At 38.1% G+C, this 57,671-nt stretch carries 61 protein-coding genes (1 of these 61 only partly in view); 36 read left to right on the top strand and 25 right to left on the bottom strand.

What is annotated here, in order from left to right:
• The 6 genes from DV434_RS00605 to DV434_RS00580 form a co-directional block, all read left to right on the top strand.
• Window positions 1-55: the 3' portion of an amino acid ABC transporter substrate-binding protein gene (locus DV434_RS00605; protein WP_114908662.1), read on the top strand. It extends 719 nt beyond the left edge of the window; the window shows 55 of its 774 coding nt (coding positions 720-774); the start codon falls outside the window, past its left edge; it ends in the stop codon at window positions 53-55.
• Window positions 39-755, top strand: a complete 717-nt coding sequence (locus DV434_RS00600; RefSeq protein WP_046953354.1) for an amino acid ABC transporter permease — start codon at window positions 39-41, stop codon at window positions 753-755. The genes DV434_RS00605 and DV434_RS00600 overlap by 17 nt, the downstream gene beginning before the upstream one ends.
• A 9-nt stretch (window positions 756-764) precedes the next feature.
• Window positions 765-1,532: an amino acid ABC transporter ATP-binding protein gene (locus DV434_RS00595; protein WP_118784930.1), complete on the top strand. Its 768-nt coding sequence runs from the start codon at window positions 765-767 to the stop codon at window positions 1,530-1,532.
• A gap of 165 nt (window positions 1,533-1,697) precedes the next feature.
• Window positions 1,698-2,375, top strand: a complete 678-nt coding sequence (gene pnuC / locus DV434_RS00590) for a nicotinamide riboside transporter PnuC (protein WP_118775387.1) — start codon at window positions 1,698-1,700, stop codon at window positions 2,373-2,375.
• 98 nt (window positions 2,376-2,473) lie between these two features.
• Window positions 2,474-2,827 (top strand): helix-turn-helix domain-containing protein, encoded by a 354-nt coding sequence (locus DV434_RS00585; RefSeq protein WP_118784931.1) that lies wholly within the window; start codon window positions 2,474-2,476, stop codon window positions 2,825-2,827.
• Complete coding sequence (locus DV434_RS00580; protein WP_118784932.1) at window positions 2,812-3,633, top strand: IS3 family transposase; 822 nt, start codon at window positions 2,812-2,814, stop codon at window positions 3,631-3,633. The genes DV434_RS00585 and DV434_RS00580 overlap by 16 nt, the downstream gene beginning before the upstream one ends.
• A gap of 58 nt (window positions 3,634-3,691) precedes the next feature.
• On the opposite strand, the gene gorA is transcribed toward DV434_RS00580, so the two are convergent.
• Both gorA and DV434_RS00570 read right to left on the bottom strand, forming a co-directional pair.
• Window positions 3,692-5,062, bottom strand: a complete 1,371-nt coding sequence (gene gorA, locus DV434_RS00575) for a glutathione-disulfide reductase (protein ID WP_118784933.1) — start codon at window positions 5,060-5,062, stop codon at window positions 3,692-3,694.
• A 232-nt stretch (window positions 5,063-5,294) separates the two neighbouring features.
• Window positions 5,295-5,894: a YajG family lipoprotein gene (locus tag DV434_RS00570; protein ID WP_118784934.1), complete on the bottom strand. Its 600-nt coding sequence runs from the start codon at window positions 5,892-5,894 to the stop codon at window positions 5,295-5,297.
• A gap of 92 nt (window positions 5,895-5,986) precedes the next feature.
• Here DV434_RS00570 and DV434_RS00565 point away from each other — a divergent pair, with 92 nt between their 5' ends.
• From DV434_RS00565 to mnmA, 10 genes are all read left to right on the top strand, one after another.
• The gene (locus tag DV434_RS00565) at window positions 5,987-6,298 is read left to right on the top strand and encodes a BolA family protein (RefSeq protein ID WP_005629170.1); all 312 of its coding nucleotides are present in this window, start codon (window positions 5,987-5,989) and stop codon (window positions 6,296-6,298) included.
• Between the two features lie 293 nt (window positions 6,299-6,591).
• Entirely contained in the window at window positions 6,592-7,935 is a 1,344-nt protein-coding gene (locus DV434_RS00560) for a Na(+)-translocating NADH-quinone reductase subunit A (protein ID WP_118785003.1), read from the top strand.
• Window positions 7,936-7,937: 2 nt separating this feature from the next.
• Window positions 7,938-9,173 carry an NADH:ubiquinone reductase (Na(+)-transporting) subunit B gene (locus DV434_RS00555; protein ID WP_118784935.1) on the top strand — a complete coding sequence of 412 codons (1,236 nt, stop codon included), beginning with the start codon at window positions 7,938-7,940 and terminating at the stop codon, window positions 9,171-9,173.
• Entirely contained in the window at window positions 9,166-9,900 is a 735-nt protein-coding gene (locus DV434_RS00550; RefSeq protein WP_118811381.1) for a Na(+)-translocating NADH-quinone reductase subunit C, read from the top strand. The genes DV434_RS00555 and DV434_RS00550 overlap by 8 nt, the downstream gene beginning before the upstream one ends.
• Window positions 9,900-10,526 (top strand): NADH:ubiquinone reductase (Na(+)-transporting) subunit D, encoded by a 627-nt coding sequence (locus DV434_RS00545; RefSeq protein ID WP_118784936.1) that lies wholly within the window; start codon window positions 9,900-9,902, stop codon window positions 10,524-10,526. The genes DV434_RS00550 and DV434_RS00545 overlap by 1 nt, the downstream gene beginning before the upstream one ends.
• 3 nt (window positions 10,527-10,529) lie before the next feature.
• Window positions 10,530-11,126, top strand: coding sequence for an NADH:ubiquinone reductase (Na(+)-transporting) subunit E (nqrE, locus tag DV434_RS00540; RefSeq protein ID WP_005629181.1), 597 nt, complete (start codon window positions 10,530-10,532; stop codon window positions 11,124-11,126).
• A 12-nt stretch (window positions 11,127-11,138) separates the two neighbouring features.
• On the top strand, window positions 11,139-12,374 hold the full coding sequence (gene nqrF / locus DV434_RS00535) for an NADH:ubiquinone reductase (Na(+)-transporting) subunit F (RefSeq protein WP_006996304.1): 1,236 nt from the start codon (window positions 11,139-11,141) through the stop codon (window positions 12,372-12,374).
• A gap of 144 nt (window positions 12,375-12,518) precedes the next feature.
• Window positions 12,519-13,559, top strand: a complete 1,041-nt coding sequence (locus DV434_RS00530) for an FAD:protein FMN transferase (protein WP_118784937.1) — start codon at window positions 12,519-12,521, stop codon at window positions 13,557-13,559.
• A 2-nt stretch (window positions 13,560-13,561) separates the two neighbouring features.
• Complete coding sequence (gene nqrM, locus DV434_RS00525) at window positions 13,562-13,822, top strand: (Na+)-NQR maturation NqrM (RefSeq protein WP_005629187.1); 261 nt, start codon at window positions 13,562-13,564, stop codon at window positions 13,820-13,822.
• Between the two features lie 116 nt (window positions 13,823-13,938).
• Window positions 13,939-15,090, top strand: coding sequence for a tRNA 2-thiouridine(34) synthase MnmA (gene mnmA, locus DV434_RS00520; RefSeq protein ID WP_118785004.1), 1,152 nt, complete (start codon window positions 13,939-13,941; stop codon window positions 15,088-15,090).
• Between the two features lie 42 nt (window positions 15,091-15,132).
• On the opposite strand, the gene pgeF is transcribed toward mnmA, so the two are convergent.
• Window positions 15,133-15,867, bottom strand: a complete 735-nt coding sequence (pgeF, locus tag DV434_RS00515; protein WP_118784938.1) for a peptidoglycan editing factor PgeF — start codon at window positions 15,865-15,867, stop codon at window positions 15,133-15,135.
• A gap of 1 nt (window position 15,868) precedes the next feature.
• Window positions 15,869-16,843: a 23S rRNA pseudouridine(1911/1915/1917) synthase RluD gene (gene rluD, locus DV434_RS00510; RefSeq protein WP_118784939.1), complete on the bottom strand. Its 975-nt coding sequence runs from the start codon at window positions 16,841-16,843 to the stop codon at window positions 15,869-15,871.
• A gap of 107 nt (window positions 16,844-16,950) precedes the next feature.
• Here rluD and DV434_RS00505 point away from each other — a divergent pair, with 107 nt between their 5' ends.
• Window positions 16,951-17,739 carry an outer membrane protein assembly factor BamD gene (locus DV434_RS00505; protein ID WP_046938737.1) on the top strand — a complete coding sequence of 263 codons (789 nt, stop codon included), beginning with the start codon at window positions 16,951-16,953 and terminating at the stop codon, window positions 17,737-17,739.
• A 51-nt stretch (window positions 17,740-17,790) separates the two neighbouring features.
• Here the strand turns inward: DV434_RS00505 and smpB are convergent, their stop codons facing one another.
• The 5 genes from smpB to dprA all read right to left on the bottom strand — a co-directional run bounded on the left by smpB (window position 17,791) and on the right by dprA (window position 22,119).
• Complete coding sequence (smpB, locus tag DV434_RS00500) at window positions 17,791-18,273, bottom strand: SsrA-binding protein SmpB (protein ID WP_118784940.1); 483 nt, start codon at window positions 18,271-18,273, stop codon at window positions 17,791-17,793.
• 245 nt (window positions 18,274-18,518) lie between these two features.
• Window positions 18,519-19,484, bottom strand: a complete 966-nt coding sequence (gene pfkA, locus DV434_RS00495) for a 6-phosphofructokinase (RefSeq protein WP_005633361.1) — start codon at window positions 19,482-19,484, stop codon at window positions 18,519-18,521.
• A gap of 107 nt (window positions 19,485-19,591) precedes the next feature.
• A complete protein-coding gene (locus DV434_RS00490; RefSeq protein WP_118784941.1) occupies window positions 19,592-20,176 on the bottom strand; it encodes a membrane lipoprotein lipid attachment site-containing protein in 585 nt (194 codons plus the stop codon).
• Window positions 20,169-20,945, bottom strand: a complete 777-nt coding sequence (gene yaaA / locus DV434_RS00485; protein WP_118784942.1) for a peroxide stress protein YaaA — start codon at window positions 20,943-20,945, stop codon at window positions 20,169-20,171. Before yaaA ends, DV434_RS00490 begins: the two co-directional genes overlap by 8 nt.
• Window positions 20,946-20,997: 52 nt before the next feature.
• Window positions 20,998-22,119 carry a DNA-processing protein DprA gene (gene dprA, locus DV434_RS00480; RefSeq protein WP_114908744.1) on the bottom strand — a complete coding sequence of 374 codons (1,122 nt, stop codon included), beginning with the start codon at window positions 22,117-22,119 and terminating at the stop codon, window positions 20,998-21,000.
• Between the two features lie 543 nt (window positions 22,120-22,662).
• Between dprA and leuA the strand changes: the two genes are divergently transcribed.
• From leuA to leuD, 4 genes are all read left to right on the top strand, one after another.
• Complete coding sequence (leuA, locus tag DV434_RS00475; RefSeq protein WP_118784943.1) at window positions 22,663-24,210, top strand: 2-isopropylmalate synthase; 1,548 nt, start codon at window positions 22,663-22,665, stop codon at window positions 24,208-24,210.
• 83 nt (window positions 24,211-24,293) lie between these two features.
• Entirely contained in the window at window positions 24,294-25,370 is a 1,077-nt protein-coding gene (gene leuB / locus DV434_RS00470; RefSeq protein ID WP_118784944.1) for a 3-isopropylmalate dehydrogenase, read from the top strand.
• A gap of 89 nt (window positions 25,371-25,459) precedes the next feature.
• The gene (leuC, locus tag DV434_RS00465; RefSeq protein ID WP_118784945.1) at window positions 25,460-26,869 is read left to right on the top strand and encodes a 3-isopropylmalate dehydratase large subunit; all 1,410 of its coding nucleotides are present in this window, start codon (window positions 25,460-25,462) and stop codon (window positions 26,867-26,869) included.
• 10 nt (window positions 26,870-26,879) lie between these two features.
• Window positions 26,880-27,482, top strand: coding sequence for a 3-isopropylmalate dehydratase small subunit (gene leuD / locus DV434_RS00460; RefSeq protein WP_118784946.1), 603 nt, complete (start codon window positions 26,880-26,882; stop codon window positions 27,480-27,482).
• Between the two features lie 41 nt (window positions 27,483-27,523).
• On the opposite strand, the gene recF is transcribed toward leuD, so the two are convergent.
• The 3 genes from recF to dnaA are packed head-to-tail and all read right to left on the bottom strand — an operon-like array spanning window position 27,524 to window position 31,083.
• The gene (gene recF / locus DV434_RS00455) at window positions 27,524-28,603 is read right to left on the bottom strand and encodes a DNA replication/repair protein RecF (protein WP_118784947.1); all 1,080 of its coding nucleotides are present in this window, start codon (window positions 28,601-28,603) and stop codon (window positions 27,524-27,526) included.
• A gap of 1 nt (window position 28,604) precedes the next feature.
• A complete protein-coding gene (gene dnaN, locus DV434_RS00450) occupies window positions 28,605-29,705 on the bottom strand; it encodes a DNA polymerase III subunit beta (protein ID WP_118784948.1) in 1,101 nt (366 codons plus the stop codon).
• Between the two features lie 13 nt (window positions 29,706-29,718).
• Window positions 29,719-31,083 (bottom strand): chromosomal replication initiator protein DnaA, encoded by a 1,365-nt coding sequence (gene dnaA / locus DV434_RS00445; RefSeq protein ID WP_118784949.1) that lies wholly within the window; start codon window positions 31,081-31,083, stop codon window positions 29,719-29,721.
• A 254-nt stretch (window positions 31,084-31,337) separates the two neighbouring features.
• Here dnaA and rpmH point away from each other — a divergent pair, with 254 nt between their 5' ends.
• The 10 genes from rpmH (at window position 31,338) to rlmC (ending at window position 40,328) form a co-directional block, all read left to right on the top strand.
• Window positions 31,338-31,472 carry a 50S ribosomal protein L34 gene (rpmH, locus tag DV434_RS00440; protein WP_005539760.1) on the top strand — a complete coding sequence of 45 codons (135 nt, stop codon included), beginning with the start codon at window positions 31,338-31,340 and terminating at the stop codon, window positions 31,470-31,472.
• A 12-nt stretch (window positions 31,473-31,484) separates the two neighbouring features.
• Window positions 31,485-31,844, top strand: a complete 360-nt coding sequence (gene rnpA / locus DV434_RS00435) for a ribonuclease P protein component (protein ID WP_032803246.1) — start codon at window positions 31,485-31,487, stop codon at window positions 31,842-31,844.
• A complete protein-coding gene (yidD, locus tag DV434_RS00430) occupies window positions 31,808-32,068 on the top strand; it encodes a membrane protein insertion efficiency factor YidD (protein ID WP_005631409.1) in 261 nt (86 codons plus the stop codon). The genes rnpA and yidD overlap by 37 nt, the downstream gene beginning before the upstream one ends.
• Window positions 32,068-33,696: a membrane protein insertase YidC gene (gene yidC / locus DV434_RS00425; protein WP_118784950.1), complete on the top strand. Its 1,629-nt coding sequence runs from the start codon at window positions 32,068-32,070 to the stop codon at window positions 33,694-33,696. Before yidD ends, yidC begins: the two co-directional genes overlap by 1 nt.
• 202 nt (window positions 33,697-33,898) lie before the next feature.
• A complete protein-coding gene (gene mnmE / locus DV434_RS00420; protein ID WP_118784951.1) occupies window positions 33,899-35,257 on the top strand; it encodes a tRNA uridine-5-carboxymethylaminomethyl(34) synthesis GTPase MnmE in 1,359 nt (452 codons plus the stop codon).
• 192 nt (window positions 35,258-35,449) lie between these two features.
• The gene (ppiD, locus tag DV434_RS00415) at window positions 35,450-37,318 is read left to right on the top strand and encodes a peptidylprolyl isomerase (protein ID WP_118784952.1); all 1,869 of its coding nucleotides are present in this window, start codon (window positions 35,450-35,452) and stop codon (window positions 37,316-37,318) included.
• A gap of 78 nt (window positions 37,319-37,396) precedes the next feature.
• On the top strand, window positions 37,397-37,747 hold the full coding sequence (gene hinT / locus DV434_RS00410) for a purine nucleoside phosphoramidase (protein WP_065246130.1): 351 nt from the start codon (window positions 37,397-37,399) through the stop codon (window positions 37,745-37,747).
• The gene (locus DV434_RS00405) at window positions 37,747-38,097 is read left to right on the top strand and encodes a YcfL family putative periplasmic lipoprotein (RefSeq protein ID WP_118775294.1); all 351 of its coding nucleotides are present in this window, start codon (window positions 37,747-37,749) and stop codon (window positions 38,095-38,097) included. The genes hinT and DV434_RS00405 overlap by 1 nt, the downstream gene beginning before the upstream one ends.
• A 3-nt stretch (window positions 38,098-38,100) precedes the next feature.
• Window positions 38,101-39,153 (top strand): beta-N-acetylhexosaminidase, encoded by a 1,053-nt coding sequence (nagZ, locus tag DV434_RS00400; protein ID WP_118784953.1) that lies wholly within the window; start codon window positions 38,101-38,103, stop codon window positions 39,151-39,153.
• Window positions 39,150-40,328, top strand: a complete 1,179-nt coding sequence (rlmC, locus tag DV434_RS00395; RefSeq protein WP_118784954.1) for a 23S rRNA (uracil(747)-C(5))-methyltransferase RlmC — start codon at window positions 39,150-39,152, stop codon at window positions 40,326-40,328. Before nagZ ends, rlmC begins: the two co-directional genes overlap by 4 nt.
• A gap of 364 nt (window positions 40,329-40,692) precedes the next feature.
• On the opposite strand, the gene crp is transcribed toward rlmC, so the two are convergent.
• The 5 genes from crp to coaBC are packed head-to-tail and all read right to left on the bottom strand — an operon-like array spanning window position 40,693 to window position 43,993.
• Entirely contained in the window at window positions 40,693-41,370 is a 678-nt protein-coding gene (gene crp, locus DV434_RS00390) for a cAMP-activated global transcriptional regulator CRP (RefSeq protein ID WP_118775291.1), read from the bottom strand.
• Window positions 41,355-41,606: a YheU family protein gene (locus DV434_RS00385; protein ID WP_005631427.1), complete on the bottom strand. Its 252-nt coding sequence runs from the start codon at window positions 41,604-41,606 to the stop codon at window positions 41,355-41,357. Before DV434_RS00385 ends, crp begins: the two co-directional genes overlap by 16 nt.
• A gap of 21 nt (window positions 41,607-41,627) precedes the next feature.
• Complete coding sequence (slmA, locus tag DV434_RS00380) at window positions 41,628-42,284, bottom strand: nucleoid occlusion factor SlmA (RefSeq protein WP_053465789.1); 657 nt, start codon at window positions 42,282-42,284, stop codon at window positions 41,628-41,630.
• A 3-nt stretch (window positions 42,285-42,287) separates the two neighbouring features.
• Window positions 42,288-42,743, bottom strand: a complete 456-nt coding sequence (dut, locus tag DV434_RS00375) for a dUTP diphosphatase (RefSeq protein ID WP_005631431.1) — start codon at window positions 42,741-42,743, stop codon at window positions 42,288-42,290.
• Window positions 42,744-42,790: 47 nt separating this feature from the next.
• Window positions 42,791-43,993, bottom strand: coding sequence for a bifunctional phosphopantothenoylcysteine decarboxylase/phosphopantothenate--cysteine ligase CoaBC (gene coaBC, locus DV434_RS00370; RefSeq protein WP_118784955.1), 1,203 nt, complete (start codon window positions 43,991-43,993; stop codon window positions 42,791-42,793).
• A 163-nt stretch (window positions 43,994-44,156) separates the two neighbouring features.
• Between coaBC and radC the strand changes: the two genes are divergently transcribed.
• The 5 genes from radC (at window position 44,157) to DV434_RS00345 (ending at window position 49,262) form a co-directional block, all read left to right on the top strand.
• On the top strand, window positions 44,157-44,822 hold the full coding sequence (radC, locus tag DV434_RS00365; RefSeq protein WP_053465792.1) for a RadC family protein: 666 nt from the start codon (window positions 44,157-44,159) through the stop codon (window positions 44,820-44,822).
• A 213-nt stretch (window positions 44,823-45,035) separates the two neighbouring features.
• A complete protein-coding gene (gene rpmB / locus DV434_RS00360; RefSeq protein ID WP_005542826.1) occupies window positions 45,036-45,272 on the top strand; it encodes a 50S ribosomal protein L28 in 237 nt (78 codons plus the stop codon).
• Between the two features lie 11 nt (window positions 45,273-45,283).
• Window positions 45,284-45,454: a 50S ribosomal protein L33 gene (gene rpmG, locus DV434_RS00355; RefSeq protein ID WP_005613503.1), complete on the top strand. Its 171-nt coding sequence runs from the start codon at window positions 45,284-45,286 to the stop codon at window positions 45,452-45,454.
• A gap of 71 nt (window positions 45,455-45,525) precedes the next feature.
• A complete protein-coding gene (mutM, locus tag DV434_RS00350) occupies window positions 45,526-46,341 on the top strand; it encodes a DNA-formamidopyrimidine glycosylase (RefSeq protein WP_118784956.1) in 816 nt (271 codons plus the stop codon).
• A gap of 500 nt (window positions 46,342-46,841) precedes the next feature.
• Entirely contained in the window at window positions 46,842-49,262 is a 2,421-nt protein-coding gene (locus DV434_RS00345; protein ID WP_118811380.1) for an autotransporter family protein, read from the top strand.
• Window positions 49,263-49,306: 44 nt separating this feature from the next.
• Here the strand turns inward: DV434_RS00345 and degS are convergent, their stop codons facing one another.
• From degS to DV434_RS00305, 8 genes are all read right to left on the bottom strand, one after another.
• Window positions 49,307-50,329 carry an outer membrane-stress sensor serine endopeptidase DegS gene (gene degS / locus DV434_RS00340; protein WP_118784958.1) on the bottom strand — a complete coding sequence of 341 codons (1,023 nt, stop codon included), beginning with the start codon at window positions 50,327-50,329 and terminating at the stop codon, window positions 49,307-49,309.
• A complete protein-coding gene (gene ribD, locus DV434_RS00335; RefSeq protein WP_118784959.1) occupies window positions 50,330-51,448 on the bottom strand; it encodes a bifunctional diaminohydroxyphosphoribosylaminopyrimidine deaminase/5-amino-6-(5-phosphoribosylamino)uracil reductase RibD in 1,119 nt (372 codons plus the stop codon).
• A 2-nt stretch (window positions 51,449-51,450) separates the two neighbouring features.
• Window positions 51,451-51,900, bottom strand: coding sequence for a transcriptional regulator NrdR (nrdR, locus tag DV434_RS00330; protein ID WP_118784960.1), 450 nt, complete (start codon window positions 51,898-51,900; stop codon window positions 51,451-51,453).
• 62 nt (window positions 51,901-51,962) lie between these two features.
• Window positions 51,963-55,337 carry an exodeoxyribonuclease V subunit gamma gene (gene recC / locus DV434_RS00325; RefSeq protein ID WP_118785005.1) on the bottom strand — a complete coding sequence of 1,125 codons (3,375 nt, stop codon included), beginning with the start codon at window positions 55,335-55,337 and terminating at the stop codon, window positions 51,963-51,965.
• A 46-nt stretch (window positions 55,338-55,383) separates the two neighbouring features.
• On the bottom strand, window positions 55,384-55,671 hold the full coding sequence (locus tag DV434_RS00320; protein ID WP_192881461.1) for a DUF5374 domain-containing protein: 288 nt from the start codon (window positions 55,669-55,671) through the stop codon (window positions 55,384-55,386).
• Window positions 55,664-56,347, bottom strand: a complete 684-nt coding sequence (locus tag DV434_RS00315) for a DUF2572 family protein (RefSeq protein WP_118784962.1) — start codon at window positions 56,345-56,347, stop codon at window positions 55,664-55,666. Before DV434_RS00315 ends, DV434_RS00320 begins: the two co-directional genes overlap by 8 nt.
• Window positions 56,348-56,361: 14 nt before the next feature.
• Window positions 56,362-57,078 (bottom strand): PulJ/GspJ family protein, encoded by a 717-nt coding sequence (locus DV434_RS00310; RefSeq protein ID WP_118785006.1) that lies wholly within the window; start codon window positions 57,076-57,078, stop codon window positions 56,362-56,364.
• Complete coding sequence (locus tag DV434_RS00305; RefSeq protein ID WP_118784963.1) at window positions 57,072-57,590, bottom strand: type II secretion system protein; 519 nt, start codon at window positions 57,588-57,590, stop codon at window positions 57,072-57,074. The genes DV434_RS00310 and DV434_RS00305 overlap by 7 nt, the downstream gene beginning before the upstream one ends.
• Between the last annotated feature and the right edge of the window lie 81 nt (window positions 57,591-57,671).

Below are 57,671 nucleotides of genomic sequence, written 5' to 3'. Positions count from 1 at the left end.
CGGTACATTAAAACAACTTTCAATTAAATGGTTTGGTGATGACATTACTCAATAATTTGTTAGCGAGTCTTCCATTTATGAGTGCAGAACGAGCTGATTATGTAATCAGCTCGTTTTGGCCTATGTTGGAAGGCGCAATTTTATATACGATTCCCTTAGCCGTTATTTCCTTTTTTTGTGGTTTATTTATTGCGGTAATTGTTGCCGTAATTTGTACGCTTCCTCATCCAAATTTTATGACTAAACTTTTGCAAAGTATTTGTCGCGCTTATATTTCTATTATTCGTGGTACGCCAATGCTTGTGCAGATTTTTATTATTTTCTATGGATTGCCTGAAGTCGGCATTAAACTCGAGCCCTTCCCAACTGCAATTATTGCCTTCTCAGTCAATATCGGTGCTTATGCCGCAGAAACTGTGCGTGCATCCATTACTGCGATCCCAAAAGGGCAGTGGGAGGCTTCTTATGCCATAGGAATGAATTATCAACAGGCATTTATTCGCACGATTATGCCACAGGCATTACGCATTTCCGTCCCATCGCTTTCTAACACTTTTATTAGTACAGTGAAAGATACCTCTTTGGCTTCTTTAGTATGGATTGCAGAACTCTTTCGTGTCGCACAAAATATTACAGCTGAGAATTATGAGTTTATTTTGATTTATAGTGAGGCTGCATTGATTTATTGGGTTTTCTGCCTTGTGTTATCTATTGGTCAAATGCGTTTAGAAAAACGCCTTTCTCGTCACTTGTAAGGATTGTCCATGCTAAAAGTAAGTAATATTCAGAAAAACTTTAATGGCAATCATGTATTAAAAGGCATTGATTTTGAAATTAATAAAGGTGAAGTGGTAGCAATTTTAGGGCCGTCTGGTTCAGGAAAAACTACCTTTTTACGTTGCTTAAATTTGCTTGAGAGACCAGAGCAAGGCATTTTGGAATTTACTGATGGTAGTCTAAAAATTGATTTTAGCCAGAAAATTAGTAAAGCAGATGAATTGAAGTTACGCCGACGTTCATCAATGGTATTCCAACAATATAATTTATTTCCTCATCGTTCCGCCCTTGAAAATATCATGGAAGGAATGGTTGTCGTGCAAAAACAAGATAAGGCTCAGGCTAGAGAAAAGGCTCTTAGCTTGTTAGAGAAGGTGGGACTAAAAAATAAAGCAGATTTATTTCCATCTCAACTTTCTGGCGGTCAGCAACAGCGAGTGGGGATTGCCCGAGCCCTTGCGGTAAAACCTGATATTATTTTATTAGATGAACCTACATCGGCGTTAGATCCAGAATTGGTTGGCGAGGTGTTACAAACACTAAAAATGCTTGCTCAAGAAGGTTGGACAATGATTATTGTTACTCATGAAATGCAGTTTGCGAAAGATGTTGCAGATCGTGTAATTTTGATGGCGGATGGGCATATTGTAGAACAAAATACAGCAGATAAATTCTTTTCTTGCCCACAACACGAGCGGACTAAACAGTTCTTGCTCCAAGCAAAAATACCACTTGATCCAGATTATTGTATTTAGAGTGCGGTAAATTTTTAGAGAGTTTTCTGAATAATGGATTATTTAGGATTTAATCGAAACGTGATGAATTTCACAAGTTGAGAATTAAATGCCTCTGAATCTTTACATTATCAACGCACAATGCAAGAATGCTCGCATTCAAATTTAAGTCAACAGGAGTAAATAATGACTTTGTCAGAACGTTTAAAACAAGAATTTGTTTCTGGTTGGAAACCTTTTGAGGTAGTTTGGCTTGCGCTTTTCATCATTGCGCAGATCTGGGCTTATGTACAAGTGCCAGATTCTTGGTTAGCAATGATTTCTGGTATTTCCGGTATTTTGTGCGTGGTATTGGTAAGTAAAGGTAAAATTAGTAATTATTTCTTTGGATTAATTTTTGCTTATACTTATTTTTATGTCGCTTGGGGATCAAATTTTTTAGGCGAAATGAATACCGTACTCTATGTATATTTGCCATCTCAATTTATTGGTTACTTCATGTGGAAAGCCAATATGCAAAATAGTGATGGTGGAGAAAGTGTGATTGCAAAAGCGTTAACTGTTAAAGGATGGGTGACACTAATTGTTGTGACTACGGTTGGTACTTTGCTTTTTGTTCAAGCATTACAAGCGGCTGGCGGAAGTTCAACTGGTTTAGATGGTCTAACTACAATTATTACGGTTGCTGCACAGATTTTAATGATTTTGCGTTATCGTGAACAGTGGCTGTTATGGATTGCTTTAAATATCCTTTCTATTTTCTTATGGGCAGAAACGCCAGCTATGTACTTAATGTATTCAGCCTACTTACTTAACTCGTTGTACGGTTATTATAACTGGACGAAATTGGTTAAACGCATCTAAACATACTTAAGCAAACTTAGAAACAAAGAAGAGCGGTAATTTGATCTGCACCCCAAAAGTTGGACTCAACAAACCACCAATTGAGGTGCAGATTTTTTATGGGTAAACACTACACAATCGAATTTAAATTACAGGTTATTCAACCTATTTTGAATGGGAAAATGAGTATTAGAGAAACGGCTCGTTTTTACAATATTCCTTCCAACTCCCTAGTCTGGACATGGTTGAAACGGTTTGAAAAAAGTGGCATAAAAGGACTGATTCCCCGTAAACCATCAGGACGACCGCCGATGAAACCCAAATATGCAAAAATGCCACCGCCACCCAAAACTGAAGAAGACCGTTTACGCCTGAGAATTTTACAGCTTGAAGCGGAGGTAGCCTACCTAAAGGAGTTGAGAAGGCTCAGACTTCAGGACGAAGCCGAGCAACAGAAATTATCCAAAGGTTAAGAACACGCTATCCGTTAAAATGGCTTTTAGGCTTTGCACAGTTAGCGCGTAGTACATTTTTTGCTAAACTTCAGATTAAACTGGATAAGGATGAGCCGCTGAAAAAGGCCATTAAACGCATCAAAGCCAATCATCCTGATTATGGCTACCGACGTGTTCATGCCTGCTTGCCAGGCGTGAATCATAAAAAAGTCCAACGTTTAATGCAGGCACTTGGGCTTCAAGTGCGGTCAAGAAAAAGCAAGAAATTGACGACCTATCGAGGCACGATAGGGGTGATTGCACCGAATCATCTTGAACGCGATTTTAGTGCAACGGCCCCGAAACAAAAGTGGGTAACTGATATCACCGAGTTTAAGGCGAAAGATGGGAGTAAAGTCTATTTATCCCCTATTTTAGACTTATTTAACAATGAGATAGTTTCCTATAATCTCAGCTATTCCCCAAACTGGGCGCAAGTAGAGGACATGTTAATGCAAGCTGTCAAAGGATTAAATAAAGCTTGTGGCACTATTTTACATTCAGACCAAGGCTGGCAATATCAAATGGTAGCTTATCGTCGAATTTTAGCTGAACATGGCATCATTCAAAGTATGTCGAGAAAAGGGAATGGCTTGGACAATGCCGCGATGGAAAGTTTCTTTGGGCGATTAAAAACGGAATGTTTTTATGGGCGGGAATTTAACAGTAGAGAGGAGATAGTTGATGCCGTCAGGGATTATTTGGATTACTATAACCACCGACGGATTCAACTAAAATTAAAAGGACTGAGTCCGATACAATATCGAAAACAATCCTTTAAATAACAGTCTAACTTTTTGGGGTCAGATCAATTTTACCGCTCTTTTTTCTTTGCTTTGAAGATTAACGCATTGTCACAAATTCTTCTGAACCTGTTGGGTGAATAGCCACGGTGTTATCAAAATCAGCTTTTGTTGCGCCCATTTTGATTGCGACGGCAAATCCTTGAATCATTTCGTCTACACCGAAACCAATACCGTGTAAACCCACAACTTTTTCATCCTTGCCCACACAAACTAATTTCATTTTGCACGGTTGACGATGTTGAGTGACCGCAGTATACATTGCTGTGAAGGAGGATTTATATACCTTAACATTTTCAGTTCCATATTGTTCTATAGCTTGAGGTTCAGTTAAACCTACAGTGCCGATTGGTGGATGGCTGAATACAACGGTTGGAACTAAATTGTAATCTAAATGTTCAGTCGGTTTATTATTGAATAAACGCTCAGAAAGGCGGCGACCCGCTGCAACTGCAACTGGTGTTAATTCAATGCCATTTTCGATAATATCGCCTACTGCATAAATGCCTTTCACATTAGTATTTTGATATTTATCTACTTTGACATAGCCGTGTTCATTTGTTTCTACACCTGCATTTTCTAAGCCAATTTTATCTGTCGCTGGAACACGACCTGCCGCCCAAATAACACAGTCCACAGTAACATCAGATTGACCATCACATTTTACTGTAAGTGAACCATCTGCATTTTTTACAATTTCAGATGGTGTGGAATTGCTATGTAATTGAATTCCATCTTGCGCAAGCACTTCCACTAATGTTTCTACGATTAATGGATCTTGATTACGCATTGGTGCATGACGACGCACTAATAAATGAGTTTCCACGCCTAGGCTGTTTAATACACCAGAAAGTTCAACGGCAATATAGCCTGCACCAATAACAGCAGCGCGTTTTGGTAATTCTGTTAATGCGAAGAAACCATCTGAATCAATGCCGTATTCTTGTCCTTTAATGTTTGGACGATATGGGCGGCCACCTGTTGCGATTAAAATATGATCTGCGGTTACTTGCTCTTTTGTACCATCAGCAAGTGTTACTTCAATAGTATGCGCATCGACAAATTTTCCGAAACCGTTAATTACATCAATGTTATTTTTCGCTAATACATTGTTATAAGATGTATGAATACGACCAATATAGGCTTGGCGACTTTCAATCAGTTTTGAAAAATCAAATTTTTTCACTTCAACATCAAAACCATAATCTGGTGCATAATTGTTAATTGCTTCTGCAATATGTGCACCATAAAACATTACTTTTTTAGGTACGCAACCTACATTTACACAAGTGCCGCCAAGATGCTTGGCTTCAATGATTGCGCATTTTTTTCCATAGCTTGCAGCACGATTTAGAGAAGCAATACCGCCACTGCCACCGCCAATAGCGATGTAATCATAATGTTTAGTCATAGTTTGATCCTTTTTTGAACTCAAAAATTTTCCGTATTTTGCCTAATTTTTATAAAGAATGCTATAAATTGATGTAATTGGTTTTATGAATATTTTTATTCTTTTTGAACATCTAATTAGCTTTAGATGATTTTATATGAAAAGTAGTATGTAGAATAAAATGGCATCATAAAAAATGAGGAAGGTTATAGTAACCTTCCTCACTTAAGAGTATATCTAATTAGCTATGTGATTAATTAGCATATTGGTTAATAGCCGCGGATACTTCTTGATCTTGATAAATGTTATTCACAATATCGTTAAATGTTTGAGACAGAACTTTTTGAATTTCGTCATTATCTGCGTTTAATGCGCCTTCTTGTGAACGAGTAGCATTAAATGCTTTGTTATATGAACCTTTCGCGCCTTGAACATAAACAGTTGCTTGAATTTTGGTATTAAGTTTATAACGAAGATTACCTTGTTCTACTTGCGTAGAAAATTCACGTACATCCACAGTTACCCAGGAATTTGATCCATTAGATTGCCCAATTCTGAAACCTTTACTAATAAGATTTTGTTGCATCACTTGTTGGAATAATTGTGTAACACTTGGTGATGAATTTAATTTAATGAGTTCTCCATGCTTGGTATAGCTCGCGATATCTTGCGTTGTGCGGCTATCTTTCGTTGTTACATACACAATCGCATTTTGATTAATGCTCATTGTTGCATTCGGTGCTGGTGGTGTGAACATTAATGTATTTGATTGTGCTTGGCAGCCAGCAAGGAACAGCGTAGCGGCTGTAATACTTACTGCTGATAATGTTTTGATTTTGTTTGATAATGTCATAATTTCCCCAATGAGCCAGTTAAAACTGTGTTATTCTTGCAAACTTCATTGCTAATGTATAGCGTTTCATTGTGATTTTGTGGAGATTTATGATGTCTGTTCAACAAACTATCGAACAAAAAATTCAACTAGAATTTCAACCGCACTTTTTTAGTGTAGAAAATGAAAGCCACCTACATAGTTCTGGTCGTGGCGCGGAATCTCATTTTAAATGTGTGATTGTGAGTAATGTTTTTGAAGGAATGCGTAAAGTACAGCGTCATCAACGTGTTTATCAATTGCTTGCAGATGAGCTTAATAGCGGTGTTCATGCGTTAGCGTTGCACTTATTTACTGTAGAGGAATGGGGCGAGTTAAATGAGAAAATTCCTGCTTCAACGAAATGCGCAGGCGTTGGACATTAATTTTTTATGTTATGAAGATGTAACATTTTTTTGATATATCGCAAAAGGTTTTTACAAAAAAGTAGGCGTTTAAGTAGCGAAAAAAGCAGATTTTCGCTAGAATGAGGCGTTTAATTTTATCCAAATTCAATTTCTCGATAAGGATGTTTATCGTGAAGTTAACCAATTTGAGTTTTTTATTTTTGTGGCATTAATGTCTTTTTATAGGCATTTTGCCACGCTCAAACACGAGATTGCATTTAACTTGTTTATTTGCAATTGTATTTTTAACCTTGAAAAGTAGTGCAAACAGTATGATTACAATTAAGAAAGGCTTGGATCTCCCAATTGCGGGAAAACCAGCACAAGTAATCCACAACGGAAATGTTGTGAATCAAGTTGCGATTCTAGGTGAGGAGTATGTGGGGATGCGTCCTTCGATGAAGGTGCACGAAGGCGATGTTGTAAAGAAAGGCCAAGTGCTTTTTGAAGACAAGAAAAATCCAGGTGTGATTTTTACAGCCCCTGCAAGTGGTACTATCACTGTAATCAATCGTGGTGAGAAGCGCGTATTACAATCTGTCGTAATTAATGTGGAAGGAAATGAGCAAATCACTTTCGCAAAATATAGTGCAGAACAATTGAATACGCTTTCTTCTGAACAAGTAAAACAAAACCTTGTTGAATCAGGTTTATGGACTGCATTACGTACTCGTCCATTTAGCAAAGTGCCTGCGATTGATAGTGAGCCGTCCTCAATTTTCGTGAATGCAATGGATACCAATCCATTAGCCGCAGATCCTGCAATCGTGCTAAAAGAATTTTGGCAAGATTTCACGAACGGTTTAACGGTATTAAGTCGTTTATTCCCTTCAAAACCGTTACACTTGTGTAAAGCAGGTGATACCAATATCCCAACCGTTGATCTTGAAAATTTACAGATTCATGATTTCGGTGGTGTTCACCCTGCAGGTCTTGTTGGTACTCATATCCACTTTATTGATCCTGTTGGTGTAAATAAAACTGTATGGCACATCAATTATCAAGATGTGATCGCAGTGGGTAAATTATTTACAACAGGTGAACTTTATGTTGAACGCGTTATTTCTCTTGCGGGTCCACAAGTGAAAGAACCTCGTTTAATTCGTACTGTAATTGGTGCTAATCTCTCTCAATTAACCCAAAATGAATTAAGTGCGGGTGAAAATCGCGTAATTTCTGGTTCGGTACTTTGTGGTCAAACAGCAAAAGGTACTCATGATTATTTAAGTCGTTATGCATTGCAAGTCTCGGTAATTGCTGAAGGTAATGAGAAAGAATTCCTTGGCTGGATTACACCGCAATCAAATAAATATTCAATTACTCGTACAGTGTTAGGTCACTTCGGTAAGAAATTATTCAACTTCACTACTGCTGAAAATGGTGGTGAGCGTGCAATGGTACCAATTGGTAGCTATGAGCGTGTTATGCCGTTGGATATTTTACCGACATTATTATTACGTGATTTAATCGTGGGCGATACCGATGGCGCTCAAGCGTTAGGTTGTCTTGAATTAGACGAAGAAGACTTAGCATTATGCTCTTTCGTTTGCCCAGGCAAATATGAATACGGTTCAATCTTGCGTCAAGTACTAGATAAGATTGAGAAGGAAGGTTAAAAATGGGTTTGAAAAATCTTTTTGAAAAAATGGAACCCGCGTTTTTACCAGGTGGTAAATACAGCAAGCTTTATCCGATCTTTGAATCGATTTATACCTTGCTTTATACACCAGGTACAGTAACGCACAAAAACACTCACGTTCGTGATGCGTTAGACTCAAAACGTATGATGATTACGGTTTTCCTTGCGTTGTTCCCTGCGATTTTCTACGGGATATACAATGTGGGTAACCAAGCGATTCCAGCCTTAAATCAATTAGGCAATTTAGAACAATTAATTGCTAACGATTGGCACTATGCACTTGCAAGTTCATTAGGTTTAGATTTAACTGCCAATGCAACTTGGGGCTCAAAAATGGCGCTGGGTGCAATTTTCTTTTTACCAATTTACTTAGTGGTGTTCACCGTTTGTACAATTTGGGAGTTATTATTCTCAGTGGTGCGAGGTCATGAAGTAAATGAAGGGATGTTCGTTTCAACCATTTTATTTGCGTTGATCGTTCCACCAACATTGCCATTATGGCAAGCCGCATTAGGTATTACTTTTGGTATCGTTGTTGCAAAAGAAATTTTTGGTGGCGTTGGTCGTAACTTCATGAACCCTGCACTTGCAGGCCGAGCTTTCTTGTTCTTCGCATATCCAGCTCAAATTTCAGGTGATACTGTTTGGACTGCAGCTGATGGTTTCTCTGGCGCAACCGCACTTTCACAATGGTCGCAAGGCGGTCAGGGTGCATTACAACATACTGTAACTGGTGCTCCAATTACTTGGATGGATGCTTTTGTTGGTAATTTACCTGGTTCAATGGGTGAAGTTTCTACTCTTGCAATTTTAATCGGCGGAGCAGTGATTGTGTTCACTCGTATTGCCGCATGGCGCATTATTGCTGGTGTGATGATTGGTATGATTGCAACTTCAACGCTATTCAATTTAGTTGGTTCCGATACTAACCCAATGTTCTCAATGCCTTGGCATTGGCACCTTGTTTTAGGTGGATTTGCATTAGGTATGGTATTTATGGCAACAGACCCTGTTTCAGCATCCTTTACCAATGCAGGTAAGTGGTGGTACGGTGCATTAATTGGTGTAATGGCTGTATTAATTCGTACTGTAAACCCGGCTTATCCGGAAGGCATGATGTTAGCGATTTTATTTGCAAACTTATTTGCACCGATTTTCGACTACATCGTTGTTCAAGCAAATATCAAACGTCGGAGAGCAAGAACAAATGGCTAAGTTTAATAAAGACAGCGTAGGCGGCACAATTCTTGTCGTATTGCTACTGAGTTTAGTTTGTTCCATTATTGTTGCTGGTTCCGCAGTAATGTTAAAGCCTGCACAAGAAGAACAAAAGTTACTCGATAAACAAAAAAATATCTTAAATGTAGCTGGTCTTTTACAAGAAAACACGAATGTAAAAGAAACTTATGCAAAATTTATCGAGCCTCGTTTCGTTGATTTAGCAACGGGTGAATACACACAACAAGCAGATGATAGCCAACAAGCAATTCCTGCTGATGCCGATAAAGCACGTATTCGTTCTCGTAGTAAAATGACTGAAGTTTATCTTGTAAAAGATGAACAAGGTAAAATTCAACAAGTTATTTTACCAATTTATGGAACTGGCTTGTGGTCAGTGATGTATGGTCTAGTATCTGTTCAACCAGATGGTAATACGATCAATGGAATCACTTACTACCAACATGGTGAAACGCCAGGATTGGGTGGTGAGATTGAAAATCCAAACTGGGCAAGTTTATTTAAAGGTAAAAAATTGTTTGATGAACAACATCAACCTGCAATTCACATCGTGAAGGGTCAAGCTCCACAAGATGAGCATAGTATTGATGGTTTATCAGGCGCAACTTTAACTGGTAATGGCGTACAGGGTACGTTTGATTATTGGTTTAGTGCGAACGGTTTTGGTCCATATCTTGAAAAACTTCATGCAGGAGCAAACTAATGTCAGAAAAAGCAAATTATAAAGATCTGTTGTTAGCTCCGGTTGTTAAGAACAACCCGATTGCATTACAAATTTTGGGTATTTGTTCTGCATTAGCGGTAACAACAAAATTAGAAACTGCTGTTGTAATGGCGATTGCAGTAAGTTTGGTAACAGGGTTATCAAGTTTCTTTGTTTCTCTGATTCGCAACTACATTCCAAACAGTATTCGTATTATTGTGCAACTTGCAATTATTGCATCACTTGTAATCGTTGTTGACCAAATATTAAGAGCCTACGCTTATGGTTTATCTAAACAACTTTCGGTATTCGTTGGCTTGATTATCACTAACTGTATCGTAATGGGACGTGCTGAAGCATTTGCGATGAAGTCGCCTCCCGTTGAAAGCTTTGTAGATGGTATCGGTAATGGTTTAGGTTATGGTGCGATGTTAATCATCGTAGCATTTTTCCGTGAACTTATCGGTTCAGGTAAATTATTTGGTATGACTATTTTTGAAACCATTCAGAATGGTGGTTGGTACCAAGCAAATGGTTTATTCCTACTTGCACCAAGTGCATTCTTTATCATCGGATTTGTTATCTGGGGATTAAGAACTTGGAAACCAGAGCAACAGGAGAAGTAATCAATGGAACATTATATTAGCCTATTCGTTAAGGCAGTCTTCATTGAAAATATGGCACTTTCCTTCTTCTTAGGAATGTGTACTTTCTTAGCGGTATCTAAAAAGATATCAACTGCGTTCGGTCTTGGTATTGCGGTAACTTTCGTTCTTGGTATCGCCGTGCCAGTAAACCAATTAATTTATGCAAATGTATTAAAAGAAAATGCTTTAATTGAAGGTGTAGATTTATCATTCTTGAACTTCATTACCTTCATTGGGGTTATTGCTGGCTTAGTGCAAATTCTTGAAATGGTATTAGACAAATTTATGCCATCTCTTTATAACGCATTAGGCATTTTCTTACCGTTAATCGCAGTAAACTGTGCGATTTTTGGTGGGGTGTCTTTCATGGTTCAACGTGATTACAATTTCCCTGAATCTATCGTGTACGGTTTCGGCTCAGGTTTAGGTTGGATGTTAGCGATTGTTGCGCTTGCCGGCTTAACTGAGAAAATGAAATACGCGGATATTCCTGCAGGATTAAAAGGTTTAGGTATTACCTTTATCTCTGTTGGTTTAATGGCGTTAGGCTTTATGTCTTTCTCTGGTATTCAATTATAAGGAGTGTAATCAATGAGCGATTCAGTAATTCTTGCACTCGGTATTGCCGCATTCACGGTTATTGTATTAGTGTTAGTGGCGATCATCTTATTTGCTAAATCAAAATTAGTCGATTCTGGTGATATTACTATCGGCATCAATGACGATCCTGAAAAAGCGATTACATTACCTGCGGGTGGCAAGTTATTAGGTGCTTTAGCAAGTAAAGGTATTTTCGTATCTTCTGCTTGCGGCGGCGGTGGCTCTTGTGGTCAATGTATTGTTAAAGTGAAAAATGGTGGCGGAGAAATTCTTCCAACCGAACTTTCTCACATTAACAAACGTGAAGCAAAAGAAGGTTATCGTCTAGCTTGTCAAGTTAACGTGAAAGGTAATATGGAAGTTGAACTTCCAGAAGAAATCTTCGGCGTGAAAAAATGGGAATGTACTGTTATTTCTAACGATAACAAAGCAACCTTTATCAAAGAGCTTAAATTAGCGATTCCTGAAGGCGAGGAAGTACCTTTCCGCGCAGGTGGTTATATCCAAATCGAAGCTGAGCCACATGTGGTGAACTATAAAGATTTCGATATTCCAGAAGAATACCACGAAGACTGGGATAAATATGATTTATGGCGTTATGTCTCTAAAGTTGACGAGCATATTATCCGTGCTTACTCAATGGCTTCATACCCTGAAGAGAAAGGCATTATTATGCTCAATGTACGTATTGCAACGCCTCCGCCACGTCAACCTGATGCACCTCCAGGTCAAATGTCTTCATACATTTGGTCATTAAAAGCAGGTGACAAAGTTACTATTTCTGGTCCATTTGGTGAATTCTTTGCGAAAGAAACTGATGCAGAAATGGTATTTATCGGTGGTGGTGCGGGTATGGCTCCAATGCGTTCTCATATTTTTGACCAGTTAAAACGTCTTCACTCTAAACGTAAAATGTCATTCTGGTATGGTGCACGTTCTAAACGTGAAATCTTCTATCAAGAAGACTTTGACCAATTACAAGCTGAAAATCCAAACTTTGTATGGCATGTTGCATTATCGGACGCATTACCTGAAGATAATTGGACTGGCTATACAGGCTTTATTCACAATGTACTTTATGAAAACTACTTGAAAAATCATGAAGCACCAGAAGATTGTGAATACTATATGTGTGGACCTCCTGTGATGAATGCAGCTGTAATTAAAATGTTGAAAGATCTTGGTGTTGAAGATGAAAACATTTTATTAGATGACTTTGGTGGCTGATCTTAGTTAATCAATTCATCATAAAAACTGACCGCACTTTGTGATGAAGTGCGGTCAAAATTTAAGGTGTTTTTATAAAATTATCTATAATTACAGGTAAGTTTTGTTGAGTTTGCCAGTAATTCACAGATTTAGGAAATCCAGATGAAAAAATTAATAAGCGGTATCGTGGCGGTGGCAATGGCATTAAGTCTTGCAGCCTGTCAAAAAGAAATAAAAGTTATCTCATTAAGTGGTAAAACAATGGGAACAACTTATCATGTTAAATACCTTGATGAAGGCTCAATGAACGCAATATCTGAAAAGACGCATGAAGAAATTGAAGCTATCTTAAAAGATGTGAACGCGAAAATGTCCACTTACAAAAAAGATTCGGAACTGAGTCGTTTCAATCAAAATACCCAAGTAAATACACCGATTGAGATTTCAGCAGATTTTGCCAAAGTATTGGCCGAAGCGATTCGTTTAAATAAAGTGACTGAAGGTGCATTGGATGTAACTGTTGGTCCTGTTGTGAATTTATGGGGATTTGGCCCTGAAAAACGTCCAGAAAAACAACCTACACCAGAACAATTAGCTGAACGCCAAGCTTGGGTTGGTATTGATAAAATTGCCCTCGATATGAGTGGTGCAAAACCGACATTAAGCAAAGAACTTCCTCAAGTTTATGTCGATTTGTCCTCGATTGCTAAAGGCTTTGGCGTAGATCAGGTCGCTGAAAAGTTAGAACAATTAAATGCTCAGAATTACATGGTTGAAATCGGCGGTGAAATTCGTGCGAAAGGAAAAAATATTGAAGGCAAACCTTGGCAGATCGCAATTGAAAAACCAACTACAACAGGTGAAAGAGCGGTTGAAGCTGTCATTGGGTTAGACAATATGGGAATGGCAAGTTCTGGTGATTATCGTATTTACTTTGAAGAAAATGGTAAACGCTTTGCTCATGAAATTGATCCGAAAACAGGTTATCCAATTCAGCATCATTTAGCCTCAATTACGGTACTTGCACCAACCTCAATGACTGCAGATGGCTTATCAACAGGGTTATTTGTGCTAGGGGAAGACAAGGCGTTAGAAGTGGCTGAGAAAAATAATCTTGCCGTTTACTTAATCATTAAAACAGATAATGGTTTTGTCACAAAATCATCTTCTGCTTTCAAAAAATTAACAGAAACAAAAGAATAGTTATGCAAACTTTATTTTTTACTTTAATCGCTTTCGTCGCAATTATATTGTTGATGTCTATCGGATTTATTATCAAAAAACAAAGTTTAAAAGGCAGCTGCGGTGGTTTATCTACCCTTGGTATTGCTAAAGCTTGTGATTGTGATAAACCTTGTGACACGCTTCAATCAAAATTAGATGCGGGCGATGAACAAGCGAAAGCTGAATATGAGCAAAAATTTGCGAAAAAAGATGATGATTCGCAATTTTATGAAGTGAAATAACTTGCTCAAAAATGACCGCACTTTATGTGCAAAATAAAATTAACGGCAAAATTATTTTGCCGTTTTCTCATTCAATGACCAATGTGCTTCGCCTTAACCGAAGTTACGGGAGAATTATGTTAATTTCAAATACTTATAATCAATACTTTCCTCAATTGACGCAAGAACAGCTTGCGAGAAATGCGACAAAAAAAGTTATTTGTGGTATGTCTGGCGGAGTGGATTCTTCTGTGTCAGCTTTTATTCTTCAACAGCAAGGCTATCAGGTGGAAGGCCTGTTTATGAAAAACTGGGAAGAAGATGATGATACGGATTACTGTACTGCCACTGCTGATCTTTCAGATGCTCAAGCAGTATGTGATAAATTGGGTATCAAACTACATAAAATTAATTTTGCGGCAGAATATTGGGATAATGTCTTTGAGCATTTTCTAACTGAATATAAAGCAGGGCGCACGCCGAACCCAGATATTTTGTGTAATAAAGAAATTAAATTTAAAGCATTTTTAGAATATGCAGCTGAAGATCTTGGTGCTCATTACATTGCAACAGGGCATTATGTACGTAGAGCCGGTGATGATGAAAATGCAAAATTATTACGTGGTCTAGACGCCAATAAAGATCAAAGTTATTTTCTTTATACCTTAAGCCATAAACAAGTGGGACAAAGTTTATTCCCCGTTGGTGAAATCGAGAAACCCATTGTTCGCGCTATTGCTGAAGATCTTGGATTAATTACGGCGAAGAAAAAAGACTCTACCGGTATTTGTTTTATTGGTGAGCGTAAATTTAAGGATTTCTTAGCTCGTTACTTACCGGCTCAACCTGGTGATATTCGTACTGTTGATGGTGAAATTATTGGTCGCCATGATGGTTTGATGTATCACACGTTGGGACAGCGTAAAGGATTAGGCATTGGTGGTTTAAAAAATGCGGGTGATGAGGCTTGGTATGTGGTAGATAAGGATGTGGAAAATAATGAACTTATTGTCGCTCAGGGGCATGACCATCCTCGTTTATTTTCAAAAGGTTTGATTGCTAGCCAATTACATTGGGTTGATCGCGAGCCAATTCGTGAGTTATTACGTTGCACGGTGAAAACACGTTATCGCCAGCAAGATATTCCTTGCGTGATTGAACCTATTGATGATGAAACTATTCGAGTGATTTTCGATGAACCTCAATCAGCCGTCACACCAGGACAATCTGCCGTATTTTACCTTGGTGAAGTCTGTTTGGGCGGTGGTATTATCGAAGAAAGAATATAAAACAAAGATACTAAAAGCGCATTTTATGCGCTTTTAGACTATTTATTCAAACCAAATGACACTTGCCATTCGGCCCGTTTGGTTGTCACGGCGATAAGAAAAGAACAATTCTTTTTCATTGAATGTACAGTGATTTCCACCATAAATTTGCATAATACCTAGATTGTTTAATCGCTGAGTCGCGATTTGATAAAGATTACCTAGGTATTTACCTTCTTCGATTGCATCGGGTTGAAAGGCGAGTTTGGCTTTTTCATCTACCGCAACAAACTGTTTTACAACATCGATTCCAACTTGAAATGCTGTTGGGCCAATTGCAGGGCCAAACCACGCGATAATATCTTCAGGTTTGGTCTGAAAGCATTTGACAGTTTCTTCCAATACGCCATCGCATAAACCACGCCAGCCAGCATGTGCTGCAGCTACTTCATTGCCAGATGTTGTAGTAAATAGAACCGGCAAACAGTCTGCCGTCATAACAGCACAAACTTGATGAGGAACATTTGTATAAACTGCATCCGCTTCAAGATTTTGTCCTGAATAAGGTAATTGAATCACTTGAGTACTGTGTGTTTGCGTTAGAAATATAGGTGTTTGTGGCAAACCAAATTTTTCTACTAATAAAGTGCGGTTAGTTTTTACCGCACTTTTGTTATCACCGACATGATCGCCTAAGTTAAAACTAAAATAAGGCGTCGAGCTCACGCCCCCTTCACGAGTGGTGGTGAAGGCATGAATATTCTTTGGAACGTTCCAATTTGGGTTAATCACTTGCATATTAATAATCTAACTCATCTTGATGTTCGAGATAGTCGGCTTTGAGTGCATTAAGCAATTCAACGAAATCATCAGGCAATGGTGCATACCATTCCATCATTTCACCTGTAATTGGATGAGCTAAGCTTAACATGACCGCATGTAAAGCTTGGCGTTTGAAATTACGCAATACCTCCATAAAGTCTTCACTCGCATTTTTTGGTGGACGAGGGCGTCCGCCATAGGTTTGATCGCCTAGTAATGGATGGGCAATATGTGCCATATGAACACGGATTTGATGTGTACGCCCCGTTTCTAAACGTAAACGTAAACGGGTGTAGTTACGGTAATTTTCCATAATACGATAATGGGTGACAGCTGGTTTTCCCATTGGATGAACCGCCATTAAGGTACGTTTGGTTGCATGACGAGCCATAGGTTGATCGACTGTGCCACCTTTAGTCATAATGCCTGATGCTACTGCTTCATATTCACGCGTAATTTTGCGTTTTTGTAAGTCGCGTACTAACTTAGTTTGTGCTGGAATAGTTTTCGCAACAACCATTAGGCCTGTCGTATCTTTATCTAACCGATGCACAATTCCTGCTCGCGGTACTTCTGCAATCGGCGGATAATGATAGAGTAGCGCATTAAGCACGGTTCCATTTGGATTGCCAGCACCAGGGTGTACAACAAGATCTTTGGGTTTGTTAATCACAATAATGTCGTCATCTTCATACACGATATTCAATGGAATATTTTCTGGTTCAAAACGTGTCTCATCTTCCACTTCTACGGTGATTTCTATTTTTTCTCCTCCGAGGACTTTCTCACGCGGAATATTGGTAATGCGCTCATTCAGTTTTACGAGATCGGCTTCAATCCACGTTTTTAATCGGGAGCGAGAATATTCAGGGAACAACTCTGCAAGTGTTTGGTCTAAACGCTGTCCCATTTGTTCTGGCTGCACTTCAGCCGAAAGGGTAATTTGTGGCATAAATAGCTCTCAAAAATTTTAAAAGTTGGCTTATTGATTAATGTTCTATACAATAGCAGACAATTGTATCTTATTTATTGGTTTTCGTAAAAATTAAGGAAAAAACAATGCGTAAAATAAAATCTTTGGCATTGCTTGCCGTGGCAGCATTGGTTGTTGGATGTTCAAGTGGTTCAAAAGATGTGGAGCAAGCATCAGTAAATGAGTTGTACACTAAAGGTGTTACATCATTACAAGAAGGCGGTTATTCTGAAGCTATTCGTTATTTAAAAGCGGCGACTGAACGTTTTCCTGGTAGTATTTATCAAGAACAGGCAATGCTAGATTTAATTTATGCAAACTATAAAGCACAAGATTATACGCAAGTATTATTGACAGTAGATAGCTTTTTGCATCAATTCCCACAAAGTCCAAACCAAGACTATGCAGTCTATATGGCTGGGTTAACCAACGCTGCAACAGGTGATAATTTTATTCAAGATTTCTTTGGAATTGATCGTGCGACACGTGAAACCACTTCTATGCGTACCGCTTTTTCTAATTTCCAAAATTTAGTTCGTGTATTCCCTAATAGCCCTTATGCTCAAGATGCTTTAGCGCGTATGGCTTATATTAAAGACGCGCTTGCTCGTCATGAGTTAGATATTGCAAAATTCTATGCAAAACGTGATGCTTGGGTTGCAGTGTCAAACCGTGTAGTTGGAATGTTGAAACAATATCCAGATGCTAAAGCAACTTATGAAGGTTTATCTTTGATGAAAGAAGCTTATGAAAAAATGGGTTTAACAGCATTAGCCAATGATACCCAAAAAATTATTGATGCGAATAAAGATAAAACCTTTGCACCAATTGAAAAACCAGATGAGCCAGAATTAAAAGTTCCGACTGTTAAATAGTCATAAGATATGAATAAAAAGCCCGAATAATTTCGGGCTTTTTACTATATATTATCCTCGATATGCATTTTTCATAATACGATCTTTTGTTACTTTCCATTCACGCTCTTTAATATCATCGCGTTTATCATGTTGTTTTTTACCTTTGGCTAAACCAATTTTGACTTTTGCCCATGCACTTTTCCAATAAAGAGAAAGCGCTACTATGGTAAAACCGTCTCGGTTTGCTTTGCCAAATAGGGATGCTAATTCGCGTTTATTTAATAATAACTTTCGAGTGCGAGTTGGATCACAAACAATATGCGTTGATGCAACATTTAATGGCTGAATGCTTGCACCGAATAAAAAGGCTTCGCCATTTTTAAAAATGACGTAACTATCACTAATGTTTGCCTTGCCAGCGCGCATTGATTTGACTTCCCAGCCTTGTAGTTCAAGACCTGCTTCAATTTCATCTTCTATAAAATAATCATGTCTCGCACGTTTATTCAGTGCGATAGTATTTGATCCTGGTTTTACTTTTTTCTTTGTCATAATTTTTATACCTTATTTTGCTTGGCGCATTTTATCGGATATCTATTTTTATAGCAAAAAAGATCATCTCGGGAGAACTGGCAGTTGCGTTTATTTTTAAACTTTAAAAGATAAAGGATTTATAGAAAACTCAAGAGAAAATCACCGCACTTTTGTAAGAAAAAACAGACACATTGTTGTGTCTGTTTAAGTGAGATAAAAAAGATGAATTAAGTTTTGATGATTTATATAAAGTGAATAAACGATTATTCCAAACGTTTTGCCACTTTAAGCCAATCAGCCTTAAATTCACGATGCATATTATTAATTGCATCAATAATATCATGGTGAACAAGCTGTTCATTTTGGATGCCTACGCAGTAGCCACCTTTACCTTGTAGCAATAAATCTACCGCGTATGCGCCCATACGTGAAGCAAGGATACGGTCAAATGCACAAGGAGAACCGCCACGTTGAATATGCCCTAAAACAGTTGCACGAGTTTCGTGCCCAACGCGAGCTTCAATTTCTTTTGCCAGAGAATGAACATCAGTTAAAAGTTCAGTGATTGCAATAATTGCATGGCGTTTACCGCGAATAATGCTACGTTCAATTTGTTGAATTAATTCTTCGCGATTAAATTCAATTTCTGATGCGACGATATATTCACAACCGCCAGCGATGCCTGCAGAAATCGTTAAGTCACTACAATGGCGCCCCATAATTTCAACGATAGAAATACGTTGGTGTGAGCTTGATGTATCGCGTAAACGGTCGATTGCATCTACTGCAGTTTGTAATGCAGTTTGATAGCCGATGGTATAGTCAGTTCCTGCAACATCATTATCAATAGTGCCTGGTAAGCCAACACAAGGGAAACCATGTTCTTCGGTTAACAATTTTGCGCCCATGTAAGAACCGTCACCACCGATAACCACAAGTGCATCAATGCCGTGAGAACGTAAAATTTCTGCGCACTTCGCGCGAACATTTGGATCCTTAAATTCAGGAAAGCGTGCAGAACCTAAGAAAGTACCGCCACGATTAATCACATCTGATACGCTGTAGCGGTTTAGTTGTTTGATTTTATTGTTGTATAAGCCTTGGTAACCATCATAGATACCAAATACTTCTAAGCCTTCTGCAAGTGCAGAACGTACTACGCCACGAATTGCGGCATTCATACCCGGCGCATCGCCACCACTTGTTAAAACTGCAATTTTTTTAATCATATTTACCTACTTTTAACCGTAATTGGAAACTGGCATAAGATTACATCATTAGAGGTATCTGCTCTAGCAAAATCTGATGAGATTTTGATCCGGCATAATTTTTTACATTATTTTTGACAAAACAGTTGCCACTTCAAATCTTGTAAGTGCTTTCTTTCTATATCCACAACGTATTTTTGCAAATGTTGTTGCACTTTATCGACGGATAAATGTTTAGAAAGTGTTGGTTGCTGTACTTTTTGTGAATATTGATACTGAACAAAGCCACATTGTGGTAATTGTCGTCCTTTCATCACATTGACTTGCCAAGATGGATTTTCCTTCGTTGGCGAATAGATGACATATCCATTTAATTCCTGTGGATTCATAGAATTTTCTGGAATAGCATCGAAATGGAAATCTTTTACGCCTGTATTACGATAAATACGTTCTCTCAATGCGATGCGCTCTTTAATTGAGCGCGCTGGTTGATTGCGATCAAAGAGAATTTCAATTTCAGATTGCCAATTTTCTAGCGTATCTGGCTTGGCTACGTAAACATAGCGTGCAATGGTTTTTAAATCTTGGCTGCCAGTAAGAGCATAATTTTTACCATTGTGCTCTAACTGCGTAGGAACATTTAATTGAGTCAGTTTAGTTGCACAGCCAGAGAGTAGTATAAGTGCAGTCAATATAACAAAAATTTTATTCATTGATATCTCGCTTAAATACAAATTCGGTTTCAGTTGATGATGCTGAATCAAACCAATAACCACCTAAATCAAATTCTTTTAATTGTTCAATTTCGGTTAAACGATTTTGAATAAGATAACGGCACATTAAGCCTCGAGCTTTTTTAGCATAAAAACTAATTACTTTATATTTGCCATTTTTATTGTCTAAGAAAACTGGCTTGATTATCTTGGCTTTAAGTTGGTTTTCTTTAACCGATTTATAATATTCATCAGAGGCTAGATTGACTAATACATTATCGCCTTGTTCATCAATAGCTTGTTGAATCGCTTGCGTGATCACATTTCCCCAAAAGGCATACAGATCTTTTCCTTTCGGATTGGCTAATTTTGTGCCCATTTCTAATCGGTAAGGTTGCATTAAATCAAGTGGTTTTAAAAGCCCATAAAGCCCAGAAAGCATACGTAAATGGGATTGTGCAAAGGCAACATCATCTTCCGAAAGGGAATCAGCATCTAAACCAGTATAAACATCGCCTTTAAATGCAAATAATGCAGCGCGGGAATTGTTTTCATTGTGAATTTTTGTCCATTCTGCAAAGCGTGCAACATTTAGACCGGCTAACTTATCGCTGATAGACATAAGCGATGAAAGATCTTGTGGAGAAAGTTTACGACAAACTTCAATAAGTTGTTCGCTGTAATCAGTAAAGTGCGGTTGAGAAACCAGAAAATTTTTTACCGCACTTTCAAAGTCAAGGGTTTTCGCAGGGGAGATAATGGCTAACATAATCGTCCTTTTATGAAAAAAGAATGGGTGTATATTAGCATAAAAATTTACACTAAACGCGTTTATATAGCCCATTTTCACTCATGATGAGATCTTGCAATTCAAGATCGAGCAACTGAACAAGTAAAACATCGACACTCAAGTTAAATTCTTCAGCTAAATCATCAATGCTCACAGGCGTGTAACCGATACGCGAGTAAAGTTTCGGATGACTTGGTGCTTCTACCAATCGGCGAGGATCGGGTGGTGGCGTGTAATTAGGCACAGCGATCTGGTCAAAATCGATTTCAGTTTGGCTATGGATAGAATGTTGGTAGAGGGTTTCCAAAATATCCTTTGCATTTTCCACCAACATTGCGCCTTGTTTGATGAGGCGATTACAACCTTGGCTAAATTCACTTTGAATATTGCCTGGCACAGCAAAAACCTCTCGGTTTTGTTCCAATGCATACCGAGCGGTAATTAGAGAGCCGCTTTTTTCTGTGGCTTCAACCACTAATGTCCCGACTGAAAGCCCGCTAATAATTCTATTACGACGAGGGAAATTTGTCGCAATTGGTGCTTGGTTTGGTAAAAATTCAGAAACTAATGTTCCGTTGTTTTGTAAAATAAGTTCTGAAAGTTTGCGATGCTTTACGGGATAAATTTGTTCCAATCCGCTTCCCAAAACCGCTATGGTTTGTCCTTGAATATCAACAACTGCTTGATGGCAATGCCCATCTATTCCCAATGCGAGTCCACTGGTAATCGTAAAGCCAGCCAATGAAAGTTCCGTAGCAAAATATTTAGCCCAATATTCACCATAAGCCGTGCAGTAGCGACTTCCCACCATCGCAATTTGACGTTGTGAAAGTGCGGTCAAATTTCCTTTTACAAATAGCAGAGGAGGAAAGCTTGCTATCTGTTTCAATAGAAAGGGATAAAAGGGGGAAAAAGAATTTACCAAATGATTCCCCTCTTTTTGAGACCACTCTAGCGCAGGCTCAATAAATTTTGCTTCAGGCTTGAACCAACGGCGAATTTGAATGGCTCCCCACCCCATTTGTCGGAAAGCAACATCATCATAATTGAGCAACTCATCTAGCGTAATATTGGATAAAATTTTATCAATGCCCACTCCGCCAAGTTTAGGGACTTGCATTAGGCGGAGTAGTGTGTAGGTAATATCTTGCATGCTTTTTCCTTTTTGATTTGAAAATTTAGTATGGAAAAAACGAGTGAAAGAAACGATTAACTTGAAAGCATTTTACGATGCAGATCGCAAAAATTCTTTTTGATGAGTAAAAAATTGCAAAATTTTTCTTATTTTGAAAATGTAAAAAATTCAATAATAAAAATTCGCTGATTACAATTAATTTGGTTGAATATTCTTTTTATTTTAGATTTGTTAGTTAAATGTATATTTCATATTGTGTATTAATGATTGTTTTTGATATAAAACGCTAAAAAATAGTTTGACAGTCAGTTTTTTATTCGTAATATGGAAAACGTTTTACACAGAAGGATTTTTATTTATGTCTCGTATTGTTTCTTTATCTCTCAACCTGCTGCTCTCACATTCGGTGTGCGGCTAAGTTGTGGATGAAAAACAGTCAGATGTAAATACCCAATTTTAAACCCGCACTTTATAAGTTGCGGGTTTTTTGTCTAAAAAATACAGGAAAATGCACCGCACTTTTGGAGTGATTTCAGAAGGACATTTAGTAAGGACATTGTTATGACAGATCGCGTTATTATTTTTGATACGACTTTGCGTGATGGGGAACAGGCGTTAAAAGCAAGTTTGACGGTAAAAGAAAAATTACAGATCGCTTTAGCACTTGAGCGCTTAGGCGTGGATGTAATGGAAGTGGGGTTTCCTGTTTCTTCTCAAGGTGATTTTGAGTCTGTTCAAACCATTGCGCGCCATATTAAAAACTCTCGTGTTGCCGCGTTATCTCGAGCCGTAGATAAAGACATTGATGCCGCATACGAAGCATTGAAAGTTGCTGAAGCATTCCGTATTCATACTTTTATTGCAAGCTCTGCATTGCACGTTGAAGCGAAATTAAAACGTTCTTTTGATGATGTGGTAGGAATGGCTGTTGCAGCAGTGAAACGCGCACGTAATTATACGGATGATGTTGAGTTCTCTTGCGAAGATGCCGGCCGTACCGGTATCGACAATATCTGCCGTATTGTTGAAGCCGCAATTAATGCGGGTGCAACTACGGTAAATATTCCCGATACAGTAGGTTTTTGCTTACCAAATGAATACGGCAACATTATTGCTCAAGTGCGCAATCGTGTACCGAATATCGATAAAGCAGTGATTTCTGTGCATTGCCATAATGACTTAGGCATGGCAACCGCTAATTCTTTAACAGCAGTACAAAATGGTGCGCGCCAAATTGAATGTACCATTAATGGAATTGGTGAACGTGCGGGCAATACATCCCTTGAAGAAGTTGTCATGGCAATGAAAGTGCGTCAAGATTTTATGGGCGTGGATACTCGTATTAATACCCAAGAAATTCATCGTGTGAGTCAAATGGTCAGCCAGCTTTGCAATATGCCGATTCAACCGAATAAAGCCATTGTGGGTTCAAATGCTTTTGCGCACTCTTCTGGCATCCATCAAGATGGTATGTTGAAAAACAAAAATACCTACGAAATCATGTCTCCAGAAACGATCGGTTTGAAAAAAGAAAAATTAAATTTAACTGCACGTTCTGGTCGAGCAGCAGTAAAAGGCCACATGGCAGATATGGGCTATAACGAACAAGATTACGATTTGGATAAATTGTATGACGCGTTCTTAAAATTGGCGGATAAAAAAGGTCAAGTGTTTGATTATGACTTGGAAGCATTGGCGTTTATTGATATGCAACAAGGGGATGAAGATCGTTTAGTGTTAGATAAGCTTTCAGCGCATTCAACGAAAGAATATCCAGCAACCGCTTTTGTTCAAGTGGAATTGGATGGTAATAAATTAAGTACATCTTCAATTGGTGGCAATGGCCCAGTGGATGCGGTTTATAACGCCATCTTAAATTTAACGGGTTTAGAAATCAAAATGTCTCACTATAACTTAACCGCCAAAGGCGAGGGCGCAGAAGCATTAGGGCAAGTGGATATTGTGGTGGAACATGAAGGCCGTAAATTCCACGGTGTTGGTTTAGCAACAGACATCGTTGAATCTTCCGCACTTGCTTTAGTTCATGCAATTAATGCCATTTATCGCGCACATAAAGTGGCAGACATTAAAAGCCACAAACATCATTAACCCAATTCCCCTCTTTACAAAAGAGAGGAGAAAATATGAAGAAAATTAACCGCACTTTAGTGTGAAAAAATAGGAAAAACAATATGCAATCATACAACATCGCTGTTCTAGCGGGAGACGGTATCGGTCCGGAAGTCATGGCTGAAGCCATCAAAGTATTAAACAAAGTCCAAGAAAAATTCGGTTTTAAACTTAACTTCAATGAGTTTTATGTGGGCGGTGCCGCAATTGATAATTGTGGTTGCCCATTACCAGCAGAAACCTTAAAAGGTTGTGATGAGGCTGATGCAATTTTGTTTGGTTCTGTAGGCGGCCCTAAATGGACAAATTTACCACCAGATCAACAACCAGAACGAGGTGCATTGTTACCCTTGCGTAAACATTTCAAATTATTCTGCAATCTTCGTCCTGCAACCCTTTATAAAGGTTTAGAAAAATTCTGCCCATTACGTGCAGATATTGCAGCGAAAGGGTTTGATATGGTGGTTGTACGCGAATTAACGGGCGGGATTTATTTCGGTCAGCCTAAAGGTCGTGAAGGTGAAGGTGCACAAACCAAAGCATTCGATACTGAAGTTTATTACAAATATGAAATCGAGCGTATTGCGCGAGCCGCTTTTGAGGCAGCAATGAAGCGCAATAAAAAAGTCACTTCTGTGGATAAAGCGAACGTATTGCAGTCTTCTATTTTATGGCGTGAAACTGTGACAGAAATTGCAAAAGACTACCCTGAAGTTACTTTAGAGCATATCTATATCGACAACGCCACAATGCAATTAATCAAAGCACCAGAATCTTTTGATGTTTTACTTTGCTCTAACATTTTCGGCGATATTATTTCTGACGAAGCGGCGATGATCACAGGTTCTATGGGAATGTTGCCGTCTGCCAGCTTAAATGAAGATGGTTTTGGTTTATACGAGCCTGCTGGTGGTTCTGCACCAGATATTGCAGGCAAAGGCATTGCTAACCCAATCGCACAAATTCTTTCTGCCGCGATGATGTTGCGTTACAGCTTCAACTTAAATGATGCAGCTGATGCGATTGAAAATGCTGTGCAAAAAGTCTTAGCAAGCGGTCACCGTACCGGTGATTTAGCCGATGATTCTGCACCTGTTTCAACTGCGGAAATGGGTACATTAATTGCTAACGCAATCTAATAAAAAAACAATGAAGGTGCGGTTTAAAAATACCTCGGATTTTGACCGCACTTACTCTAACAAAAGCCTCTAACGAATTGAGAAAAATTATGGTAAAAACTCTTTACGAAAAATTATTCGACGCCCACGTGGTGTACGAAGCCGAAGGCGAAACGCCGATTTTGTATATTAACCGTCATTTAATCCATGAAGTGACCAGTCCACAAGCCTTTGATGGGTTGCGTGTTGCAGGCCGCCAAGTACGCCAAGTAAGCAAAACTTTCGGCACCATGGATCACAGTATTTCTACTCAAGTACGAGATGTCAATAAACTTGAAGGTCAAGCTAAAATTCAAGTGTTAGAACTTGATAAAAATACCAAAGCTACGGGTATCAAATTATTTGATATGACAACGAAAGAGCAGGGAATCGTTCATGTGATGGGACCAGAACAAGGCTTAACTTTGCCAGGTATGACAATTGTCTGTGGTGACTCCCATACTGCAACGCATGGTGCATTCGGTGCTTTGGCATTTGGTATCGGCACCTCCGAAGTAGAACACGTTTTAGCGACACAAACCTTAAAACAAGCCCGTGCAAAAAGCATGAAAATTGAAGTGCGCGGCAAAGTGGCACCTGGCATTACCGCTAAAGACATTATTCTTGCCATTATCGGTAAAACAACCATGGCAGGCGGTACAGGCCATGTGGTGGAATTCTGTGGCGAAGCGATTCGTGATCTTTCTATGGAAGGCCGTATGACCGTTTGTAATATGGCGATTGAAATGGGTGCGAAAGCCGGCTTAATCGCACCGGATGAAACCACTTTCGACTATTTAAAAGGCCGTCCACATGCGCCGAAAGGTAAAGATTGGGATGATGCAGTCGCTTATTGGAAAACCTTAAAATCCGATGATGATGCGAAATTTGACATGGTCATCACATTAGAAGCGACAGATATTGCGCCACAAGTCACTTGGGGAACAAACCCAGGCCAAGTAATCGGTATCGATCAGCCAGTGCCAAACCCAGCAGAAATGACCGATCCCGTGACTCGTGCCTCAGCAGAAAAAGCATTGAATTATATTGGCTTAGACGCTAACACTGATTTAAAAGATATCCCTGTAGATCAAGTCTTTATCGGTTCCTGTACTAATGCGCGTATCGAAGATTTACGTGCGGCAGCGGCTGTGATGAAGGGGCGCAAAAAAGCCGACAATGTAAAACGTATTTTAGTGGTGCCAGGTTCCGGTTTAGTGAAGGAACAAGCAGAAAAAGAAGGCTTGGATAAAATCTTTATCGAAGCGGGCGCAGAATGGCGTAATCCGGGCTGTTCCATGTGTTTAGGGATGAACGATGACCGTTTAGGCGAATGGGAACGTTGTGCTTCTACTTCAAACCGTAACTTTGAAGGTCGCCAAGGTCGTAATGGTCGTACTCACTTAGTGAGCCCAGCCATGGCTGCCGCTGCGGGAATGTTCGGTAAATTCGTTGATATTCGTGACGTAACATTAAACTAAGGAGCAGAAAATGGCAGGATTTAAACAACTTTCAGGCTTAGTAGTGCCATTGGATGCAGCAAACGTGGACACGGATGCGATTATTCCAAAACAATTTTTACAAGCCATTACCCGCGTGGGTTTCGGCAAACACTTATTCCACGAATGGCGTTATCTTGATGTGGACGGCACCAAGCCAAATCCAGAATTTGTCTTAAATTATCCGCAATATCAAGGTGCAACAATTTTGTTGGCGCGTAAAAACCTTGGCTGTGGTTCTTCTCGTGAACACGCCCCTTGGGCATTAGCAGACTACGGCTTTAAAGTAATGATCGCCCCAAGTTTTGCGGATATTTTCTACAATAACAGCTTAAATAACCACATGTTACCGATTCGTTTAAGCGAAGAAGAAGTAGAAGAAATCTTCCAATGGGTGTGGGCAAATGAAGGCAAACAAATCTATGTGGATTTAGAAACTATGACCGTCACTGTAGGTGACAAAGTCTATCACTTTGAACTGGATGAATTCCGCCGTCATTGTTTATTAAACGGCTTGGATAATATCGGTTTAACCCTTCAACACGAAGACAAAATCTCAGCATACGAGAAAAATATTCCCGCGTTCTTGCGCTAAAAAAGATAAAAGTGCGGTGATTTTTCACCGTACTTTTTGATCTAATCTAACGTTTTAATGATTCCATTATCGACTGAAAACATTTTTCTGTTTTCGACTTGCATCTCTTTTAATTGTTCTTGAGTAATGGTTGTAACAAACACTTGTGAGCCACTTTGTTGTAATCGTTCTGCCAACAGTGCTCGCTTATATTGATCCAATTCCGATGCAAAATCATCGATCAAAAAAATACAATGGCGTTGTTTTTCTTTCATTAAATGCTCGCCTTGAGCCAGCCTCAATGCGCACATTAAAAGTTTAAGTTGTCCACGAGAAAGCACATCTTCGACAGGTAATCCTTGTGCTTTGAAACGAAAATCAGCTTTTTGAGGGCCAGAAAATGTGTAATTTAAGGCACGATCTCGTTCAAAATTTTGCTCAAGAATCTCTGCGTAATCTGTATTTTTTTCCCATCCTTGATGAAAGCTGACATTAATTTCTAATTCAGGGAGGAAAAGTTGGCAAGTTTGCTCGATTTCAGGGCGTAGTGCTTCCGCATATTCGGCACGCCATTGACTCACTTGATGAGCGAGTTTGGCAAGCTCGACATCCCAAACTTTAATAGCAGAGTAGGGCTGATTTTGTGCAAGTGCTGCATTTCTTTGTTTGAGTAATCGATTAAGGTTGCTCCAAGCCGCATAAAAACTTGTTTGATGGTGAAAAAGTCCCCAATCCAAAAATGCTCGGCGATAACTTGGCCCCCCATTCAGTAAGGTTAAGCCTTCTGGGGTGATTAATTGCATTGGCAAAAGATGAGCAAGATCGGAAATTTTATTGCCATCTTCACCGTTAATTTTTACTAACGTGTTGCCTTGACGAAGTTTTTGTAATCCCACAGACCATTGATGTTGGCTTTCTTGGATTTGTCCAAATAAGGTAAAGTGAGGTTCGTCGTAAGAAATGATGCGATTTGTGACCGCACTTTTGAATGAGCGTCCGTGACCAAGATAAAAAATGGCTTCTAATAAGCTTGTTTTCCCGCTGCCATTGTTGCCGACCAAAAAGTTAAAGCCAGGATCAAAATCAAGATCCACGGCTGTTAAGTTACGAAATTTTTCGACCAGTAAACGCGAAATCGCCATATTATAAACGCATTGGCATAATTACATATTCGCTACTGCTATCTTCGCAGTTTTCGATTAAGCAACTAGAAGAGGCATCAGTTAGACGCATGCGAACTTGATTGCATTTAAGCGCATTTAGCACATCAAGAATATAGGTGACATTAAATCCCACTTCTAATTCTTCGCCATTGTAATTGATATCTACGATTTCTTCCGCTTCTTCATGTTCGGTGTTGGAGGCGGTAATTTTTAGTTGGTTTTCGCTTAAGTTTAAACGCACGCTACGCACACGCTCATTCGATAAAATTGATGCGCGAACAAAGGCTTGTTTAAGAATTTCCCAGCTGCCTTCGACAATTTTTGTTGCATTACGAGGCAACACTCGGCGATAGTCAGGGAAACGACCATCAATTAATTTTGATGTAAATACAATGTTTTTGAGATGAATACGTAAATTGTTAGTACCGATTTGTAAACGTGCAGGTTCATCGCTTGTTTCTAATAAACGAACCAGTTCTAACACGCCTTTACGCGGTAAAATCACAGAATGATTTTGTAATTCTTGTTCAAGTGAGATAGTACAGACCGCAAGTCTATGGCCATCTGTCGCCACAGTTCGCAATAAATTGCCTTCTGTTTCAAACTTCATGCCATTTAAAAAATAGCGGGCATCTTGGTTTGCCATGGAAAATTGAGTGGCTTCAATTAAACGGCGCAAGGTATTTTGCGGTAGTTCAAAATCTACTTCAGACTGCCAATCCGTGAGGTTTGGATATTCTTCGGCAGGTTGGGTTGTTAGCGTAAAACGGCTACGCCCAGACTGCACTAATGTACGGTCTTCTTCAAAAGTAACCGTGATTTCTGAATCATCAGATAAAGTGCGGCAAATATCTAAGAATTTTTTTGCTGGAATCGTAAAAGTGCCATTTTCAGAAGACGATGAAAGCTGAGTTTGACTAGAGAGTTCGACTTCCAAATCTGTGCCCGTGATAGTCAATCGATTATCTTCAATTTGCAACAGCACGTTGTTTAATACTGGAATATTTGGGCGATTACTCAATACGCCACATACTTGCTGCAACGGTTTTAATAAATTTTCTCTTGAAATACTAAATTGCATTGCGTTCTCCTTTTTATGCGGACAAAGTGCGGATTAAATTCGCCCAATCTTCTTGAATGCTATTGTCTTGCTCGCGGAATTTTGGTACTTCGCGGCAAGCGTTTAATACGGTAGTGTGATCACGGTCAAATGCGCGACCAATTTCAGGCAAACTGCGGTTTGTTAATTCTTTTGCTAATGCCATGGCAATTTGGCGAGGACGAGTCACTGAACGCGCACGACTTTTTGATTTTAAATCTGAAACCTTAATTCGATAATATTCAGCCACTACCTTTTGAATGTTTTCAATGGTAACCAAGCGTTCTTGAAGAGCCAAAATATCTTTTAAGGTGTCACGCACGAAATCAATATCAATGTCGCCACCTTTGAAGTCTTGCATTGCTTTCACGCGATTTAACGCCCCTTCGAGTTCACGTACGTTGGTACGCAAGCGTTGAGCAATGAAGAAAGCGACTTCTTCTGGCAAGTTCATATTATGTTCTTCCGCCTTTTTCAATAAAATCGCTACACGCGTTTCAAGATCGGGCGGCTCTATGGCTGTTGTTAAGCCCCAGCCAAAACGTGATTTTAAACGTTCCTCAATTTTTTCAATTTCTTTAGGATAACGATCTGATGTTAAGATGATTTGGCGACCCGTTTCAAATAAGTTATTGAATATATGGAAGAATTCTTCTTGAGTTTTTTCTTTTTCAGCGAAAAATTGAATATCATCCACTAAAAGCGCATCGAGAGAACGATAGAATTTTTTAAACTGATCCATTTTATTATCACGCACTGCTTTCACCATATGTTGCATAAAGTTATTTGCGTGAATATAAAGCACACGCGCATTCGGTTTATTGGCTAAAATGCCGTTGCCAATCGCATGTAACAAGTGGGTTTTCCCTAAACCTGTACCACCATATAAAAAGAAAGGATTGGCCGAAGGTTCGCCAGGTGCTTGAGCAAGTTTTTGACCGACTGCGCGTGCGAGTTGGTTCGATTTACCTTCAACAAAGTTATCAAATAAGTGTTTAGTATTGAGATGAGATTCAAATTTTACTGAAGCACTAGATTCAGCTTGAAAATGTACCGTACTTTCTGTTTTAGGCGTGCCACTTGGTGCACTTTCCACTACTTTGGGTGCAGGTTTGACCCCTTCTTTTAAAGAAATACGCAGTTCAGGATTTTGTGCAAGTGTTTGACAAATTTGCTGGATTTGTGCGAGATAATGAGTTTCCACCCAACCTTTCACAAACATATTAGAAGCATATAAAACAATGTGGTTATCCGCCACCACATCAGCCTGTAAAGGACGAAGCCAAGTGCTAAGATCGCTGGCTGAAACTTGATCTTGAAGTTGTAACAGGCAACTTTGCCAAAGATTTGAGAGATTCACAAAAGGATCCTTGTTGTTTTTGTAATAGAGAAAAGTGCGGTAAAAATTGGCGGAGATTTTACAATAAATGCGTGGAAAAATCTTCTAAAAAATCGGCTTGAGATTTATACAAAAATCCGTATAATCCCCCCGATTTTGGAAGTCCGAGAGTTTTTCCCGAAAAATTTCCGTTTCTTATTTGACGAACGCGTATTTTATGATTAAAATTGCGCTCTATTTTTATTAACTCATAATCTGGATTTAGGTAGATTACAATGAAACGTACATTTCAACCTTCTGTATTAAAACGTAGTCGTACTCACGGTTTCCGTGCTCGTATGGCAACTAAAAATGGCCGTCAAGTTTTAGCGCGTCGTCGTGCTAAAGGTCGTAAAAGTTTATCTGCATAATCACCGTTCTTAGTGGTTAAGCTGAACTTTTCAAGGGAGTTACGTTTGTTAACTCCCGTTCAATTCAAAAATGTCTTCGAACAACCGTTCAGAGCTAGCACTCCAGAAATAACCATTCTCGCCAGAAAAAATAATCTTGAGCACCCTCGCTTAGGTTTGACTGTCGCTAAAAAACATTTAAAACGAGCTCATGATCGTAATCGTATTAAACGCTTAGTGCGAGAAAGTTTTCGTTTATCGCAACATCGTTTACCCGCATGTGATTTTGTTTTTGTTGCAAAAGGTGGTATTGGTAAGCTTGATAATAGCTCTTTTGTGCAAATCTTAGAAAAATTATGGCAACGACACATTCGTTTGGTGCAAAAATCTTAATTGGATTTATTCGTTTCTATCAACTTGTTATTAGTCCTCTTATCGGACCGCGTTGTCGGTTTGTGCCTACTTGTTCTTGCTATGGCATTGAAGCGTTAAAAACACATGGATTGTTAAAAGGTAGTTGGCTTACTCTAAAACGTGTATTAAAATGTCACCCCTTGAACGCTGGTGGATTCGATCCTGTTCCACCTAAAATCAATAATAACGATGAGAAAAAATAATGGACTCAAGACGTAGCCTATTAGTGTTAGCGCTAATTTTTATTTCTTTCCTTGTTTATCAGCAATGGCAGTTGGATAAAAATCCACAAGTGCCAACTGAGCAAACAACTTCAATGACTGCCAATTCTGATGTTCCGGCAAGTTCTCCTTCTTCTAATTCACAAGTTGTAGCAGATTCTCAAACGCATGGCCGTATTATTACCCTTGAAAACGATGTATTCCGCTTGAAAGTTGATACTTTAGGTGGTGATGTAATTAGTTCTGAATTACTAAAATATGATGCTGAATTGGATTCAAAAACACCGTTTGAGTTATTAAAAGACACAAAAGAACATGTGTATATTGCACAAAGTGGTTTAATTGGTAAGAACGGTATCGATACTCGTTCTGGTCGTGCGCAATATCAAATCGAAGGTGATAATTTTAAATTAGCTGATGGTCAAGCGTCTCTTTCAATTCCTCTTCTTTTTGAAAAAGATGGTGTGACTTATCAAAAAATCTTCGTATTAAAACGCGGTAGCTACGATTTAGGTGTGGATTACAAGATTGATAACCAAAGTGGTCAAGCTATTGAAGTGGAACCTTATGGTCAATTAAAACATTCTATTGTTGAAAGCTCTGGTAATGTCGCTATGCCAACTTACACTGGTGGCGCATATTCTTCTTCAGAAACAAACTATAAAAAATATAGTTTTGGCGATATGAAAGATAATAATCTTTCTATTGATACTAAAGCCGGTTGGGTTGCAGTATTACAGCATTATTTCGTATCTGCTTGGATCCCTAATCAAGATGTAAATAATCAACTTTACACAATTACAGATACTAAAAATAATGTCGCTTCAATCGGTTATCGTGGTCCTGTTGTCACTATTCCTGCAGGTGGTCAAGAGACAATTACAAGTTCTTTGTGGACAGGCCCTAAACTCCAAAACCAGATGGCTACCGTAGCAAATCACTTAGATTTAACAGTTGATTATGGTTGGGCTTGGTTTATTGCTAAACCGTTATTCTGGTTATTAACCTTTATTCAAGGGATTGTGTCTAACTGGGGTTTAGCGATTATCTGTGTAACAATCGTAGTGAAAGCAATTTTGTATCCACTTACGAAAGCACAATATACTTCAATGGCTAAAATGCGTATGTTGCAACCAAAAATGCAAGAAATGCGTGAACGTTTCGGTGATGATCGCCAACGTATGAGCCAAGAAATGATGAAACTTTATAAGGAAGAAAAAGTAAATCCACTTGGTGGTTGTTTGCCAATTCTTCTTCAAATGCCAATCTTCATCGCATTGTATTGGACATTTATGGAAGCAGTTGAATTACGTCACGCTCCGTTCTTTGGTTGGATTCAAGATTTATCAGCACAAGATCCTTATTATATTTTCCCTATTTTAATGGGTATCTCAATGTTCTTGTTGCAAAAAATGTCGCCAACACCTGTAGCTGATCCAATGCAGCAAAAAGTGATGAACTTTATGCCATTAGTCTTTATGTTCTTCTTCTTATGGTTCCCTGCTGGTTTAGTGTTGTACTGGTTAGTTTCTAACTTAATTACAATTGCACAACAGCAATTAATTTATCGAGGGTTAGAGAAAAAAGGGTTACATTCCCGTAAGAAATAGTCACTAACTGGCAAAAAGAAAGGCACGAATAGTGCCTTTCTTTATTTTGCTGTCGTGGGTAAGTATACCCACGGTTAATTATAGTTATAATAGTTCCCCTTTGGGGAACGTCAAGCGCTACCCCAAAGGGGTAGCACTGCAATGAACCTAGGGTATACCTACCCTAGGAAAGATATCTATCCCAGACAATAATAGGTTTTATATGAAAGAAACAATCGTTGCTCAAGCCACTGCACCAGGTCGTGGTGGGATTGGGATTTTAAGGGTCTCTGGGCCTTTAGCAACAGAAGTTGCACAAGCTGTGTTGGGAAAATGTCCTAAGCCAAGAATGGCTGATTATCTGCCTTTTAAGGATGCTGATGGCACTGTTTTAGATCAAGGGATTGCCCTTTACTTTAAATCACCAAATTCATTTACTGGTGAGGATGTGTTGGAATTGCAAGGGCACGGTGGGCAGGTTGTATTAGATTTATTACTCAAACGTATTTTACAAATTGATGGAATCCGTTTGGCGAGACCGGGAGAGTTTTCTGAACAGGCTTTTTTGAATGATAAATTGGATCTTGCTCAAGCGGAAGCGATTGCGGATTTAATTGATGCAACATCAGAACAAGCCGCACGCTCAGCATTAAAATCTTTGCAAGGGGAATTTTCAAAGAAAGTAAATGAATTAGTTGATTCTGTGATTTATTTGCGTACCTATGTAGAAGCGAGCATTGATTTTCCTGATGAAGAAATTGATTTCTTGGCGGATGGAAAAATTGAAGCAAACTTACGCGGTATTATTCATCAGTTAGAAGATGTTCGCTCAGAAGCCAAACAAGGTTCTATTTTACGTGAAGGTATGAAAGTGGTGATTGCCGGTCGTCCGAATGCAGGGAAATCGAGCTTGCTTAATGCGCTTGCTGGTCGCGAAGCAGCTATAGTAACGGATATTGCCGGCACAACGCGCGATGTACTGCGTGAGCATATTCATATCGACGGTATGCCATTGCATATTATTGATACCGCGGGTCTTCGAGATGCAACCGATGAAGTCGAGCGCATTGGCATTTCTCGCGCATGGACGGAGATTGAACAAGCCGATCGTATTATTTTGATGTTAGATAGTAGCGATCCTGAAAGTGCAGATTTAAGCAAAGTGCGGTCAGAATTTTTAGCAAAATTACCCACAACGTTGCCTGTCACTATTGTTCGAAACAAAATTGATTTAAATGGCGAACAAGCAAGTGAAAGCGAAGAGGGAGGCTATCAAATTATTAGTCTTTCCGCTCAAACACATGATGGTGTACAACTTTTACGTGAGCATTTGAAACAAGCGATGGGTTTCCAAACTGGCATGGAAGGGGGCTTTTTAGCTCGTCGTCGTCATTTAGATGCACTTGAAAAAGCTGCAGAGCATTTGCAAATCGGTTTGGTTCAACTTACTGAATTTCATGCAGGAGAACTTTTAGCGGAAGAATTACGCTTAGTACAAGCTCACTTGAGTGAAATTACAGGTGAATTTACATCAGATGACTTGCTAGGTAATATTTTTAGTTCTTTCTGTATCGGAAAATAGAAAGAGTAAAGTGCGGTCATTTTCTTGGGCAAAAAATTTAGGACAAAAGCGGAGATTTTTGGTGGCATAGTGCTGATTGGAATTGGTATTAGCTTGCTTTATGAATACGGTGTTTTCGCTTTTTAAGATGCTAATTTTCTACGTTTAGATTATAATCGGGGAAAATTTTATGTTTATAACAAGGGTTATAGAATGTTAATTGAAAAAATGCACAATTTATCAAATTCAAAGTCTGCTAAGTTTATTTTGGGTTTGATTACTTTATCGTTTTTAGTCGGTGGTATGTCTGGCTATCTTTTTAGTTCAAATGATACTTACGCTGCAAAAGTTAATGGTGAAGTGATTTCGCAACAAGATTTTTTAAATCGCTACAACCAAGAATTTGAGGCTCGTGCACAACGCGAAGGCGAAGCATTTATGGCTCAGTCAGATTCTCCAGAATTTGTTACCGCACTTCGTCAAAGCACCATTAATCAAATGATTGATCAAGAATTACTTCGTCAATATGCGAAAGAATTAAAATTAGGCGTCAGTGATGAAATGATTAAACGAGCAATCGTGACAGATCCTAATTTTCAAGTTAATGGCAAATTTGATAACGGTGTTTATCAACAAGTATTACAACAAAATCGTTTAACGTCAGATGGCTATGCGGCTATTTTGCGTGGCGCCTTAACCCTTGAACAAATGCAAGGTGGAGTTGCTAACAGTGAATTTATCGTGCCTGCTCAAGCAAAAAATACCGCGGAAGTTTTTTTTCAAAAGCGTTCAGCTCGTTTAGCAACATTATCTCTTGCTGATGAAATGGCAAAGCAAGCGGTATCTGATGATGAAATTAAAGCTTATTACGAGGCTAATCAAAAATCTTTTGTTCAGCCAGAACAAGTGAAGGTTCAATATATTGATCTTTCTGGTAGCCAAATCGAAAAAGGTATTGAAGTTAAAGATGTAGAAATTGCGCAATATTATCAAGATAATAAAGCTCAATTTATGACTCAGCGTTTAGCACATATTCAATTTGCAAATGAGCAAGATGCGAAGGTGGCTTACGACGAATTACAAAAAGGTGCAAATTTCGTTGATGTAGCTAAAGCTAAATCTTTAGATAAAGTTTCTGGTGAGAATGGTGGTGATTTGGGTTGGGTAAATGCAAATGAATTACCAAAAGCCTTTGAAGATGCCGCAGCTGCATTGCAGGTTGGGCAATATAGCCAACCAATCAATGTGGATGGCAATTACCATATTGTTTTAGTGCAAGAACGTAAAGCTCAAACTTTAGATGAAGTGAAAGCACAGGTTGCAGATTTAGTTCGTAAATCCTTGTTAGAAAATCGTTATTACGCAATTGAAAAGCAAGTGCGTGATAAGGCTTTTGAGGATAGCAAATCCTTGAATACTGCGGCACAAGTCGCAGGTGTTAAAGTTCAAGAGAGCGGTTATTTTTCTCGTCAAAATGTACCTGCAGAATTAAATTTCCCTAATGTAGTTTCTGCCGTTTTTGAATCTGATATTGCCAATGGTGGTGCTAATTCAGAGCCTTTGAATGTTGGCGATTATCACGCTATTGTAGTGCGTGTGTTAGAGCACAAACCTGAAGGTGTGAGAACATTGGAAGATGCGAAAGCGGATATTGAAATGTTTTTAAAACGCCAGAAGGCTGAAAATGTCCTGAATGAAAAAGCACAACAAGCGGTGAAAGCATTAAGCGAAAATGCTGAATCGAAAGTGGATGGAATTAATTTCTCAAGTGAGCAAACTTTTACTTTAATTGGAAATAAAGATCCAATTTTAACAAATGGCGTATTTTCAATTGCTAAACCAGCATCAGATAAAACGGTTTACCAGGTGGCTCGTAATGAGAAAGGCGATGTGGTTATTATTGCTCTAAATAAAGTAGAAGACGGCGTGCTTAACGATAAAGAATTAAGCCAATTTAGTGCTGGATTATTGCGTACAAGTCAGGCTGAAGTTCAAGCGCAATTAATGCAAGGATTGCGTGAGAGAGCAAAAATTGAAGTCAATGATTCTTTCATCAATCAAGATGATGAAGCACAGCAATAATTGATTAAATTGCAATCTCAGATAATTTTTGATAAAAAGTGCGGTAAATTCACCGCACTTTTTTATAGGGAGCAAACAATGGCAGAAGAAACAATTTTCAGCAAAATTATCCGTAAAGAAATTCCTGCAAATATCGTCTATCAAGATGAATTAGTCACTGCGTTTCGTGATATTTCACCACAAGCTAAAACACATATTTTGATCATTCCAAATAAAGTAATCCCAACAGTGAATGATGTGACGGAGCAAGATGAACTAACGCTAGGTCGATTATTTAGCGTGGCGGCTAAGCTCGCTAAAGAAGAAGGTATCGCGGAAGACGGTTATCGCCTAATTGTGAATTGCAATAAACATGGTGGGCAAGAAGTATTCCATTTACACATGCATTTAGTCGGTGGTGAACCTTTAGGTAGAATGTTAGCGAAATAATGAAAAAGTATTTTTTAATTTGGGCGAGCCTTGTGCTCGCTGCTTGTTCAAGTTCAGTAGAAAACTTAACTTATTCAACGAAGCCGATTTTGAATATCACATCTAATCTTTCACCTTTAATTCAAGTTGAAACGAATCAAAAATCAGCGCTTATAAAAAATAAAAGTCAGCAACTTTTGAATATAAGTTACTACTTGTATTGGTACGATCATTTAGGGGTAACTCAAACTTGGAAAAATCAGCAAGAAAGCTATTCCGCTCAATTTTTGCTAAAACCACAAGAAGAGAAATCGATCGATTTAATTAAACCTACTGTAGAAAGTAAAAATTACCGCCTTTATTTAAAATAATTTATGAGCACGTTGTTAATTGATTTAAAAGGAAAAGAGTTGGAACAAGAGGAAGTCGAGTTACTTTCTCACCCTCTTGTTGCAGGATTGATTTTATTTACTCGAAATTTTGAAGACAGAGAACAAATTCAAGAATTAATTCGTTCTGTTCGTCAACGAGTGAAAAAGCCGTTATTGATTACGGTGGATCAAGAAGGCGGACGAGTTCAACGTTTCCGTGATGGATTCACCATGTTGCCCTCAATGCAGGCTTTTCAAGAAACACTATCCATAACAGAACAAGTGAGTTTTGCTAAAGAAGCGGGTTGGCAAATGGCTGCAGAAATGATTTCCTTGGATATTGACTTGAGTTTTGCACCAGTGTTGGATTTGGGGCATGAATGTCGAGCAATTGGCGATCGCAGTTTTTCATCTGATGTAAAAAGTGCGGTAAATTTAGCAACCGCTTTTATTGATGGTATGCATCAAGCTGGTATGGCATCTACAGGTAAACATTTCCCTGGTCATGGCCATGTATTAGCTGATTCTCATTTAGAAACACCTTATGATGATCGCGCAAAAGACGAAATTTTTAGTGGCGATCTCCAACCTTTCCAACAGTTGATTTCACAAAATAAACTCGATGCCATTATGCCTGCTCATGTCATTTATAGACAATGTGATAGTCAACCAGCAAGCGGCTCAGAATATTGGTTGAAAGAAATCTTACGAAAACAATTAAATTTCCAAGGTGCAATTTTTTCCGATGATCTCGGTATGAAAGGCGCAGGTGTAATGGGCGATTTTGTAGAGCGTAGCAAAAAAGCACTCAATGCAGGTTGTGATCTTTTGTTGCTTTGTAATGAGCGTGAAGGTGTCATTCAAGTATTAGATAATCTAAAACTTACTGAAAATCAACCGCACTTTATGGCTCGTCAAGTTCGCTTACAAAATTTATTTAAACGTAGAGTGATCGAGTGGAATGATTTGGTTTTAGATCAACGTTGGAAACTGAATCACCGAAATCTCGCAGATATTCAAAGCCGTTGGCTAGAGATTCAGGCTGCAAGAAAATGATTGATTGTCGATACTATCAACAAAATGAATGTCGTTCTTGTCAATGGCTTGAAATACCTTATAGTCAGCAGCTAATTGAAAAACAACATCATTTAAAGCAGCAACTGATTTCTATTAATTGCAATGGAGCTCAATGGTTGGCTCCTTTTGAATCTGATGAACAAGGCTTTCGTAATAAAGCTAAAATGGTTGTTAGTGGTAGTGTTGAACGCCCGATACTTGGCATTTTAAAAAATCCTAATGATCCACAAAGTGCGATTGATTTGTGTGATTGTTCCCTTTATCCCACTCGGTTTTCACTCGTTTTTCCTATTCTGAAGGATTTTATCGGTCGTGCTGGTTTAGTGCCTTATAACATAGCTAAACAAAAAGGCGAGCTTAAATATATTCTGCTAACAGAAAGTATTGCGACAGGAAAATTAATGTTGCGTTTTGTGTTACGTACAGAAAATAAATTACCATTAATCCGTCGAGAATTGCCAAAATTATTAGAAAAATTACCGCACTTAGAAGTCGTTAGTATTAATTTACAACCACAGCACGCTGCTATTTTAGAGGGCGAACAAGAAATTTTTCTGACAGAGCAACAATTTTTGCCTGAGAATTTCAATGGTATTCCACTCTTTATTCGTCCGCAAGGCTTCTTTCAAACTAATCCTAAAGTGGCGGCGGGATTATATGCAACCGCTCAGCAATGGGTAAGAGAATTACCAATCTATAAAGTCTGGGATTTATTTTGTGGTGTGGGTGGATTTGGCTTACATTGTGCTAAAGCTTTACAGGAAAAATGGGGAAAAAGTATAGAGTTAACTGGAATTGAAATTTCCTCATCAGCTATTTTTGCAGCGAGTCATTCCGCTAAAATATTGGGTTTAGAACATGTAAATTTCCAATCGCTAGACGCGGCGAGTGTGATGAAAAATCAGGATGAGAATAAGCCAGATCTTGTGATTGTAAATCCACCACGTCGTGGAATTGGAAAGGAATTAAGTGAATTTCTTAACCAAATTCAACCGCACTTTATCTTGTATTCCAGCTGTAATGCCGTGACAATGGGTAAAGATTTACAGCATCTCACTTGTTATAATCCATTGAAAATTCAACTTTTTGATATGTTTCCGCAAACATCTCACTATGAAGTATTAGTTTTACTAGAAAGAAAAAAGATTAGTTAAAGGGAGATAGAAAAACTAGGGAATTTGAAAGAAGGGTGGTGGAACTAAGCAGAATTGGTCTTAACAGCAAGTGGCTTACTGCGCGCATCCCTGCGGGATTTCTACCCAGCCCACCATAGATTAGAAAATGCATCTTGGTGTTCTAGCTTTTGCAGCATAAAACTATGCAATAAGGTTGTAAACCTTTAAAGCCACTATATCAGGAGACCAATCCTGTCTTCCCACGATATTTGTAAGAAGTTGGATAATGATAGAATCCTTTATATTAATTGTCAATTAATGTTTTGAATATTATTTCTAATTAAACAAAAAACATCTAAATTGATTTTGGATGGTTTCATTTTGAATGATTTATGATGAAAAATTATCTTGCGCCATACACAACGATGGTTTTTCCATGGGCATGAATAAGGTTCTGATCCTCTAACATCTTAATAATACGTCCTACAGTTTCTCGTGAACAACCGACCATTTGTCCAATTTCTTGACGTGTAATTTTGATTTGCATCCCATCAGGATGTGTCATTGCATCAGGCTGTTTAGCTAAGTTCATTAGCGTTTGAGCAATACGACCTGCCACGTCTAAGAATGCTAAATTACTGACTTGGCGTGAAGTATTTTGTAAACGTCTTGCCAATTGTGCGGTTAAAAACATTAAGATTTCTGGGTTTGCTTGAATTAATTGACGATATTTTTTATAAGAAATCTCAGCAATTTCACATGTTGTTTTTGTTTTTACCCAAGCAGAGCGTTTTGAACCTTCATCAAATAATCCAGCCTCACCAAAGAATTGTCCTGCGCCTAAGTAAGTGAGGATCATCTCTTTACCTTCATCATCTTTTGAAGATACCATTACAGAGCCTTTAATTACATAATACAACGTGGTCGCATCTTCCCCAGCGTGAATTAAAGTCGATTTTGCGGGATATTTATGCAAGTGGCAGTGAGTAAGAAACCAATCTAAAACTGGATCTCGTTGAGTTGTCTCTTCTTCTTGAGAGGAAGTTACAACCTCATCAATTTCGGTTAATTCATTTGACATTCGTGCTCCTTACATTCCTGTTTCAAAAATTCCGTTTTATTTTTGATGTCAATGGATTCATGCAATTCAGACCATACAATCACCGCAATTCCATTGCGAATTTGAGTCAGTAAAAGTTGTTTTTTTTGGTTGAGTGAAAGTTCTTCTATACCGTAATCGGTTCCTTCGCGTAAAATTACGCTTTCTACGATATTATCTAATGTTTCTGCTTCTAGTTCTTGCCAAGGAATAATCATATATTTACTCGGTAAAGTCAATTAGGCAAAAAGTGGCTCGATAAAACGCCATTGTTGTTCGAAAGACTGGCTTGCATTCAGACGGAAATTAGTACGAACATAGCGCATAAATTGTCCTTCACATAGGGTAACTAAATGTGAGGCAATTATGCGTTCATCCACATTAAAGCCACGTCCTTCACGTAATTTGCGCATTTGCAAAATATTGACAAACTGCATTTCAAGACGGTTGAAAAATTGTGCTACACGAACTTGCAATTGCGCATCTTCAAACATTAATGCATGACCTGTTAGAATTCGAGTTAACCCAGGATTTTTACGGGCAAAATCTAAGATCGTTTGTAAAATATCATGAATGCGATTCATTGTTTGCGTTTCGTTACGCATAGAAGCGGTAATACGGCTTAATAAGGTATTTTCAATATGCTCAATTAAGGCTTCAAACATTTTTGTTTTGCTTGGAAAGTAACGATATAACGCAGCTTCTGATACCCCAACTTCTTTTGCTAGACGAGCCGTTGTCATACGCTCCATGCCACGTTCGGAATGAAGCATATGTATCAACACGGTAAGCACTTGTTGACGACGTTCTTTTACCGTTCTTTTTTCAATTTTTGGTGTTTCAATTTTAGGCGAAATGTCTTCTACGCCTGATAAAGATAATTGTTCTTCTACCATATATTATTGTTTACCCGAATGACCGAAACCGCCTTCACCACGTTCGGTTTGTTGAAAATCTTCTACAATATTAAATTCAGCTTGTACTACTGGCACGAAAACAAGTTGAGCAATGCGATCGCCGACTTCAATTTTGAATGGCTCATTTCCACGGTTCCACATTGATACCATTAATGGACCTTGATAATCGGAGTCAATTAATCCAACGAGGTTTCCTAGCACAATGCCGTGTTTATGACCAAGACCAGAGCGAGGCAAAATCACGGCGGCTAAATTTGGATCTGCGATATAAATTGATAGCCCTGTCGGAATTAATTTGGTTTCACCTGGTTGAATTTCAAAGCTTTCATCGATCAAAGCACGTAAATCAAGACCTGCCGAACCTTCAGTTGCGTAAGTTGGCAGAGGAAATTCATTTCCAATGCGAGAATCTAAAATTTTTACGTCAATTTTTTTCATGTAATACTCCGTTTTAAATTCATTTTTAGGTAAACGTGCGGTTGAAATTATAAGGTTTTTTGATAGCGTTCGATGATTTCATTAACTAAATCGGCGCCAAGTTCTACTTTTGATTTTAGTGATAATTTTTTATGACCATCTTTCCAGAAAAGCTGCAAGGCATTTTGATCAGCGTTAAAAACTTGTCCACCAGATACATCGTTGGCACAAATCATATCAAGATTTTTGCGTTCAAGTTTATCTTTTGCATAAGTATCAACATTTTGGGTTTCCGCCGCAAATCCAACAGTAAAAGGACGATGTGTTTTTAAATGGCCTACATCTGAGATAATATCTGGATTTTTAATTAACTTGATAGATATTTCATCCCCAGATTTTTTGATTTTTTGGTCAGCAACTTCAGCTACCCTGTAATCAGCAACAGCCGCACAACCAATAAAAATTTGATTTTTTACCGCACTTTCAAGAGAAACTTGCCACATATCTTGTGCTGAGATTACATTAATTCGATTTACATTTTTTGGTGTTGTTAAATTTACTGGGCCTGAAATCAGTGTGACGTTCGCCCCACGTTCGGCAAATGCTTCAGCAATTGCAAATCCCATTTTGCCTGAACTATGGTTAGAAATATAACGAACAGGATCGATTGCCTCACGCGTTGGGCCTGCTGTAATGGCGACATTTAATCCTTGTAGATCTTGTTTTTGAGAGAAAAAGTCAGAAAGTGCGGTAAAAATTTCCTCTGGTTCTGACATACGCCCTTTCCCCATATCGCCGCAAGCTTGAAAACCACTATTCGGGCCGATAAGCGTAATCCCTCGAGTTTGAAGAACCATTAAATTTTGTTGAGTAATGGATTGGCGATACATCTGCTGATTCATTGCTGGGGCAAGAAAAATGGGCGCGTCAGTCGCAAGGCAAATTGTTGAAAGTAAATCATTCGCCATGCCTACAGTAAGACGGGCAATAAAGTCTGCACTAGCTGGCGCAATAATAATGGCATCAGCCCATTTGGCAAATTCAATATGACCCATTGCCAGCTCAGCTTGTGGATCAAGTAAAGATTGTGCGACAGCATTGCCAGAAATGGCTTGAAGCGTTAAAGGCGTAACAAATTCTGCTGCAGCTGGGGTTAATACTACACGTACTTCGGCTTCTACTTTGCGTAATAAACGAATCAACTCTATTGTTTTATAGGCTGCAATTCCACCAGTTATGCCAACTACAATATGTTTTCCGTTTAATTTCATGTTTCAACCTTTGTTAGTGCTTAGCCACAATTCTGTTATTTTACTTTAATTTTATTGAATGCCCAATGCTATTTTTGCGATACATATCGCAGACTTTACATAAGTTACTCGTAAAACAAGAAAAGAGCAGTCAAAATTTTTTCTATTTTGCGTTCAATATTTTATGGAAAACAATGATGATTTAATGCCACGGGAAAAATTGCTTAAATTTGGCGTAGAAACTCTCGCTGATTATGAATTGCTGGCAATCTTTTTACGAACTGGCATAAAAGGTTGCCCAGTCATTCAGCTTTCTAAAAATGTCTTATCACATTTTGGTTCCTTGCATGCTTTACTTTCTGCAGATGAAAAATCCTTTTGTTCTGTGAAAGGCTTAGGCATTACGCAATTTATTCAACTGCAAGCAATTACGGAAATGACCAAGCGTTATTTAAAGCAAGAGATGTTAAGTACGCCGATTATTAATGATCCTGAAACGGTAAAACTTTTTTTACTCACTGAATTGCAACATGAGGAAAGAGAAGTGTTTATGGTTTTATTTTTGGATAATCAACATCGTCTGATTAAAAAAGAGCGGTTATTTTTAGGTACAATTAATGTATCAGCGGTTTATCCTAGGGAAATAATTAAAGAGGCGCTTTATTGTAATGCAGCTGCTTTAATTTTGGCACATAATCATCCTTCGGGTATAACGGAGCCGAGTTATTCGGATCAGCTTATTACTAAAAAAATTCAGGAATCTGCAGAACTAATGGAAATCAGAGTGCTTGATCATTTAATTGTAGGAAAAAGCGATTGTTATTCTTTTGCGGAGAATTGTTTATTATAAATTTTTATAATATTGACCATTTTTTTACCGATTACATTCAAGATAACCGCATTTATACTTGAGAAATGAAAACAAAGTCAGTATAATTTGCGACCTTTAATATAGTAAGCGGGTCGGATTAGCGCGACCTGACGAGGTAGCAAGCTAGGTTTAACCTGCTTTAAACAATCCGAACCGTAAGCTCGAGCTTATATTTAATTATTGGAGATTATTATGTCTAGAGTTTGTCAAGTAACAGGCAAGCGTCCAGCTGTGGGTAATAACCGCTCACACGCGATGAATGCGACACGTCGTCGTTTTCTTCCAAACCTTCACACTCACCGTTTCTGGGTTGAAAGTGAAAACCGTTTCGTAACCTTACGTTTAACTGCGAAAGGTATGCGTATTATTGATAAAAAAGGCATTGATGCAGTCTTAGCTGAAATCCGTGCTCGTGGCGAAAAAATCTAAGGAGCTAAAAAATGGCAGCTAAAGGCGCTCGTGAGAAAATCCGTTTAGTTTCTACTGCAGAGACCGGTCACTTCTACACAACTGATAAAAACAAACGTAATATGCCTGAAAAAATGGAAATCAAAAAATTTGATCCAGTAGTGCGTAAACACGTTATCTATAAAGAAGCAAAAATCAAATAATTTTGCTTATTTAGAAAAAGCCCGACATTGTTCGGGTTTTTTTGTATCCCAGATTTATTAAGGAACAAATCATGCCAGAACTTCCCGAAGTCGAAACTGCACTACGTGGTATTAGCCCTTATCTTAAAAATTTTACGATTGAAAAAGTTATCGTACGCCAGCCTAAATTGCGCTGGACCGTATCAGAGGAATTGATAACGCTAAAAAATGTAAAAATTGTCGATCTCACACGTCGAGCAAAATATTTGATTATTCACACGGAAAAAGGCTATATCATCGGGCATTTGGGCATGTCAGGCTCGGTGCGAATTGTGCCACAGGATAGCGCAATAGATAAACATGATCATATTGATATTGTAATGAATAATGGCAAATTATTACGTTATAACGATCCTCGTCGTTTCGGTGCATGGTTGTGGACGGAGAATTTAGATGACTTTCATCTTTTTTTAAAGCTGGGGCCTGAACCGCTTTCTGATGAATTTAATGCCGAATATTTATTCAAAAAATCTCGTCAAAAATCAACCGCACTTAAAACCTTCTTGATGGATAACGCAGTGGTGGTGGGTGTTGGTAATATTTATGCGAATGAAAGTTTGTTTATTTGTGGGATTCATCCACTTAAACTCGCTAAAAATCTGACCCGAAATCAATGTATTTCCTTAGTGAATACGATTAAAGATGTTTTGAGAAAAGCCATTATTCAAGGTGGAACCACACTTAAAGATTTCTTACAGCCCGATGGTCGCCCCGGTTATTTTGCACAAGAATTATTGGTATATGGCAATAAAGATAAACCTTGTCCGAAGTGCGGTACAAAAATTGAAAGTTTAGTCATAGGGCAACGTAATAGTTTCTTTTGCCCGAAATGTCAGAAAAGATCTTAGGATAAAGTTCAAAAGTATTATTGATTGTTGTGTGAAATTTAGTCATAATTTCAGCCTTTCTCTAAAGTAAACAAGGATAAAAAAATTATGGAATTAAATAGATTATTAATAGTGAAATTTGTGAAAATTTCCTTTCCTTTCCTTTCCTTTCCTTTCCTTTCCTTTCCTTTCCTTTCCTTTCCTTTCCTTTCCTTTCCTTTCCTTTCCTTTCCTTTCCTGCATATTCTCAGGATTCTAATTCGGAAGAAAATATACCTTTAGTACCTAGTAATGAAAAAGAATATGAGTCAGCAAAAAAATCTATTACAGATAATATAAATAAGGCTGTTGAGGATATTAAGAAAAAAGAAAAAGAAGTTAAATATGACTTTGAGACTGAAGGAAGACCCAAAGTTAATTGGGACGAAACTCATAGTGTATTTTCACATTATAATACGCCTACGGAAAATGTACCTTATTATTTATTTCAAATAGGAAGTGGGTTTTCCAAGGTTAATAATTTGAAATTAGTCAACAATACTGATCTTTCATCTTTGACAGAAGTTTTTTCTGATCGACATATAAAACCACGTGAAAGAGTACCTGGGGTGATGAATATCGCTTATGTTGAAAATAACGGAAGTATCACAGGAAAAGGGACAGGAAGTGATGAGCCTGCAATATACTTACGTTCTAAAAATGATTTTTATTTTAAAAATAATGGAGAAATAACAACAAATACTAGAGGAAGTATATGGGCGAATAACATAATGGTATTAGAAAATGAAGGTTATTTATATAAACATTCTGTTTTTGGGGAAAATACATATATTTCAAACACCAAAACATTAGAGAATATGTGGATTTCTAGTGAAAATTTGTTTTTTTCTAATTCTAACACAGGAGAGTTTAAGAATAAGAATCAAGATTTGCCTTTACCCTCAAAACGAGAATATATAAATTTAAAGTTAAATGAAATATTTAATTCATATGATAACTATCTAAGATGGATTAGTGATCCAAATAAATTTGAAAACGTTCCACATATTAATGCAGATAACTTACATGGGGTAAATAGTGGAAAAATAAGCGGCTTTGTGACAATGAGATTTAAAGATGGATATTTTATTAATTCAGGTAAGCTTGATAAGCTTCTCCTTATGGCTGATAAGGGATTATTTGTTAATCGTGGCACCGCATTACTGAATATATCTGAAGGTAAACAAACATTAACAGTCGATTTAAAAAACTCTACACTTTTAAAGAATTCTTATATTGACCGAAAGCAAGCTGAAACTCGTGTTATAGTCAATGAAAAAACAATTATTGAAGATATTTTAGAAGCGGATGGAACCAATGAAACCCTTGTTGTGAGCAGAGATAAAGATAACGAAGACAATGAAATTCATAATTTTGAAGCCAATAAATATGTTGGTTTCGAGCATTTAGAAATGCAAGGGAAATGGGATATTAAGAAATATGATGCTAAATTCAATCAATCTATCGCTTTTGATAATGCAAATGTTGAGTTGGCAGGTCGAACATTAGATAGTCCAGAAGTAAAAAATTCAGAAAGTAGTGCTATTAATGTTACGTCTAACGCTGACGTAAAAGGAAATTTTACTAATGAAGGAAAAGTGAGTTTAACAGGTGAGTTAACTACTTCAGGCAATGTTAAAAATAGCGGCACCATTGAATTTAATAATGGTCTTCACGGTACAAAATTTGTGACTTCAGGGGACTATACTGGTGATGGAGAAAAAAGCCTATTAAATATGAATGTGGATGCAAGTGCGGGCAAAACTGAATTCGATTTACTTAAGGTCGATGGAAAAGCAAGTGGCACGACTAAAATTGCATTTATGGAACCGAAAAAGTTAGAGGCTAAAATGAAAAATCGAGTGAAATTGGTTCAAACCAAATCATCGGATGAAAATGCATTTTCTCTCGTTAAATACAAATATGGTCGCTACAAGTATAAGTTTTATAACGTGGCAAATGATGGTGGCTATAGTAACTGGTATTTAGAACAACTCCCGACTTTCCGTAAGGAAGTGGCAGGCATTGTATCGGGCTTTGCGGCAAGTCAGAATTTGTTTACTCACACATTTCACGATCGTGTAGCGAAAGATAAATTACCAGAGGAGCATACAGCTTGGGTGAGGGTTTATCATCATAATACGAAGTATCAGCTTAATGGTGTAGATTCAAAAGCCGATGCTCATTCAGATACCCTACAGTTGGGCTATGATGCGTTGAAATATAACAAGGGAACCAACAAATTTACAGCAGGTGCCTATGTGAGTTTAGGTCGTCAAAAATCAGAAACCTATTTGGTTGAAGATGATGAAAGAGTACGCAGTAGCTCAAAGGGATATTCTCTAGGGCTCTATGCAACATGGGAAAAACCAAACTGGTATGTTGATAGCTGGATCCAAGTGAATCGCTTAAAAACCAAAGTAAATACAACTGATGGAAGAACAGATTACAAAACGACCGCACTTCAAGCTTCATTGGAGGCTGGATACAATAAGTTATTAAACAAAACGGATAATTATGCTTATTACGTTCAGCCACAAGGTCAGGTTATTTATCATCACTTCCATAAACCAGATATGGGTGAAGAATTGGCTGTGTTAAATCCTCGTTATTTCGTTACACGTTTAGGTGTGCGTTTTTACCAACAATCATTAAAACACCCAAATTATGGCGAACCTTATTTGGCATTAAATTGGTGGCATCATACCAATCAAACAAGTGTAGTAACTGATGAAAAAGCGATTTCAATTAAAGGGATAAAAGATCTGAAAAATATTGAGGTCGGGATTGATAAATGGCATATCACAGATAATCTTTCCGTATGGACAAATGTAGGTTATTACATGGGAACCCATAACTATCGTGATATTCGATATAATTTAGGCGTATCTTATCGCTTCTAATTTATATTATTGAATTGTTTGGAAAGGTGGATTTTTATCCACCTTTAATTTACTGGAAATTCTTCAATAACAACAGGAAGTTGTAAGATTTTGCCTAATCGGAGAATGGTGACGAGAACTTTTGAATTAGGTTTTGTATTTGCGATAATTTGCATCATTTCTCGGGCTGAAATGCCTTCTTGATTATTTAATTTCAAAATCACATCGCCAACTTGAATACCTGATTTCGCTGCAGGGCTGTTCGGGCTTACGCCTGTAATCACTATGCCTTCTTCATTACTTGAACTAATATCACTTTGCACGCCAAAATAACCTCGGATAACACGCCCATCTCGTATAATTTTCTGTAAAACATCATTTGCAATATCCATTGGAATGGCAAAATTTAGTCCTTCTGCTATTTCATTGGCGGTTTTACCAATACTAAGGGTGCTGATCCCAACCAATTCCCCTGCAGAATTAATTAATGCGCCACCTGAGTTGCCGCGGTTAATTGAAGCATCGGTTTGGATGAAGTTTTGTCTGCCAACAGAATCACCTACAGCATTACGTCCCACTGCGCTAATAATACCTTGAGACACGCTTTGCCCTAAGTTGTAGGGATTACCAATTGCTAATACCACATCACCAACGTGAGCTTGACGATCTAAATTTTGTGGAATAGTTGAAAGATTATTAGCACGAATTTTGAGAACAGCGAGATCAGTGAGGTTATCTGAACCAACAAGACTGGCTTCAAAAATATTTCCGTTTTGCAACGCAACTACAATTTGATCCGCATTTTGGATGACGTGTTTATTCGTCAGAATATAGCCATCTTTACTCATAATCACGCCAGAACCTAAGTTATTCACTTGTAGCTGATCATCATCGTTAATGCTGGCGGAAGAAAAAGAGCGGTTATAAACATTTACTACCGCAGGTGATGCAATGCGCACTGCATTTTTGAACGATACAATATCGTCTGAAGTGAAGATATTGCTGTTATTCAGTCTTGGAACCGCAAACAAAATCACGCCCGCAGCAGCCAAGCCCCAAAGGGCGGAATGGAAAAGTTTTTTAAGCATTTAGATTCCTTTCGGTGTGTAAGTTAATTTTATATCTTCACCGATTTGTTCTAATTCATTAAGTTGCCATAATGGTGCATCGGCAAGTTTAGTTAAATTCGGTAATTGGCATAGACCACGAGCATTGTCGCCAAGTAATTTGGGCGCAACGTAAATAATCAACTCATCGACTAATTTCGCATCAATTAAACTCCCTGCTAAATTTGCTCCAGCTTCTACCCAAAGGGTATTTATTTGTCGTCTTCCCAGTTCTCGCATTAATTCTTCTAGTCGATTTTCTTTTGGAAGAATAATTTGTTCACAGAAATCAGGAAAGCCAGCTAAATCTCTCGGTTCATGAGAAACTAACCAAACAGGAGAATGCGTTAAAAAAAGTTTATGAGTCGGTTGAATGCGATGTTGTGAATCTAAAATGACTCGTACAGGCTGGCGAAGATCTTCTTTTTTATATTCTGTTTTAAGATTTTCAGGAAATTCATCCCAGCGTACATTAAGGCTTGGATCATCTGCAAGTACTGTCGCAGAAGTGGATAAAAGTGCGGATGATTTTGCACGCATTTTTTGTACGTCCGAACGAGCATCTGGGCCCGTAATCCATTTACTTTCTCCACTTGCCATTGCAGTTCGCCCATCTAAACTCATCGCGAGTTTGAGTTGAACAAAAGGCATACCTTGACGCATTCGTTTTAAAAAGCCTTTATTTATTTTTTCCGCTTGATCGTTCAATAAATTCACCGAACTTTCGATGCCAGCATCAGACAACATTTTCAAACCTTTTCCTGCGACTTGAGGATTCGGATCTTGCATAGCTGCAATGACTTTCACTACGCCAGCTTCGATTAATCCTAATGCACAAGGCGGTGTGCGACCATAATGAGAGCAGGGCTCTAAGGTGACGTAAGCGGTTGCTCCTTTGGCATTTTCACCCGCTTGAGCTAAGGCAACACGTTCAGCATGAGGTTGCCCTGCTTTAAAATGAAAGCCTTCCCCCACAATTTCACCATTTTTTACCAATACGCATCCTACCGATGGATTTGGTGTGGTGGTATATTGCCCTTTGGCGGCTAAATCCAAGGCACGTTGCATAAATTTGTGATCTTGTGCGGAAAATTCGCTCATGGTTAATCCTTTAAGCTCTCAATTTCTTTGGTGAATTGATTAATATTATCGAAACTCAAATAGACCGATGCAAAACGAATATAAGCCACTTTATCGAGTTTTTTTAACTCATTCATTGCGAGTTTTCCAACCAGTTTACTTGGTACTTCACGTTCACCCGTCGCGCGTAATTGAAAAATTATGTGGTTAATTGCTTGTTCAACATCATCCGTACTTACAGGGCGTTTTTCTAACGCATGCTGAATACCACTGCGTAATTTATCTTCGTTGAAGGGTTCTCGAGTGCCGTCAGTTTTAATAATTTTTGGCACGATTAATTCGGCTGTTTCAAAGGTAGTAAAACGCTCATGACAATGACCGCACTCACGACGGCGACGAACTTGATAGCCATCCGATACCAAACGGCTATCAATTACCTTGGTTTCTTCTGTAAAACAAAATGGACAGCGCATAGACAATTCTCCGTAAAAAGGGCCGTTATCTTAGCAAAAAATCGGTTCTTTGACGATTAGCTTTATGCCTTTCTTGTCTTCTTTTGTACGAATAATAAGCCAAACCAATCTTTTGTTTGTGTTAATAATTTTTCAATATTTTCAGGTTGTTTAAATCTTGAGGTCTGCACTAATACGCGTGACCAATATGGATCGGCTTTTGACCCGAAACCATTACTTTCAGTTAATTCCTGAAGTTTTTCAAAAACGTTGTCAAAATCTACCGCACTTTCATCGTCTACAATAAAATCATTAATATTTCTTATGGTTGGCACCAATTGGATTTCAATTTGACTTTGTAAATAATCTTTTACATAAGTTTGTAATTGAGCAAGCGCGACTTCACGCTCAATGGGCGGTAATTCGATAACCTTATCTTGCGTAATTAATTTTGCTGGCACCGCATTTTCTTGTGTGACACATTGAATCAAATAATAAATCCAAGGACGGATACAATAGCGATCTTTGTATTTTGCAAAATGCCAGTGAATGACTTGTGAATCATCGCCAAATAAAAGCTCCATATAACCAAATAGACGAATTTCTTGATTTTTATTTTGCCAATCTACGGCAATATTTAAATCAATAGAAGCATGTTTGGCTTCGCCAAGATCCGCTATTTTCTTTTTAAATTCCAAAACATTGTCTCGAATATTTTCAGCATAAACTTTTCCAAATTCAGCTCGAGGTAACACGCCTTTTACTTCTGCTTGTCTAAAATAATCAGCAAAATTTTGTTCATCCATATAGATTAAATCATTATTAAACGAATAATTATCCAAGCCATTTAAGGTAAAGTTTTCACTGTCAGCAATATGATCATCTTCATCGCGGAAATAAACACCAAGTTGTTTTTCAAAGAAAAATTTCACTGGGTTTTCCACAAAGCTGACTAAACGATCCAGTTCAATTTCTTCGATTTTTTCTGGGTTTTCTGTCATAGTGACGGCAAATTCTGAATTGCTAGCTGTTGCGTCAAATTGTGCTATTGGCAACCATTTTGTCGCAAAAGAGCGGGTAAATTTTTCGTTGTTTTTGAAATTATCTGGGCTAAATGCGGTCATTGGATGTTCAATGACGGTAAGGACATTTTCACTTTGACCTTGATTAATATAATCCAACAGTTGGCTTACCAATACGGATGGTTCTTTCGGTTGATTATCTGTAATGGAACGCCCAACATAGCTGATATAGCAATAATTACGTGCGGCTAATAAGGCTTCTAAGAACAAATAGCGATCATCATCACGGCGAACACGGTCGCCTTTTTGATGATGATATTGCATTAAATCAAAACTGTTTGGTGTTTGTGTTCTAGGGTAATCCGCATCATTCATTCCAAGTAAACAAACTACTTTAAATGGCACTGAACGCATTGGCAATAAGGTGCAGAAGTTTACTTTTCCTGCAAGGAATTTGAGGCTATTTGGTGAATCTTCTAATTTTATTGTGATGACATCGGCAATCACATCTGCTTGTAATTCTTCAGTAAAATGGAGCGATTTTAGATGCTCAGCTAATTCATTAATTTTCTCTTGAATATAGAAAATCGTGTCACTTGTGTCTTCATTTTGTATGAAGAAATCTGATAAAAGTGCGGTTAAAATTTCTTGCCATTTTTCGATAGAATGTGCTTGTTGCAGGGTTTCATGCAGCGAGGAAAGTGCAGTGAAAAAGTGCGATAAATTTCCAGCAAGTTCACCTTTTAAGCCATAGCTGCTGTTTAACCCCAGACTATCTTGCCAAATGCCGTGTTCTTCACGCATCGCATAGCCTAACATCATTCGTTCTAATCCAGCCTGCCAAGAATTGAAATTGATGCCATCTTGATTTTTTTGCAAACCGAAACGAATCCCTGAATCTGCCACCCATTCTCGCACTAATGGTAAATCAGCAAGAGAAATATTAAATCGTTCTCGCATCGCAGGAATATCCAATAATGCCAAGACATCCTCTGCACTAAAATTGCTTTCTTTTAAGCGTAATAAAGTTAAGTAACTTGAGACCAACACATCGCTTTCTGAAAGTTTATTATCTGAAAGTGAAAATGGAATTTGTGGAGCATCTCCATTTTTTTGTCCGAAAACTGCCTGAATATAAGGTGTGTATTGGTTTATATCTGCCACCATAACAACTACATCTTTTGGCGTTAGGGTAGGATCTTGATTGAATAAATCTAGTAAATAATCGTGCAAGACTTCCACTTCACGCATGCTGCTGTGGCAAGAATGTAAGGTTAAAGTGCGGTCATTTTTTGCGATATTTAGCGGTTTATTTTCTAAATGCAGAATTTGAGACTGCAATTGTCCAAGTAAACCGTTCGATTTAATTTCTTGATAGGCATTGATGGGATAAGTTGGAATATGTTCTTCATCTCGCACCAATATATAGAGAAAATCTCGCCCCATTTTTCCCCAAGCCGCCAGTAACGGATTACCTACTTGAAGGTTTTCTTTTTGATAAGTGACATCAAATTGAGCGTTTTCTAGTTGAGAAAGTTGATCTTCGGAAAAGAGCGGTTGATTTTCATCTTGTTTATTGAATTGATAACGCTGACGAGAACGCAAATAATCGAGGCGTAAATCGCTAATATCTCCCCAATACTCTTGGCATGGATTATTAAAAAATAAATGAATATCGACTTCTGATGACATCGCTTGCAAAATATTGAGATAAGCAGTTGGGAGCGCAGGAATACCAAAAATAAATATGCGCGAAGGTAATTTTTTCGGTGCTTTTTTATCGGCAAGCAAGGCTAAGAATTGGTTATGCAAAGCCGCTCGATGTGTGGCATCACCCACATCTGATTTAACATCGACAACCAATGCACGCCATAACTCACCTTGCCATTTTGTATTGACTTGAATTTGCTCAAACAACGTATTGTTTAGGTTAGGTTGTTGCTTTTGTATTTGAGCAGTGATTTGTTCATCTTCGCCTTTTTCCCAAGCAAAAATCCATTCTGGTCGATAAACTAAATATTGGTCAAATAAATCGGCAATTTTGCTGCTGAGTTGATAAAGTTTGTATTGTTCAGAATGAGGCGAGGACGCTAAATAATTGCGTAAAGGTGAAAAACTTTCTTTCTCGAGAAAAGTTGGGATTAATCGCATTAAGCGCCATGTCATTGAATCTTTATCAAAAGGGTTTTCCAATGCCGTTGCGGGTAAATTTTGAGCATAAAGTTGCCAAATAAAACTTGCTGGCATAGGAAATTTGAGGTTCGCTGAAATGCCTGTTTCTTTCGCTAATTCAATTTGCAGCCATTGTGCCATACCCGGGCTTTGCACCAAGATAATATCCTGCTGAAAAGGATCTTCCGGCGGTAATGATTTGAATAAGGAAGAAAGAATTTCTTTTTGTTTTTCGAGTTGATTGGAATAATAAACAATGAACACAATGGCGACCTTTTGATGATTTAATCTAGAAAAAGACAATGCCATTCTACTTAGTTTTTATCGAAATTTCACCCATAGGATAACGCACAATCACGCGTTCATTTTCACATTGAACGCGAAAAGTTAAGCCATTTTGTTGTATCAATTGTTCACAAGCTAGTCCTAAAAATTGGCGTTGAGCTTGACTCTCCGCAACCTGTATCGCTTGAAAATCTTGATAAGTTTTCACCGCACTTTTTCTTTGGCTTTCCGTCCATTGATTGAAAGCAATAAATAAAACGCTAAATAAAGCCAAAGAAAATAATAGGGTAGTGAGCGACATGCCTTTATTCATCCTGAACATTAAAATCACTCCAACTTTTTTCTGCCAGCTGCCATTGACTATATTGTTGCACTAAGGTTGTTACGACAGATTTGCCATAGGCCAACGTCACCCCATCTAAAGTTAAATTTCCATTGGTGAGTACCGCGCCACTAATCCTTCCTTTGCCCGTTAGTTTTAAATCTCCCTCTGCAATTAATACAGCAGATACGGTACTATTAATTTCAATTTCCGCTTGTGAATCTGAAAACCAATAAAGTTTAGGTGTTTTATTCGCGTTTAAAATATTGGGCGGGGAAGAAAAGTGCGGTCGAAAATTTGTGAGTTTTTCTGTGTGAATAAAATCTTTCAATGCACCTTGATTATCGCCTTTTGTGGGCGATTTTTTAAATAGACTCATTCTTTCACACCAAAGAAAATATTGAATGGCATCGCTGGCGCCCTCAAGCGTGATGCTGATTTGCTTTACACTTTCATTATTATTTAAGGGTAAATCAATACAGGCAGTTTGTTTTTTCTCCTCTGTTATTTTTTGCAGTTGTAATGTTCTTTCCACATAGTGTTTTCGTTGATTTTGTTGCGCACGAAAAAAACTTAAATGACTGTCATCTAATAATAGGATTACAGTTAATAAGCCTGAAATAAAAATCAGAATAGTCAGCGTGATAATGCCTTTTTGTATTGTCATTATTTTTGATTCCGTTACTTTTGATTCCAGAGCGCAACGACAAGGGATGTTTCATAACTGATGTTTGGGGTTTGTTTTAAATTTCCTTTTAGCTTGATTTCTAATCCTTTGCCTTCAATTAACCAATTAAATTGTAGGGTAGTGACTTCGTATTCATTGTTATCTAATAAATCTGTCCAACCGCCTCCTGCGTTACAAGCGGTTTGTTGAAAAGCTCGTTTACAAGTTTCTGCTGTGCAATTAGTAGGAATAACACTTTGATAAGTCAGTTTGGTTTTTATCATTTTGTTACTCACTTTATAACCAAATAATTCTTCAGTGCTGTTTTTCGATGTATTTTTCCCATTTTTCATACAGGTTTTTGGTGAATCTTTGCCAATACAACCATTTTTATTTAAATCATAAAAGAACAACGCGCAGCTATTAGGTGGGGCGTTATCTTCTTGACTAATGAAAATGGCAGTGCCTTGTTCATCTAATTCAAATAAAGATAAATTGCTTTCTGTTCCTTTTGTATTTAATGCTCTAAATCCCAATCGCCGAAGATCTTTACCGATGAGCTGTAATGTTCGCTGTAATTCTGCTTGTAGTTTTAAATGCAATAACATGTGTTGGTTTTGAGTTTGTATTTGCACATAAAAATGCGAAATGCTTAGCAATAATAAAGATGACAACGCCAGCGAAATCATCAGTGCTAATAGGGTTTGTCCTTTTAATAATGTTTTCATGATTGATTGCATGCACTAGCCGCTTGATTGGTTTTCAAACGAATACTGCCAACATTGAAAAATGAAAATAATGTACGTTCATTTTCCGCTTGCAGAATAAAGCAACGAGTAACATTGGTATTACGCGCACCATAAAACCGCGTGATTTCTTTGGGATAAATATAATGGCTTTGAATCATCGTTTTTTTAGGAAAATAAGGATAGTAAAAATGAGCATAGGCCTCTTTCGGGCAGTTTGTTGGGTTTAAACAATCACAAGTTTGATCGTTTTTTACTTGTGCCGTTAAGCACCATTGTTGTGTAGCAAGGTTACGATTGATAAGTAAAAACCAGACTTCCGATGAATTTTCTGCCCGAGCCTGAATTTGGCGTAGAAATAAATATAGGCGATGTTGCTCTTTGGCTAAAATCGTTTTAGGTGAATCCGTTTGCCATAAGGGAATAGCAAAATTCAGCGCAATGCTGATGATTGCTAACCCAATCAATAATTCCACTAATGTCACACCTTTCTGCATAAAACGCTCCAATTTTCTACCGCACTTTAATGGTAAATAATGAGTAGAAAAATCACTTCATACTATTTTTGCGATCTGTAT

The sequence above is a fragment of the Haemophilus haemolyticus genome (assembly GCF_003493685.1).
Classification (GTDB): domain Bacteria; phylum Pseudomonadota; class Gammaproteobacteria; order Enterobacterales; family Pasteurellaceae; genus Haemophilus; species Haemophilus haemolyticus_O.
The sequence above is the reverse complement of the archived record's forward strand: the minus strand, read 5'-3'. Positions and strand labels throughout refer to the sequence as shown.

Bases quoted from the DNA above. Each gene is read 5' to 3' on its own strand.
- leuC (WP_118784945.1), top strand. From the start codon at position 25,460: ATGGTAAAAACTCTTTACGAAAAATTATTCGACGCCCACGTGGTGTAC.
- DV434_RS00545 (WP_118784936.1), top strand. From the start codon at position 9,900: ATGTCAGAAAAAGCAAATTATAAAGATCTGTTGTTAGCTCCGGTTGTT.
- radC (WP_053465792.1), top strand. From the start codon at position 44,157: ATGGAAAACAATGATGATTTAATGCCACGGGAAAAATTGCTTAAATTT.
- rpmG (WP_005613503.1), top strand. From the start codon at position 45,284: ATGGCAGCTAAAGGCGCTCGTGAGAAAATCCGTTTAGTTTCTACTGCA.
- DV434_RS00550 (WP_118811381.1), top strand. From the start codon at position 9,166: ATGGCTAAGTTTAATAAAGACAGCGTAGGCGGCACAATTCTTGTCGTA.
- rlmC (WP_118784954.1), top strand. From the start codon at position 39,150: ATGATTGATTGTCGATACTATCAACAAAATGAATGTCGTTCTTGTCAA.
- mnmA (WP_118785004.1), top strand. From the start codon at position 13,939: ATGTTAATTTCAAATACTTATAATCAATACTTTCCTCAATTGACGCAA.
- degS (WP_118784958.1), bottom strand. From the start codon at position 50,329: ATGCTTAAAAAACTTTTCCATTCCGCCCTTTGGGGCTTGGCTGCTGCG.
- rpmH (WP_005539760.1), top strand. From the start codon at position 31,338: ATGAAACGTACATTTCAACCTTCTGTATTAAAACGTAGTCGTACTCAC.
- yidC (WP_118784950.1), top strand. From the start codon at position 32,068: ATGGACTCAAGACGTAGCCTATTAGTGTTAGCGCTAATTTTTATTTCT.
- DV434_RS00530 (WP_118784937.1), top strand. From the start codon at position 12,519: ATGAAAAAATTAATAAGCGGTATCGTGGCGGTGGCAATGGCATTAAGT.
- DV434_RS00505 (WP_046938737.1), top strand. From the start codon at position 16,951: ATGCGTAAAATAAAATCTTTGGCATTGCTTGCCGTGGCAGCATTGGTT.
- gorA (WP_118784933.1), bottom strand. From the start codon at position 5,062: ATGACTAAACATTATGATTACATCGCTATTGGCGGTGGCAGTGGCGGT.
- pfkA (WP_005633361.1), bottom strand. From the start codon at position 19,484: ATGATTAAAAAAATTGCAGTTTTAACAAGTGGTGGCGATGCGCCGGGT.
- DV434_RS00600 (WP_046953354.1), top strand. From the start codon at position 39: ATGACATTACTCAATAATTTGTTAGCGAGTCTTCCATTTATGAGTGCA.
- ppiD (WP_118784952.1), top strand. From the start codon at position 35,450: ATGTTAATTGAAAAAATGCACAATTTATCAAATTCAAAGTCTGCTAAG.
- nqrF (WP_006996304.1), top strand. From the start codon at position 11,139: ATGAGCGATTCAGTAATTCTTGCACTCGGTATTGCCGCATTCACGGTT.
- slmA (WP_053465789.1), bottom strand. From the start codon at position 42,284: ATGGTAGAAGAACAATTATCTTTATCAGGCGTAGAAGACATTTCGCCT.
- recF (WP_118784947.1), bottom strand. From the start codon at position 28,603: ATGGCGATTTCGCGTTTACTGGTCGAAAAATTTCGTAACTTAACAGCC.
- DV434_RS00585 (WP_118784931.1), top strand. From the start codon at position 2,474: ATGGGTAAACACTACACAATCGAATTTAAATTACAGGTTATTCAACCT.
- ribD (WP_118784959.1), bottom strand. From the start codon at position 51,448: ATGAGCGAATTTTCCGCACAAGATCACAAATTTATGCAACGTGCCTTG.
- DV434_RS00385 (WP_005631427.1), bottom strand. From the start codon at position 41,606: ATGATTATTCCTTGGCAAGAACTAGAAGCAGAAACATTAGATAATATC.
- DV434_RS00320 (WP_192881461.1), bottom strand. From the start codon at position 55,671: ATGAATAAAGGCATGTCGCTCACTACCCTATTATTTTCTTTGGCTTTA.
- pnuC (WP_118775387.1), top strand. From the start codon at position 1,698: ATGACTTTGTCAGAACGTTTAAAACAAGAATTTGTTTCTGGTTGGAAA.
- leuB (WP_118784944.1), top strand. From the start codon at position 24,294: ATGCAATCATACAACATCGCTGTTCTAGCGGGAGACGGTATCGGTCCG.
- nagZ (WP_118784953.1), top strand. From the start codon at position 38,101: ATGAGCACGTTGTTAATTGATTTAAAAGGAAAAGAGTTGGAACAAGAG.
- DV434_RS00555 (WP_118784935.1), top strand. From the start codon at position 7,938: ATGGGTTTGAAAAATCTTTTTGAAAAAATGGAACCCGCGTTTTTACCA.
- pgeF (WP_118784938.1), bottom strand. From the start codon at position 15,867: ATGCAAGTGATTAACCCAAATTGGAACGTTCCAAAGAATATTCATGCC.
- DV434_RS00560 (WP_118785003.1), top strand. From the start codon at position 6,592: ATGATTACAATTAAGAAAGGCTTGGATCTCCCAATTGCGGGAAAACCA.
- smpB (WP_118784940.1), bottom strand. From the start codon at position 18,273: ATGACAAAGAAAAAAGTAAAACCAGGATCAAATACTATCGCACTGAAT.
- yaaA (WP_118784942.1), bottom strand. From the start codon at position 20,945: ATGTTAGCCATTATCTCCCCTGCGAAAACCCTTGACTTTGAAAGTGCG.
- leuA (WP_118784943.1), top strand. From the start codon at position 22,663: ATGACAGATCGCGTTATTATTTTTGATACGACTTTGCGTGATGGGGAA.
- DV434_RS00490 (WP_118784941.1), bottom strand. From the start codon at position 20,176: ATGAATAAAATTTTTGTTATATTGACTGCACTTATACTACTCTCTGGC.
- nqrE (WP_005629181.1), top strand. From the start codon at position 10,530: ATGGAACATTATATTAGCCTATTCGTTAAGGCAGTCTTCATTGAAAAT.
- DV434_RS00570 (WP_118784934.1), bottom strand. From the start codon at position 5,894: ATGACATTATCAAACAAAATCAAAACATTATCAGCAGTAAGTATTACA.
- dut (WP_005631431.1), bottom strand. From the start codon at position 42,743: ATGAAAAAAATTGACGTAAAAATTTTAGATTCTCGCATTGGAAATGAA.
- coaBC (WP_118784955.1), bottom strand. From the start codon at position 43,993: ATGAAATTAAACGGAAAACATATTGTAGTTGGCATAACTGGTGGAATT.
- dnaN (WP_118784948.1), bottom strand. From the start codon at position 29,705: ATGCAATTTAGTATTTCAAGAGAAAATTTATTAAAACCGTTGCAGCAA.
- rpmB (WP_005542826.1), top strand. From the start codon at position 45,036: ATGTCTAGAGTTTGTCAAGTAACAGGCAAGCGTCCAGCTGTGGGTAAT.
- crp (WP_118775291.1), bottom strand. From the start codon at position 41,370: ATGTCAAATGAATTAACCGAAATTGATGAGGTTGTAACTTCCTCTCAA.
- DV434_RS00305 (WP_118784963.1), bottom strand. From the start codon at position 57,590: ATGCAGAAAGGTGTGACATTAGTGGAATTATTGATTGGGTTAGCAATC.
- mutM (WP_118784956.1), top strand. From the start codon at position 45,526: ATGCCAGAACTTCCCGAAGTCGAAACTGCACTACGTGGTATTAGCCCT.
- yidD (WP_005631409.1), top strand. From the start codon at position 31,808: ATGGCAACGACACATTCGTTTGGTGCAAAAATCTTAATTGGATTTATT.
- dprA (WP_114908744.1), bottom strand. From the start codon at position 22,119: ATGCAAGATATTACCTACACACTACTCCGCCTAATGCAAGTCCCTAAA.
- rluD (WP_118784939.1), bottom strand. From the start codon at position 16,843: ATGCCACAAATTACCCTTTCGGCTGAAGTGCAGCCAGAACAAATGGGA.
- mnmE (WP_118784951.1), top strand. From the start codon at position 33,899: ATGAAAGAAACAATCGTTGCTCAAGCCACTGCACCAGGTCGTGGTGGG.
- nrdR (WP_118784960.1), bottom strand. From the start codon at position 51,900: ATGCGCTGTCCATTTTGTTTTACAGAAGAAACCAAGGTAATTGATAGC.
- DV434_RS00565 (WP_005629170.1), top strand. From the start codon at position 5,987: ATGTCTGTTCAACAAACTATCGAACAAAAAATTCAACTAGAATTTCAA.
- leuD (WP_118784946.1), top strand. From the start codon at position 26,880: ATGGCAGGATTTAAACAACTTTCAGGCTTAGTAGTGCCATTGGATGCA.
- DV434_RS00405 (WP_118775294.1), top strand. From the start codon at position 37,747: ATGAAAAAGTATTTTTTAATTTGGGCGAGCCTTGTGCTCGCTGCTTGT.
- nqrM (WP_005629187.1), top strand. From the start codon at position 13,562: ATGCAAACTTTATTTTTTACTTTAATCGCTTTCGTCGCAATTATATTG.
- DV434_RS00595 (WP_118784930.1), top strand. From the start codon at position 765: ATGCTAAAAGTAAGTAATATTCAGAAAAACTTTAATGGCAATCATGTA.
- DV434_RS00315 (WP_118784962.1), bottom strand. From the start codon at position 56,347: ATGACAATACAAAAAGGCATTATCACGCTGACTATTCTGATTTTTATT.
- hinT (WP_065246130.1), top strand. From the start codon at position 37,397: ATGGCAGAAGAAACAATTTTCAGCAAAATTATCCGTAAAGAAATTCCT.